Consider the following 57,671-nt stretch of genomic DNA (forward strand, 5'->3'; position numbering starts at 1 on the left):
ATTGCGGCACCAGCATTGGCTGGGGATTACACGGGGACAGCGACCGATGTGAACGGCAACCCTGCGACGGATACAGCGACAGCGGTAGCGCTAGATACCATTGATGCTATTAATGATAATGTAACGTTTGATCCAGGTCCGTTTGTAAGTACTATTTGGGACGCACCAATAATAGCTCAGGATATTAATGTTCTTGATACCTCTATTATTGGTGATACTTCAATGAATGTTGAGTTTTCTGTTCCTAGAAATAGCGCGGATATTGGTACAGGTCATGAAGGTGATGTTGTTATTCAAGTAAGCCAAGACAATTTGATAGCAGTTGCTTCTGGTTTTAGTGTATTGGTGGAATATTTTGATGGAACTAATTGGGTACAGTACACCACGGCTACAACTACAAATGGAGGTTTAATTGCTGATGCGCTAGGTTTAGGAGTTCTAGGGATTGTAGATGATGGCAAAACAATAGCTGTGCATCTGACAGGCGTGCCAGAAGGTCAATATCGTGTTGTAGTGCAGAACGATAGTAGTGCTATTGGTGATTTGTTAGACGACTTAACATTAGCAGAACTGGGTGACCAAGGTATTTTATTAGGAGCTGACAATCAGGATGCTGTATTAGATGCGGTAGAAACTGCCTTAAATGGTCAAGTATTAACTTTAGGAACTTTAGTAAGAAATGTTTTAGAACCACTGTTAAATGCTGCTAATGCTGCTGGTGAAACCTTGGCTGTAACTGATATCGTTGCAGCAATTGTGCAAATACCATTAGTTGGTAGTCTCTTGGGAGGTGTTGATACTGTTTTAGATTTTATTGCTGATGCCTTGGTTGATAATCTACTTACTGTACTTGAGTTTACCAATGTAACCATCAATGGTTCAGAAACTTATTACACTACACCAGAATTAGCGGGTAATGTCTTTGCTGACAATGGATCTGGAGCAGATGATCGTGGTAATAGTAATGCAGCACTTGTGACCAAAGTAGATGGAGTAGATATCCCTACTGATGGTACAGATGCAGTGATTAAAGGTTTATATGGCACTTTATATATCAATAAAGATGGTGTTTATCGTTATGTTTTGAATGGTAGTGTAGATTCTAATGGTCAGGTAGATGACTTTACTTACACTTTATCAGACGGTATTCAATCAGATACAGCCGTTTTAACTATAAGTGTAGCAGATGTTATTGCACCAAAAGCACCTATAGTTTCTTCATTGGATGAAACCACCGTTACAGGTTTTGTCGGAGCTGCGGAAGCTGATAGTATTATTAATGTCTATGGCGGTATAGACAGTGATGGCGATGGTATTCCAGATACATTACTTGGTATAACTACAGCTAATCCTGATGGTAGTTATACAGTCACGTTGAACCCTGCAATAGCTTTAGGGGACACAGTGGTTGTTACCTCAAGGGATGCGGCTGGCAATATATCTACACCAACAATTGCAAGTCTGCATAATATTGTCGCGCTTGATGACCCTAATGAAACTAACTATGAGTTATCTACTACAGCAGATCGTCCAGATATTAGTGGTGGTATTTTTACTTTAGCTAATGCTGGTGTTCTTGGAGATTTAATTGATTTAGATCTGAGTGCAACATCCGCTCCTGGTGTGACCGTCGGTACAAATGAGCAAATCACTTTAACATTAACAGCAAGTGGATCTACCGGTTTAGATATAAGTGCAGTTGGGAATTTGATTGATGCTATTTTAGGCGGAAATATTGGCGGTAGTCTTGATTTGATTATTGCCAAAGAAACATCAACAGGTAGCTATGAGGTTTATAATACTGTTGCTAATGCGTATACATTAAATAATAGTGTTTTAACTTTTACCGCGTCTGGTTCGCAATCTATTTCTTTGGATGATGCTGGTGTTTATAAGTTTATTCTTGCTCCAAATTCTTCAACTTCGAGTGCTTTAAGTAACTTATTATCTCTGAACTTATTAGGTAATTTAGTATTATCGTCTAATGATGTAGTAGCAACCATTAATAATACAGATCTTATTACTGGTAATGTTTTATCTAATGATACTACTGCACCGATAGGTTTAGATTTGTCAGTTGTTTCTATTAAAGAAACTACAGTAGGTGTAGATGAAAATGTAATATCTGGTACTCCTAAAGTCATTGAAGGGATGTATGGTACTTTAACTATAGATTCAACCGGTGCTTATAGTTATCAAATGACGGCTAATGCAACTGCTTTAGGTAAGGTTGAAGCATTTACTTATACCGTACAAGATAATGATGGCCACTCAAAACAGGCAACTATTTATATTCGTTTAGACTCCAGTTTGGTTACATTAGATTGGACGGATAAAATAGGACTTGAGGAGGCTGATAAATTAGTAACGCAACTGACCGCTGATAATAAGGCTTCTGCAGGTACAGTTACTACTTTATTTGATCAGGTATTAAATGGTTCCGGTGATTCTTTAAATAGTATTCAGGTAACTGGAAGTAACGGTGCATTACCTACTTCACCTCCTGCGACAGGTAGTACGGCAATTCCAGATGATTCTGGGCGTTTTACCCTAGGTGCAGGGCAAACAGCATATATTTCTTTCACATCAATATTACCATCAAATGTGACTCAGAATTTTGGTCTAGGAGGAAATCAAACCAGTGCTTATAATGTGGTTATTGAACTAGAGAGAGATGGAGCAGTACTAGATACTCAATTGGCCACTTGGACATCAACCATCAGTGGTACAAAATATTATTATAAAGTGACTAATACAGGAACTTCATCGGCTGATTATGATTTAAATATTGCTTATGGTGATGGTTCAGGATTGTTTAACTGGACGAATACTACTGGTAAGACATTTGGTATTAATAATATTCAATTAGATATTACAGGTACAACATATACAGCATCAACTGTATCAGGTGACCTAATCTCTAATGATACATTGTATTCAAGTGTCTTTAAAATTGGTGTTGCGGCTGGATCGACTACGCCTAGCACTTATTTGGACGTAAATTCAACACCAATAGTAGGAACGTATGGAACTTTAACTGTTAATTTAGATGGAACCTATAGTTATCAAGCTAATGGTGAAATTGCTGATCTTGGAAAAGATGATGTCTTTACATATAAAATTGAGACATTGGATGGTACTGTAAACACGCAAACTTTAACAATTAAGGTAGATGCTGATAATGTTTTGATTGGTACGCCAAATGCGGGCACAGCAGGGAACGACATTGCTGTAAGTCAATCTACAAATGAAGTCTTCACATTAGGTGATGGCGCTGATTTGTTAATTTACAATGTACTTAATGGTTCAAGCCCAACAGGTGGAAACGGTACTGATCAATGGCTGGATTTTAATATGTCTGAAGGCGATAAAATTGATGTGTCATCTTTATTATCAGGTGCAACAGCAACTACTATTAATAACTATCTCAGTGTGACTATTAGTGGGAATCAAGTCACCTTGTTGGTTGACCGAGATGGTAGTGGTAGTGCTTCCTCACCTACCACCTTGCTAACTTTAACTAATGAAGAGCATGCAACAAATCCTATTACTAGTTTAGTAGATTTGTTAAATAACAACTCAATTATCTATTAATAGATAATTAACCAAATAAAAAAAGAGCCTTCGGGCTCTTTTTTTATGTTTAAACAATACGTTAACTTAGCTTTTTATATGTTCATGCTATGATGGATTGAAAACTTTATAGAACAACAAATAACGGATAGGGACTGATTTCGAGTGACAGCATTTTTAAACTTCCAAAGACAACTGAACCTTTGGTTAGAACATATCGCTCCACATGCTTCCGCTTTTCAGGATGAAACAATTTTATTTATATCTTATGGGCCTAAAGACCAAAGATGTAACGTATGGCATAGTGAAAAAACAAGCTTTTCACAAGCAAAAATACAATTATTAGCTTTCATTAATGACCAGTTTGCACATGAGCCACTTGTTGATTATATAAAAATTGATGTTACATATAATTTAACGAAACAAGTTTGGAAAGTAGTAGAGCAGCAGGTCCATCATCAATTTCACAATAACCACTACCGTAAAGGTATTGGGTTTGATGAACACTGTTCAGTGGCTTTTCTTGAGCAAGAGATTTATGGAAAAGCAATCATTCGAGGTTTGAGCTATGACAAACCCAATTTTTTTGATGAAACAAATCTGAATTATGCAATTAAGCAAAAATATAACGCGACTAAACCACAGGTTAAACTACAAGAACTACAGGACATTTGGACTTTTGATACCTATGCAGCATTTTATGAAAATGGGCAATTCATTAATTTAGCGAGCGGTTATGATGCGAATGGTATTAGGGCGATTTCGAGCAATAAGAAACAGCATTTTCAGTCGTTAATTGAAAAAAATTCGGCATTTTTGCATGATCAAATTCAAGAAAATGGCAAATTTATCTATGGCTATTTTTCTGCCTATGATCGGGACATCCGTAACTACAATACGGTACGCCACTGTACCTCGGTGTATGCGTTGCTGGAAACATTTGAAGTGCAGAGCAAGCCAGAATATTGGCCCAAGATACATGCTGCTATCCAATATGCACTGACCAACTTTTATAAAGAAAAAGACTCAGAAACTGCTTTCATGATTGATGGTAAAGAAGGGGAATTTGAAATTAAATTAGGTGCCAATGCGGCTGCTATTTTAATGTTAACTAAATATCAAGAAATTACTCAAAAAACTAATTATCAAAAATATGCAGAGAAACTTGCAAATGGTATTTTAAAATTAGTCGATTCAAATGGCTCAACAACTCATGTATTAAATTATCCAGTTTATGATTTAAAAGAAAAGTTCAGAATCATTTATTATGATGGAGAAGCAGCATTAGCTTTATTAAGGTTATATCAAATTAATCAGGATAAAAGATTATTAGACACAGTTAAGTTAATGTTTGAAAATTTTATTCATAAAAGATATGAAAAATATCATGATCATTGGTTAAGTTATTGTACAAATGAACTCACTAAAATATGCCCTGAAGATAAATATTTTATTTTTGGTTTAAATAATTATTTAAAACATTTTATTTTTATTCGAAATAGAAAAACAACATATGCCACTTTACTAGAAATGTTAATGGCAGCCTATAAAATGGTAAATCGTTTAAAAGAGCAAGGCCATAATGCACTTTTTGAGCAGGCGTATATGCCTGAGCTTCAAAAATTAATTGAGTTTAGGGCTGATTTTCAAACCACAGGTTTTTTCTATCCGGAAATAGCCATGTATATGGCTCGACCAGATAAAATATTGCATGCTTTTTATATTCGCCATGATCGTTTCCGAGTACGGATTGATGACCAAGAGCATAACTTATCGGGTTATATCGCTTACGTTAAAGATTACAAGGATATGAACCATGAAATATCAACCCGTTGAGATCAAGCTATTAGCACATATCGACACTACAAGTTTCGATGAAGCTTTATGGCAATTCGAATTTGACGATGATATTTCAACACTACTTCTAATCGACTATGCATTAGAACAATTTCATCAAAAAAAAGTTCAAGCTGATGAAGTCTATCGGGTTCCTGAACAAAAAATTAAGAAAATTGGTGAACAAAATTTAGGTCTAGAAAAAAATGAATCATATACATTTGCCGAGCTCTTACAATTCTTAATTTTTACTCAGGCAAATGATGTTAAAGATGCCTTAAGCAATATGCTGTTTGGCTCTATTGAGCAAATACAATTGATCTTGTCTAAAAGAGCAGAAGATCACCAGTTAGCTTTAAGAACACCTAATCAATTAAAAAATCTATTTTTATTGGTAAAACACATTTATAGCTATCCAGCTGAGCTGAAAAAACTTTTTTTTATTAGAACACTTTCTTTTAAAAATAAAGTATATCAACCGATTACGCCTTTGCTTGCTCATCCGGTACTCACTTCGGTTTTATATATCTCACATACCTTTAGACAGATTTATATCACTTATTCCGAACATAACCGGAGCATTGGTTTTTTCTCTTTTCTGGATGATATTCACCGTCTGGAGCATATGGTTCCTTACTACCATTATTTTCAAGAAGGACATGTCGAGGCCAAAAAATATTCTTCTCAAACAGGCATTATCAATATTCTTGGAGATACCTATTTGGGTGAAATGTATACCGAAAAGCGTAAGTCTAGAGGGCAAACAGATGCCTTACAGCAATATGGGTATCATTATTCATTTGAAAAAATACAGCCCTTTTTAGGTAAAAATGACATCAACATCGCTAACTTTGAAGCAGTATTTTCTTTAGAAAATCAATCGCCGTTAAAAGATAAAAAGCCATTTGTTTTAAAAGCAGATGCTAAAAAAACATTAGAAGAATTTAAGAACATTCATCTAAATTATTTGGTCTTAGCAAATAACCATTTGAAAGATTACGGTGAGCAAGGATTAGCCTATACATTACAACAGTTGGATCAGGCGAGTATTTCTTATATTGGCGCTGGACTGAACCAGAAAGATGCTCACAATTACTTTGAAATCACTTTTGAGACTAAGCACTATGCGATTTTTAATGGTTATTGGCATAGAGACATGGCCTATCTGAATTATGACTTTTATGCGTTAGGATCAAGAAGTGGAGTAGCTTGCTTAAATGGCGTTTTACTTGAACAAATAATGCGTTATAAGCAGGCTCATCCAGAACGCAAAATTATTGTTATTTGTCATTGGGGTGTCGACTTTAAGCCTATTACAAAAGACCAAACTAAACTCGCGACTATTCTTACTCAAGCAGGAGCGGATCTGATTGTTGGTCATGGCGCTCATACTATCCAGCCAATCCAGATCATCAATCAAAAGCCTGTTGTTTTTAATATAGGCAATGCAGTGTTTAATAGTGACGGTGAATATGAACAGCAAAATGCTTTGCCATTTGGCTGTATAGCTAGACTTGATTTGGCAAAAGATTTACTCCGTCTTTACCCCATTTACACCAATAATTTACAAACATTTTGGCAGCCTTATTCTGTAGATGCGGAAGACTTCTCAAAGGCCAGTACTTATATAACATCTTTACTGACCCCTGAGAATTACATGGCATCCCAAGATAAATTAGGGAGATATCTTGAAGTTAAATTTTAAGGATATTGGTTGTAAGTCGATAAAATGGTTTGAAGTTGTGCTGAAGTAAACCCTAAATTTCTTAAGCCACCACTGCCTAATTTACATTCAGCACTTGTCATAATGTTGGTTGGAGTACGTTTTGTAGCCTTCGGTGCACAAACATGTTTTAGACCAAACACATGTCCCATTTCATGCACGCTACCAGCCTGAATATTATAATTGAGGCGGTTCCAGTCTAATAAAATAAAGGGTTTGCCATTATTACGAAAGGCTCTACTCGTTACATCTTCAAATTTCCATTTCGTTGAGTAGGCATCATAAATAAAAACAATCACTTCTTTACTTGCAGTTCGTTTCGGAAAACACGTATTTACACTGGCAGGAATGGTTTCAATCGTAATTGGGTAGGGCTGATTAATCTGTTGTTTTAAATCACAATGTAATTTTGAAAACTCTTCATAAGGAATATAACGATGTAATTTAAATTTAAAAATTTTATTATTTTTATCATCCACATAGTATCTATTTAATATTTTAATTTCCTTACGCATCTGTTGATAATTATCAAACTTTGTTGCTTCTGGAGAATTAGTTGTAAAAACAAAAGTGACTGGAATAATAGGGCGGCCATCTGTAGAGACTTTAGGTGTTTCTCCTAAAGGAAGAGGAGGGCGTGTAGTACAAGAAACGCATAGTAAAGTGCCAGTAATCACTAGTAATGTTTTTTTCATGCAGATTTCCCTCAAGCCCACCTTGGATTGCATTTAGTTTTGTTCAAAATTTTTTATATGATATGAATGATGTCAATTTTTATGGAGTCCATTTTGACAACTCAGTATGAACTACATCGGCAAATTTTAGAAGTCATTGCTTTGATTCCTTACGGAAAAGTTGCAACCTATGGACAAGTGGCTCGTATGGCAGGATTACCAAAACATGCAAGATTAGTCGGCTATGTTTTGAAACATCTTGAAGTTGATCATCAAGTTCCTTGGTATCGTGTGATTAATTCTCAAGGCAAAATTAGCCTAAGTAAGTTTAATGAAAAAGGTGAAAATATTCAGCAATTAAAACTGGAAGCTGAAGGTGTCTATTTGTTAAATGGTAAAGTTGACTTAAAGCAGTTTGCTTGGCAGCCTTAATATTTATGTTAGAGAGTAAATACACATGCAAAAGAATAATAAATGGTGTAGTGGAGCAGTATTACTTTTAAGTTTGATGGCACAGGTGAGTTATGCTGAAAAGGAGGACATCAGCTCAACCTTTTAAGAAATAAAAGCCTATCTTGCTCAATTTAGCCAGACAGGCAGTCACTCTTTAGCGCACAATTAAAACAGGAATATGGCTTTCACCTAAGACTTTTTGTGCCACGCTTCCTAACACAAGTTTTCGGACCCCAGTACGGCCATGAGAACCCATGACAATCAGATCTGCATTTAAGTCTTGAGCAGCTTGAATGATTTCCTCATGTACAACAAAGCCTTCCAACAGTTTGGTTTCAACAGTAATGCCTTCTTTGGCAAATTCTTGTTTTGCTTTTTCTAAAATGTCGAGCAAATAAGTTCTTGTACGTTCAATCAACTCATTAGTTTGGCCAGTTTTTACGTAGACATCAGCAATAAATGGGTCAAGTGCCATCACTTGTACAACTGTAATTTTACTATTTAACGCTTTTCCCAGCTTAATGGCCTCTTTCATGGCGACCATAGAAGTTTCAGAACCGTCAATTGGTACTAGAATATGTTGATATAACATGAGTATTTTCCTTATTGTAATGATGCTTACTTATTAATACTTTATACCTATTTTTTGACGATTTAAATTCAAGCACGTAATCATTTGTGATTTTATAACGACAAATTTTGTAGATAAATTTTTATAAATTGCGCAAATTTTCTATATGTGTAGATAAAGCATCAATATCGTCAGTTTGAAGATATTCACGTATTTTCAAAATTTGCTTCTCATCTAAATCATAAAGTTTTAAAGCAAGTAGTTTGTCGATTTGTTCTTGAGGAAAGCGATACTTAATAATTTTCGCAGGCACTCCACCTACAATTGCATAAGGAGGAACATCTTTAGTTACTACGGCTCCAGTGGCGACCACTGCGCCTTCACCGAGTTTGACACCTTGCATAATCATTGCACGGCTACCAATCCAGCAGCCATCAGCAATAATAGTATCGCCAGCCGCCAAAAAACTACGAGTATCAAAAGGAAAAGTTGAAATCCAGTCGGGTCTATGAAGCTGATTGCCACCCATCATGATCACGCACTCTGCGCCAAAACAAACAAAATTGCCAATATAAAGTTGGTCAATCGGTTTCTCTGGCGTTGAAGCTTTGTCATGTAAATAACGTACTACACAACGTTCAAAGCCTTGATCCCAATAAGCTGAATAATAAGAATAATTTCCTTTAACATGGATATTTGGATTTTTCACAGTTTTGGAAATAAACTCAAATTCGCACCAATGACGAACAGGGGAGCTAATTAACTTTTCAGCCATACTGGAGATATAAAAAAGGCAATACACCATTATACCGAATTGCGATTCAAGCTGAACCAATAATCTCAGCTCAGCCAATGAATCGAATATTAAAGTAAGTGCTAATTTGAACTAATTATTATGAGGAATACGTGCAATAACTTTAATCTCAAAATCAAAACCCGCTAGCCAGGTTACGCCCACAGCGGTCCAGTTGGGATAAGGTTTTTGTGTAAAGATCTGATTTTTAACTTTCATAATACTTTCAAACTGCCGTTCTGGATCAGTATGAAAGGTGGTGACATCAATAATATCATCGAAAGTACAACCAGCTGCTTTCAGTGTCTCTGCTAAGTTTTTAAAAGCTTGGATTACCTGTTTTTCAAAATCAGGTATAGGTGAACCATCTTCAAGGCTACCAACCTGTCCTGAAACAAAGAGTAAATCTTTCGATTGAATTGCGGCTGAATAACCATGCTGTTCATATAAGGCATGGCGGTCTTTAGGAAATATTGCAGTTCTCATCAGGTTTATTCTCCTTCAGTATTTAAATACCAATCAGTAAATGTCGCTCAGGTTTCACATACGCCTCGTATGTAAACATAATTGACATACGAGGCGTATGTCAATTAAAATTTTTTGTGATGATTAGCTGGTGAAATATATGTCTGTTCGTGAACAAAAGATGGCGGAAACCCGCAAGAAACTGATTGAAGTAGCACGTCGTGCATTTGCTGAATATGGCTATGCAGATACTTCAATGGATAAACTCACGGCAGAAGCAGGGTTGACCCGTGGGGCGCTGTACCATCATTTTGGTGACAAGCGTGGTTTATTTGCTGCAGTGGTCGATCAAATTGATTCACAAATGGCAGAATATGCCCAGCAGCATTTAGAGCAGCCTGATGATCTTTGGGAAGGATTGCTACTTGAAGGGCAGACCTATATTCAAAATGCTTTGAATCCTGAGTTTCAGCGTATTGTGTTGCGTGACGGACCTGCAGTGCTAGGTGATCCAGCGCATTGGCCAAGTCAAAATAGATGTCTGCAGTCTACCCGTGAGTGCGTTGAACAGCTATTAACAGCAGAACAAATTAAAATTGTAGACCCAGAAGCGGCAGCAGTGCTTTTAAATGGGGCTGCCATGAACGCTGCATTATGGGTAGCTTCTAGTGAATATCCTGAACAGGTACTTCCTGAAGCATTAAATGCTTTTAAAATCTTTGCATCAGGCTTTTTAAAAGATGCATAGTGAATTTTTTAATATTTGTCTGAAATATAAAAAACCCCTCAATTGAGGGGTTTTATAGTTAAAGTATATCTATTTATAAATTAAAGATATTCTACACTTACGATTTCATATTCCACTTCGCCTTGAGGAGTAATGATTTTTACTTCATCACCTTCACTCTTGCTCAAAAGGCCACGTGCGATTGGTGAGTTCACTGAGATTTTATTGATTTTAAAATCAGCTTCATCATCACCAACAATTTTATAAGTCTTGCGTTCTTCAGTATCAAGGTTTTCAATCGTTACCGTAACACCGAATACAACACGACCGTTTTGTTCTAAGTCCTTAACATCGATGACTTGTGAAGCACCCAATTTTCCTTCGATATCTTGGATGCGTCCTTCACAGAAACCTTGCTGTTCACGAGCAGCATGGTATTCTGCATTTTCTTTTAAGTCCCCATGTTCACGTGCTTCAGCAATTGCTTGAGTAATACGTGGACGTTCAACAGATTTCAGATGTTGTAATTCTTTCTCTAAGGCGATTTTACCTTCAGGGGTCATTGGATAACGTTGCATTTCGGTCCCTCTTAAGTTGAGAAAACACAGTTAAAAAAATGAAAAAATCCCGCCACCGATAAGGTGACGGGACTTATCGGTAAAAAAATTAACCTACAGTTAAATCTTGCAAGCGGTATACATCCATTGGCAATTTCACAGCAAAGGCTTGGCAAACAGCTTCTGCACCATTGATAGTCGTTGTGTAATACACTTTGCCTTGTAGGGCAGCACGACGAATCATTGCAGAGTCATATTGAGCCTGTTTACCTTCAGTGGTATTGACAATAAGGTGTATTTCACCATTTTTCAAGCGGTCAACAATATGTGGACGACCTTCAGTAACTTTATTTACAGATTCGCATTCTAAACCTGCTTCTTTAAGCACTTGGTAAGTACCACCTGTTGCAACAAGCTTGAAGCCATATTCAACTAATTTCTTAGCGATATCAGCGATGTATTTCTTGTCAGATTCACGTACTGATAAGAAAGCATGTTTTACTTCGCCTTCAGTTGGTAAACCAGGTAAGCGTTCATTCGAGCCTAGAACAGCTTTATAGAATGCTTCACCAAATGTTTTACCTACGCCCATCACTTCACCTGTAGATTTCATCTCAGGTCCAAGCATAGGGTCTACGCCTTGGAATTTAGCGAATGGGAAAACGGCTTCCTTCACAGCAAAGTGAGTTGGAATGATTTCTTTAGTAAACCCTTGAGACTCAAGAGATTGACCTGCCATACAACGCGCAGCAACTTTCGCTAAAGAATCACCAATACACTTAGATACGAATGGAACTGTACGTGAAGCACGTGGGTTAACTTCAAGAACGTAAATATCGTCACCTTTTACAGCGAACTGAACGTTCATCAAGCCGACAACACCAAGTTCTTTTGCCATCGCAATCGTTTGACGACGCATTTCATCCTGAATTTCTTTTGATAAAGAATAAGGAGGAATTGAACATGCAGAGTCACCTGAGTGAATACCCGCTTGTTCGATATGCTGCATGATACCGCCGATCACAACGTCTTTACCGTCAGATACACAGTCAACATCAACTTCAGTTGCGTCATCTAGGAAACGGTCAAGAAGAACAGGGGCTTCGTTAGATGCCTGAACTGCTTCACGAAGGTAACGTTTAAGTTCTTCTTCGTTATATACGATTTCCATTGCACGACCACCTAATACATAAGATGGGCGAACAACGAGCGGATAACCTACTTTTGCAGCTTCAGAGATACCTTCTTCAGCAGATTTTACAATGCTGTTGTTTGGTTGACGAAGCTGTAAACGTTGAATCATTTGTTGGAAACGTTCACGGTCTTCAGCACGGTCAATCGCATCTGGTGATGTACCGATAATTGGAGTACCTGCTTCTTCTAAAGCACGTGCCAATTTAAGCGGAGTTTGACCACCGTACTGTACGATTACGCCTTTAGGCTTCTCTGTACGTACGATTTCAAGTACATCTTCAAGTGTTACAGGCTCGAAGTATAGACGGTCAGATGTGTCATAGTCGGTAGAAACAGTTTCAGGGTTACAGTTCACCATGATTGTTTCGTAACCGTCTTCACGCATAGCTAATGCAGCGTGTACACAGCAGTAGTCAAATTCGATACCTTGACCAATACGGTTTGGACCACCACCAATGACCATGATTTTGTCGCGGTTTGATGGATTTGCTTCACATTCTTCATCGTAAGTTGAATACATGTATGCAGTACCAGACTCAAACTCTGCTGCACATGTATCAACGCGTTTGTAAACTGGATAAACACCCAAGTTCCAACGTTGTTTACGGAATTGCTTTTGTGAAATGCCCATGAGGTGAGCAATACGAAGGTCAGATAAACCTTTACGCTTGAACGAACGGATGTTGTCAGCGTTTAAGTCACCAAAACCTAAAGTTTTCACTTGAGCTTCAGTTTTAACGATGTCTTGAATCTGGATAAGGAACCAGCGGTCAATCTTAGTCGCTTCAAAAACTTCATCTAAAGAGAAACCATGACGGAAAGCGTCCGCTACATACCAGATACGCTCAGGACCCGGAACTTTAAGTTCTTTTAGAATAATTTCTTTTGCATTTGTTGCACCAGCTTCGATTTTTTCATCAAAACCGCTTACACCAACTTCAAGACCACGTAATGCTTTTTGTACAGATTCTTGGAAGTTACGGCCAATTGCCATCACTTCACCAACAGATTTCATCTGAGTGGTAAGAACTGGTTCAGCTTGCGGGAATTTCTCGAAGTTAAAACGAGGAATCTTCGTTACAACATAGTCAATTGATGGTTCGAAGCTTGCAGGAGTCACGCCACCAGTGATGTCATTTTTCAATTCATCAAGGGTATAACCAACAGCAAGTTTTGCTGCGATTTTAGCAATCGGGAAACCTGTTGCTTTAGAAGCAAGTGCAGATGAACGAGATACACGAGGGTTCATCTCGATCACAACCATACGTCCGTCTTTCGGGTTAATACCGAACTGGACGTTAGAACCACCTGTTTCAACACCAATTTCACGAAGAACTGCAACTGAAGCATTACGCATCAATTGGTATTCTTTGTCAGTTAATGTTTGAGCTGGTGCTACAGTAATTGAGTCACCAGTGTGTACGCCCATTGGGTCGAAGTTTTCGATGGCACATACGATAATACAGTTGTCGTTTTTGTCACGAACAACTTCCATTTCGTATTCTTTCCAACCAATTAAAGATTCATCGATCAATAACTGGTGAGTAGGAGAGAGGTCAAAACCACGTTCACAAATCTCAAGGAATTCTTCACGGTTATATGCAATACCGCCACCCGAACCACCCATTGTGAATGATGGACGGATAATTACTGGGAAACCAAAGCGTGACTGGATTTCTAAAGCTTCTTCCATTGTTTCAGCAATGGCAGCTTTTGGACATTCCAAGCCAATTTTACGCATAGCGATATCGAAGAGTTTACGATCTTCGGCTTTCTCAATTGCGTCTTTAGTTGCACCAATTAATTCAACATTATATTTCTCAAGAACGCCGTGCTCATCAAGTGCAAGAGCACAGTTCAACGCAGTTTGGCCACCCATAGTTGGCAATACTGCATCTGGACGTTCTTTTTCAATAATCTGTGCAACTGTTTGCCAAGTAATTGGCTCAATATAAGTTGCATCAGCCATTGAAGGGTCTGTCATAATGGTTGCTGGGTTAGAGTTAACCAAAATAACACGGTAGCCTTCTTCACGAAGTGCTTTACACGCTTGAGCACCTGAGTAGTCAAACTCACATGCCTGACCAATCACAATCGGGCCAGCACCAATAATTAAGATGCTTTTAATATCCGTACGTTTAGGCATTATTCGCTCCTTAATTACTGTTTAGATGCTTCGATAAGTTCGATGAAATGATCGAACAATGGGGCACAATCATGTGGACCTGGGCTTGCTTCAGGGTGACCTTGGAAGCTGAAAGCTGGTTTGTCTGTACGGTGAATCCCTTGTAAGGTGCCATCGAACAATGATTTATGCGTTGCTTTTAAGTTAGCCGGTAAAGTTTCAGCATCTACAGCGAAACCATGGTTTTGTGAAGTAATCATCACTGTACCATCTTCAAGATTTTGTACAGGGTGGTTAGCACCGTGGTGACCATGATTCATTTTTACAGTTTTTGCACCAGAAGCGAGTGCCAAGATTTGGTGGCCTAAGCAAATACCAAATACAGGTAATGTTGTGGTTTCAACAATAGTTTTTACAGCTTCGATTGCATAATCACAAGCAGCTGGATCGCCAGGGCCATTTGAAAGGAATACGCCATCTGGATTAAGTGCCAATACTTTTTCAGCCGGAGTTTCTGCAGGTACAACGGTTAATTTGCAACCGCGGTCTGCAAGCATACGCAAGATGTTGGTTTTGACACCGTAATCGTATGCAACTACATGATATTTTAATTCAGGTTGAGAGAAGCCTTGGCCTAGAGTCCATGAACCTTCAGACCATTCAAAACCAGTTGGATCGCAACATTCTTTTGCAAGGTCTAAACCGTTTAAGCCACCAAAAGCACGAGCTTTGGCAATTGCTTCTTCTTCAGTAATATTTTCGCCAGCAAGGATGCAACCATTTTGTGCACCTTTGTCACGCAAAATACGTGTTAATTTACGTGTATCAATATCCGCGATTGCAACAACATTGTGTTCTTGCAAATATTCACTCAAAGACTGCTCAGCACGGAAGTTACTGTGTAGTAGAGGAAGGTCACGAATAATTAAACCATTCGCCCATACTTTATGGATACGACCAGATTCAACGTCTTCTGCGTTGCAGCCAGTGTTTCCGATATGAGGGTAAGTTAATGTCACAATTTGTTGTGCATAACTTGGGTCAGTCAAAATTTCTTGATAGCCTGTCATGGCTGTGTTAAAAACGACTTCTCCAGTCGTACTTCCCGTTGCGCCGATTGACGTTCCTTTAAAGATCGTTCCATCTGCGAGGGCTAAAATGGCGGGGGTGCTCAAACCAAAGCTCCTGAATTTCGGCTGTAAAAAAGCGAGTAGACCCAAAAAAGATAGGCGATGTTGTGATAAAACATGCCCCTCCCTATCGGTCTGCTCGCTTGTAACTTAACAGCGCATTATACGCATGGAACCTTAAAAAGTCTATTTATTTTCTGCTAAAAAACATAATTCATTGCTTGATTTTTACAAAAAAATTATCCGCTCATCCGAATCAGTTACTTTTGATAAATTGTCTAACAATTTGCTGGCTGAATTTTTAGAACTGGATTTATTGTATTGCTAGTTAAAAAATAAACAATATGAGGAAATAGCATGAGTAATGATCAAGTTTCAAAAGATGTGAGCGAGAAAGCTCAAGCAGTAGTTGATTCAGTAAAAGCTGAGGTGAATGAAGTGAAAGAAACCGTAGCTGCTACTACAACTAAAGCGAAAAGAACAGTAACTGCTAAAACTGCGCAAGTAAAAGAAAGTGTTGCCGAGAAAACTGAGCAGATTAAAGAAGTTGCTACAGAAGCGAAAACTCAGGTGAAAGAAGCTATCACTGAAACTCAAGAGCAGGTCAAAGAAGTTTTAAGTGAAACTCAAGAAAAAATTGAAGCTGAAACTCATGAGTTAAACAAGAATATTCAAAATCAATTTGTTCAAATTAAACAAGATATTCTACAACGTCTTGATGTGATTAAAGCTCAGTTTAGCACTTCACAAGAAGGACTATCTGAACTTAAAAATGCTTTGAAAGCAGAAATTAACGCGCTTATCGAAGATTTGACTAAAGTCAGTAAAGAATTGAAAGGTGATATTAGCCAGATTTCTTTGAAGCACAAAGATTCTTTAAGTGAAAGTATTAAGCGTACTAAAAATAATGCAGTTGAAGCTTGGAATAAAGCACGAGATAACTAATGATCTTAGCTTTTAGCCAGCTATAAAAAAGCGAGAATTAATTTCTCGCTTTTTTATTTTTTTAAAACTGATGTAACCAGTCACGCTTATTATGGAAATCTGCACTTTTTCCACTATGCTGTATTGCATAGTACTGCATACCTTCTTTGGTTTTTAAAACTGCAGTTAAACCTAAATAAAGGTTTGCCCATTTCAAGCGATGCTGTTGCATAAATTGTCCCAAATCAAGACTAACATTTAAGCCATAATGAGTACGCTTGAGATGGTTCAGTTCAATATCGTAAGCAGCAAGGGGAGGCATATTTTCTGGATAGCGATATTCTTCAAACTGATAAGACTGCCATGCTTGAGAAGGGGAAAGGTTAATTTCCCGATAATAATCTTCATCATGCACGCCAACAAAAATTTCGAAACAAGTTTCTTCCCACAAAAAATCCTGACGAGGATTAGCCGTGACTTCTTGGGGCCAGACAATGAGTTGATTTGGATCACGAATCCAAAAACCGACATTTAAGGTGTGCGGTGCTTGCTGTTCAATTGCGCCAACAACAGAAACAGCATGAAAACGATCAAAAGCTGAAAGTTCGTAACTTGCCATAGTTTGTCAAATCAACTTAGTTTGCTAAATGAGCGTGGCGAACAAGATTAGACAAATGCTGGTTTTGCTTAGCTGCTTTTTTGTAAAGTAAAACAATTTTACCAATCTTTTGCACAGCTTCTGCGCCAGTCGCTTCTACAATTGCATCAATTACAGCAGTACGTGCTTCACGGTCTTCACCAGCAACTTTAACTTTGATAAGTTCGTGGTCGTTTAAAGCACGAAGAGTTTCTTCGATAACAGCATCTGTTAAGCCTTGTCCACCAATCATGACAACCGGATTAAGCACATGACCAATTTGACGTAAACGTTTACGTTCATGGATAGATAAAGCGGCCATTAAAAATACCTGATTTTAAAAACGACTTAGTATAGCAAAAAACTTAAATTCAGATGTACGAAAAACTGTATAAATAATCGATCAACATTATTGGAAAAAAACTGTAAAACTTGGTGAGATTACGCTACATCCGTACTGTAATGAGAGTAATTTTCACGTACAATGAACGATCAGAAGTTTTTTTGATATTTAGTGAGTTATGGCAACACGCATTACAAACCAGAAATTGTCGAAAAGTAGTCGTGCGTGGATGAGGGAACATCTAGACGATCCTTTTGTAAAAAAAGCACAAAAGGAAGGGTATCGTGCGCGAGCAGCATATAAACTTCTTGAAATCCAAGAAAAATATAAGTTGATCAAGCCAGGCATGACGGTAGTCGATTTGGGTGCAGCTCCTGGTAGCTGGTCTCAAATTGCTGGAAAACTTGTGGGTAGCAAAGGTTTAGTGATAGCTTCCGATATTTTGCCCATGGATGCTTTGCCTGATGTCACTTTCTTACAAGGCGACTTTAGAGAAGAAGCTGTATTTGAAAAATTGTTAAATATTTTAAATGGGCGACAAGTAGACATTGTAATTTCTGATATGGCCCCCAATACATCAGGTAATAGGGCTGTTGATCAACCTAGACAGATTTACTTATGTGAACTGGCTTTAGATTTTGCTCAAAAGGTTCTTGGACCTAATGGACAGTTTGTGGTTAAAGTGTTCCAAGGCGCAGGATTCGATGAGTTTCGTAAACAAGTGGTTGATAGTTTTGATGTGTTAAAGACAGCAAAACCAGCAGCTTCTCGGGCGCGCTCTAAAGAAGTTTTTTTGGTTGGACAAGGGCGTAAGAAAGCATTGCAATAAAGTTTACTTGCCAAGCTCCTAAAAATTGTGCATTTTGTACTTTTAGGTTATCCGCAAGCAATACAGTTGCTGTTTTTATGACGATCAGCCAAGATTGGGCATGATCAAATTAGATCGATATGGGAATAAAGCTTTGAGCGATTACTTCAAGAATGCCGTATTGTGGCTAATAATACTTGGTGTTCTGATTTTAATTTTCAGTAATATCAGTGACCGCAATAAGCCTACTGCGATGAAATATTCAGATTTCGTTGCAGCGGTGAATGCTGGCCAAATTAAGCAAGTCACAATTGACGGTTTAAATATTAATGGTGAAAAAACTAACGGATCACAGTTTGAAACTGTTCGTCCGCAAGTTGAAGACACTGAGCTTATGCCGAGCTTAAATAAGCAAAATGTTGTTGTAGAGGGAACAGCTCCTCAACGTCAAGGCATTTTGATGCAACTTCTCATTGCTAGTTTCCCTGTACTGTTAATCATTCTGTTATTCATGTTCTTTATGCGTAACATGGGTGGTGGTGCAGGCGGAAAAAATGGACCGATGAGTTTTGGTAAGTCGAAAGCAAAAATGCTTTCTGAAGACCAAATCAAAGTTAATTTTTCTGACGTTGCCGGCTGTGATGAAGCAAAACAAGAAGTTGTTGAAATTGTAGATTTCTTAAAAGACCCTGCAAAATTCAAACGTTTGGGCGCTACCATTCCTCGTGGCGTACTTATGGTTGGTCCTCCGGGTACTGGTAAAACGTTATTAGCCAAAGCAATTGCTGGTGAAGCTAAAGTTCCTTTCTTCAGCATTTCAGGTTCTGACTTTGTCGAAATGTTCGTGGGTGTGGGTGCGTCCCGTGTCCGTGATATGTTCGAGCAAGCGAAGCGTCATGCGCCTTGTATTATCTTTATTGACGAGATTGATGCAGTAGGACGTCATCGTGGTTCAGGTACAGGTGGTGGTCATGATGAACGTGAGCAAACCTTGAACCAAATGCTTGTAGAGATGGATGGTTTTGAAGGTAACGAAGGTGTAATCGTAATTGCTGCGACGAACCGTGTTGATGTCTTGGATAAAGCATTATTACGTCCAGGTCGTTTTGACCGTCAAGTAATGGTAGGTTTGCCTGACATTCGTGGTCGTGAGCAGATTCTGAATGTACATTTGAAAAAATTACCTTCAGTTACGGGTGTGGATGTTAAAGTTCTATCTCGTGGTACTCCAGGTTTCTCTGGTGCACAGTTGGCAAACCTTGTTAACGAAGCTGCATTATTTGCTGCACGCCGTAATAAGAACACTGTTGACATGCATGACTTTGAAGATGCAAAAGACAAAATCTACATGGGACCAGAGCGTAAATCGATGGTTTTACGTGAAGAAGAACGTCGTGCAACTGCTTATCATGAAGCTGGTCATGCGATTGTTGCCGAGATTTTACCGGGTACAGATCCTGTTCATAAAGTAACGATTATGCCGCGTGGTTGGGCTTTAGGTGTAACTTGGCAGTTACCTGAACAAGACCAAATTAGCCACTATAAAGACAAGATGCTAAACGAAATTGCAATTTTGTTTGGTGGTCGTATTGCTGAAGAAGTATTTATCCAGCAGCAATCTACTGGTGCTTCAAATGACTTTGAGCGAGCTACTAAAATGGCGCGTGCAATGGTTACGAAGTACGGTATGTCTGACAAAATGGGTGTAATGGTTTACGAAGATGAAAACCAAAATGGTTTCTTTGGTAATGTAGGAAGCCGTACGATTTCTGAAGCAACTCAACAGTTAGTTGATGAAGAAGTACGTCGTATTCTTGATGAGCAATATAAAGTTGCACGTAATATCTTAGAAGGTAATAAAGATATTGCACATGCGATGGTAAAAGCTTTGATGGAGTGGGAAACTATTGATCGTGATCAAATCCGTGACATTATGGAAGGGCGTGAGCCACAACCGCCTAAAGTATATGTTGCTGAAAATCCAGTGGCTGCATTTGAACCACCAAAAGATGGTCCATCTACACCACCACCATTGCCAGCAATGAACTAATAATTAGTTAATTAAAAAAGCCACAGTCATGTGGCTTTTTTTATGGGCTTGAGTTTGTTAAAAGCTAAAAACAAATCAACACCATATATAGATGATAATTGCTAAAATACAGCCTGATTTTAAACTGGAGCTTTTTATGCAACTAATGCCTTTGCCTCAACAGATTTTACAGTGTGGACAGCTTCAGTTAGATCTATCACAGCCTCACGTTATGGGCATATTAAATGTCACACCAGATTCTTTTAGTGATGGTGGAAAGCATAATCAAGTAGATCAAGCGATTGCTTATGCGCTAGCCATGGTAGAGCAAGGCGCTACCATTATTGATATTGGTGGTGAGTCTACCCGTCCAGGAGCATCTGAAGTAAGCGTAGAAGAAGAAATACGAAGAGTTGTGCCCGTAGTTGAAGCTTTAGCTAAACATAATATTGTTCTATCAATTGATACGAGTCAGCCTGATGTTATTCGTGCTGCGAAAGAAGCAGGAGCACATATTTGGAACGATGTACGTGCGCTTACTCGTCCCAATGCTTTAAAAACGGCAGCAGAACTGGATATACCCGTAGTGATCATGCATATGCGTGGTGAGCCGACTACAATGAATCAGTTAGACCAATATACGGACGTAACCTTAGATGTTATAGAGGAGCTCCAGCAGCGCGTGAATGAAGCTTTAAATGCGGGCGTGAAAAAAAATAATATTATTATTGATCCTGGGTTTGGTTTTGCAAAAAATGCGCAGCAAAATTTAAGACTATTAAAAGAATTTTGGAAGCTTGGTGAAATGGGTTATCCGATTTTATCTGGCCTTTCTCGTAAACGTTTTATTGGTGAAGCATTAAAAGGTGCAACTGCAGATCAGCGTGCGGTAGGAAGCGTTACGGGGCATTTGCTTAGTATTCAGCAAGGAGCATCCATTGTTAGAGCGCATGATGTCAAAGCAATGACTGATGCAATTCTAGTTTGGAAGGCGATGATACAAGCCTAGTAAAGTAGGCTTTATAAAAATCAGGTAGTAGCTCATTAATTTAATGAGCTAGATGATTGAGTCAGGGAAAAATATCGTTATTCTTTTGAAAATATGTTATAAGCGGCAAGTTTTTGCTGTTGTGTAAACTTTTGTATGTTCGAAGACTTACTTCTCCCGATGTTTGATGATGAATATTATCCAGATATTTTGGTCGCTGAACTCAAGCAGCTCATTGAACAATTTGCTAAAAAAGTTCAGAAGCCTGCCTTAGCTGAGCAGGATATCTATCGATATGCTCATCAGACTGTGATTGAAATTAATGAGATGAAACCTCAGTTCGAAGATCTAGATTCTTCTTTAGATGATAGTGCTGCTGACTATATTGCTGAAGCAATGATGATGGTAGCACAGGAAGCTGGATATTTAGATCTAGAAATGGAAGAGCTGGTGATGAATCGAGAGTGGTGATTACTCTCGATTTTCAATATCTTCAAATGCATCTAATAAGTGGCAAGATGCCTTTAAATGTATTTCGTCTATTTCTTTAATTTTTAAAATTAAAACACCATTCTCTTGATAATCTGCGTCCGCTAACAAACTGACCCAATAAGTTTCTCGTTTTTGTTCCAGCGTTTTAAATTTATCTATTATCTGTTCGGGTGCTTTAACTAAATAATCATCTTTGGTAATAGAGCAACGTGAAAAATACCAATGGTTGTCTTTGAGAGAAAGGGTACCAGAGAAAAGATCTATGGCGTAAACCTTTGTTATAAAAAGGGTAGTGTAAACGAGTAATAATATTCTTATCATAAAATTCATTTTGATTAGGCATAAAAAAACCAACATACGCTGGATTCTTTGTAGCACCAAATTCAATATTTGAAAATGGTGCCCGGGGCCGGACTCGAACCGGCACGCTTTGTGGGCGGGGGATTTTAAATCCCCTGTGTCTACCTATTTCACCACCCGGGCATGTGCGCAATAATAGAGGACAAGTGCGCGATTGGCAAGAGAAAATCAGAGTGTTTGCTTTATTTTCAATCAGTTCTTGTTGGTATTTATATAAATTGACCAGTTTATGTCATGATTTGTTCATTAAACTGAGATCAGTTGTTCATCTTATCTACCTAAATTTAAGACACTCATTGCTTAAAACTTAGGTAATTTTATGTCAGAGAAAATTTCACGCCGAGAATTAATTCAAAAAAGTTTATTTGGTTTTGGGGCGCTATCTTTGCCTGTAGCTTTTACGGGGTGTAACGATGGTTCCGATGATGAAAGTCCAGAAGCACAAGCAGATTTCCTTCATGGTGTAGCAAGTGGTGACCCATTGCAGGATAAAGTAATTTTATGGACGCGTTTAACACCAGTAGACCTTAGTGCACCTCTTAAGGTGACTTGGGAAATTGCTACCGATGATCAGTTCAAGCAGAATTTAAAGGCTGGTACGGTTCAAACGACTAAAACTGACGATTTTACCGTGAAGGTGGATGCAACAGGTCTACAAGCAGGTACGACTTATTATTATCGCTTTCGATTTGGTAGTAAAGTCTCGCCAATAGGGCAAACTAAAACTTTACCTGTAACTACTAATAAGGTTAGCTTTGCAGTATGTTCTTGTTCTAATTATCCTGCGGGTTATTTTTACGTTTATCGTGAAATGGCAAAACAGAACGTGGATGTAGTGATTCATTTGGGCGATTATATTTATGAATATGGGGCTGATGGCTATGCGACAGAAGATGCTGCAAAGCTGGGCCGTACTTTACCGTCCGATAATAATAAAGAAATTATTGAGTTAGATGGTTATCGCAAGCGTTATGCGCTGTATCGTCAAGATAAAGACTTACAGGCCGCTCATCAGCGTCATCCTTTTATTGTAATTTGGGATGACCATGAGTTAGCAAATAATACTTGGCGTGAAGGGGCTGAGAATCATACGGAAGAAACTCCAAAAGCAAAGAATGAAGGTAAGTTTTTAGAAAGAAAGCTAGCGGCTTTACAAGCTTATTTTGAATGGATGCCTATCCGTCCTATCGATGATCAGCATACTAAGATTTATCGCCGGTTTGATTTTGGGGGGCTTGTCAATTTAATGATGTTAGATACTCGCATTATTGCCCGTGATGAGCAGTTGGATTATGGCAAGTATATAACAGCAAATGGTTTGGATATTGCAAAATTCCAAGCAGATTTGACTAATCCAATGCGGACCTTAATGGGTGAAACTCAGCGTGAGTGGTTATTAGGTAGTAAAGAGAAAAATATAGTAGGTGTCTTACAAAGTTCAACTGCAACATGGAATGTTGTGGGACAGCAAGTCTTAATGAGTAAAATGTGGATTCCTGCTGAGTTGTTGGCATCGCTGGGGCAAATTACTTCAGGCGGAACATCGCCAGATACGTTAGCTAAAATGAATGCGCAAATTACAGAATTAGTCACATTAAAATTACGATTAGAGCAGGGTGATCCAACTTTAACTGTTCAAGAAAAAGCGCGAGTCACAACTTTAGTTCCATATAACCTTGATGCTTGGGATGGTTACTATGCTGAGCGAGAGTTCTTTTACACTAAATTGGCAGAGTTTAATAAGAAAATTATTGTTTTGGCAGGCGATACCCATAATGCGTGGACATCTTACTTATATAGCCAAAAGGGTGAATATGTCGGGGTTGAACTGGCGACAAGTTCGGTTTCTTCACCGGGTCTTGAAAAATATTTAAGTATTCCGCTAGCTCAGTTGCAGCAATTTGAATTTGCCTTTACGACGCTTATCGATGAATTGGCATATTGTAATTTAAATCAGCGGGGTTATTTGATGGTTACACTAGATGATAAGCAGGTGCTGTCGGATTGGATTTTTGTAGATTCAATTAAAAATGCAGAATATAAAGTAGATTCTAGTCGAGGTTATCAATTGGTGTTGGATGCGAATTTAACACCTGAAAAAGATAAGCAAAAAACTGCTTAAATATATGGGGCGAGAAAGGGATGCTAATAAGTATCCTTTTTTTAGACATAAAAAAACCAGCTTTCGCTGGATTCTTTATGACACCAATTTCTGTACTAGAAAATGGTGCCCGGGGCCGGACTCGAACCGGCACGCTTTGTGGGCGGGGGATTTTAAATCCCCTGTGTCTACCTATTTCACCACCCGGGCTTTACCAAATTTGGAGGCGGAGGTCGGAATCGAACCGGCGTCCACGGAGTTGCAGTCCGCTGCATGACCACTCTGCCACCCCGCCTACATTTGGTGATGCACATATTAGCAACCTTTACAAAAAAAACAATACTGTTTTGAGATAAGATGAACATAAAAGCAACATCTAGAATAAATTTGTCCAAATAATCATGTATTATTGGCACATTAAATTCATGTCTACCTTGGAGATGTGCTGTGGCATTGGTTTTAGACGGTCGCGCATTAGCAAAGCAAATTGAAGAAAATTTGTCAGTACGTGTTGAAGCTTTAAAAGCTAAAACAGGTCGTACCCCAATTTTGGCGACTATTTTAGTTGGGGATGATGGTGCATCTGCAACTTATGTACGCATGAAAGGAAATGCTTGCCGTCGAGTAGGCATGGACTCTTTAAAAATTGAATTGCCACAAGAAACGACAACAGAACAATTATTAGCTGAAATTGAAAAACTTAATGCTAACCCAGATGTACACGGCATTCTTTTACAACATCCAGTTCCAGAGCAAATTGATGAGCGTGCATGTTTCGATGCTATCTCATTAGCTAAAGATGTTGATGGTGTAACTTGTCTTGGTTTTGGCCGTATGGCTATGGGCGAAGCTGCCTATGGTTCAGCAACTCCTGCGGGCATTATGACCATTTTAAAAGAAAACAATATCGAAATTGCTGGTAAACATGCGGTTGTGGTTGGCCGTTCAGCAATTTTAGGTAAACCAATGGCAATGATGCTTTTGCAAGCGAATGCAACAGTAACGATTTGCCATTCACGCACACAAAACTTACCTGAGCTTGTGAAACAAGCTGACATTATTGTTGGTGCTGTAGGTAAAGCTGAACTTATCCAAAAAGATTGGATTAAACAAGGTGCAGTGGTTGTAGATGCTGGTTTCCATCCTCGTGATGGCGGTGGCGTAGGTGATATTCAATTACAAGGTATTGAAGAAATTGCTTCTGCTTATACACCAGTACCGGGTGGTGTTGGTCCAATGACCATTACAACTTTGATTCTTCAAACTGTAGAAGCTGCTGAAAAAGCTTTAGGTTAATTTAATTAACGCTAGGCTGTTATTTGATACGCGTAACCGTCATCCGCAATTGTTTGAGGCAGAAATACGTTAAAAATTTAATGTTTCTGCGATGCTTTCGATTCTAGAGAGTATCTGCCGAGTTTTGCGGATGACAATGGTTTTGCCTACTTTTCCCGAAAGAAAAGTAGGTCCAACCAAAGGTTATTCTAAAAATTCAAATCATAATGGAATGACTCTGTTATGCTTGTTATAAAAATGAATTAAAAGAAATCTGATGAGCTGCACTTTTCAACTGTCTAAAGCCCCTGAACATTTACTTCAAGCACTAAATGAAGTTATTCCTAATTGTGAGTTGATGGTACAACAATTACCAGAAACGCCTATTTCTTTATGGTTGATTCCACCAGTTTTTCCAACTAATCGCTTAGATGATGAAGTTATTCGCCGTATTTGGGATGATACGCCGTATTGGATTTTTTGTTGGGCATCTGGTTTGGCGATGGCGCAGTGGTTACTTGCAGAGCCGCACCATGTTAAGGATAAAGTTGTTTTGGATTTTGGGGCCGGTTCGGGTGTAGTTGCAATTGCTGCAAAAATGGCAGGAGCGAAACGAGTCATCTGCTGTGATATCGATCAAGTTAGTTTGAATGCTTGCCGTGAAAACGCTTTACTTAATAATGTTGAGCTAGAATATTTAGATGATTTATATAAGGCTGAGCAAGTTGATGTTTTATTGGCAGCTGATGTTTTATACGATCAATGTAACCGCTTTTTCTTAGATGAATTTTTAAAGTTTGCGCCAGAAGTCTGGGTGGCTGATAGCCGTGTTAAAAACTTTAGTCATCCCAAATATGAAAAAATTGAAGAAAGAAGTGCTTCTACATGGCCAGATCTAGATGAAGCTAAAGAGTTTAGAAATGTAAGTTTTTATAAGACGCTGTAAAAGAACAGCGTCTTTTTTATTTTATGAACAAGTATAACGAACAACTTTTAGTGTGCTTGGACGTGCTTCAAGCGCTTGGCGAGTCGCATAGTCTTCACCATTATTTAAGCTAGGTGTATTTGATAAGCCAAAAGAAGCACGAGTTTCGCCGAGTTGAATTCCATAATGCTCATCTTTCGCTGGATTAGGAATTTCATTGATACTCAAAATTGATAATTTATAAACTTTCTGAGCACCTAGCACATTCTGACAAGCGCGTTGTAATTTACGTTCATCGAGTTGCTGGTTATTACGACCCGCTAAAGTGTAAGCTAAAGTCGCCGAAGTTTTTGTTTGGTTTTCAATCTGGTATCCAGTTGAACCATTATATTGTCGAGGGGTAGTCTGACAAGCAGTTAAAACAAACATACTACTTAATGCCAAGCATAAAATACTTCTATTCATCAGTATCGTCCTTATTTTCTTATAGCTAGTATCTCATAAAATACAAAGGTTGTTGGGGCTTAATCTCATGATTTGAGCTAACATCGGCGAACGATATTAGCCCTTATTAGTAAAGTATTAATGTTCTTTGATTTTTGAATGATGCTTGGTATCTTTCATAAAAATATAAATAATGAGAGAAATGAAGATCATAATACTTACATAAATAAAGTACCAAGATTCATGCCCAGCTTCTTTAAAACTTAAAGCAAAGAACTCTGCTGTTCCGCCAAATAACGTATTAGCAATTGCGTAAGGTAATGCAACACCTAAAGCGCGAATGTGTGCAGGGAAAAGCTCAGCTTTAACTACGGCATTAATTGAAGTATAACCAGTCACCATTACAAGACCGCCAAAACATAACCAGAAAGCTGTCCAGTAGTTATGTGTATTTGCGAGTGCATCAAATAAAACGTAAGTGAATAAAACACCTGTTATTCCGAAGAAAATCATAAGGGGTTTTCGACCAATGCGATCCGATAGAGCACCCGCTACCGGCTGTAGACACATAAAAATAAATAGCGCTAAAGTTGTAATTTGGGTAGCTTCAGGTTTAGTAAATCCAGAAGTATTCACTAAATATTTTTGCAGATAAGTCGTGTAAGTATAGAAAGCTAAAGTCCCGCCAGCTGTTAAAAACAATACTGTGAACGCTTCTTTCGGATAATGTTTAAATAAAGCAAACATGCCTGATTTAGGCTGGTCTGTTTCACTTTGAGCATTTTTAAAAGATTGAGTTTCTAAGAGGCCACGTCGAATACGGAAAACTACAATAGCAAGTAAAGCTCCAATAAAGAATGGAATACGCCATCCCCAATCATGTAATTGTTCTTCAGTTAATACCATTTGTAATATTAATAGAACACATAGGGCTGTGAGCTGACCAGCAATCAATGTTACATATTGGAAGCTAGAGAAAAAACCACGTCGATTTCTTTCAGCCATTTCACTTAAATAGGTAGCACTAGCTCCATATTCTCCTCCTACACTTAAGCCTTGAATTAAACGAGCGACAACTAAAAGAAGAGGGGCAAATACACCAATACTTTCATAACTTGGTGTCACGGCAATAAGAAGAGAACCTATACACATTAAAGTGACGGAAAGGGTAAGACCCGCTTTACGTCCTTTACGGTCTGAATAGATACCCATAATCCATGCACCGATCGGGCGCATTAAAAAGCCTACAGCAAAAATTGCGGCCGCTTGAAGGAGTTGAGCCGTCTGGCTACCTTTTGGGAAAAAAGCATGAGCAAAATAGAGCGTGAAAGCTGCATATACATACCAGTCGTACCATTCAACAAGGTTACCGGCAGAACCGCCCAAAATTGATTTTAGACGAGTTTTTGTATCTAAATTAGAGTGTGGAGTTGTTGCGGTAGAAGGTTGATCAACCATGAGTCGCTCCATGTTTCGCTTGGGTTGAATGCTAAAAAAGAGAAGATTTATTCCGTTTTTACATATTTTCTAGAGGAGTATTTCACTTTATTTTTTTTATGTCTGTAAAACAATGTTTGTTATTTAAGCAAAAGAATAAGTTGAATATTTATGTGATTTCAAATTAGCCGATCAGCTCACCTTTATAATATTGTTGGGATCTTTGGTATATTATTTTTTCCAAGTAGTAAAAATTGATAAAGAATGAGTAGAGTTTGGGCGAAGAAAACCTATACCCCTTAAAAATAATGATATATTCCAAAGAAAATTTTAAGTAAATATAGTTAGGCATGATGTCTTGGCATTGTGGACTAGATGTGTGTGAATAATGAAAGGGACATTCAGATGTCAAATTGCCCGAAAAAATATATTGTTGCTTTTGATCAGGGAACAACAAGCTCAAGAGCAATTGTTTTAGACCATGATGCTAATGTTGTCAGTATTGCTCAAAAAGAATTTACTCAGATTTATCCTCAGCCTGGCTGGGTTGAGCATGACCCTATGGAAATTTGGGCTACGCAAAGTGCTGTTTGGGTAGAAGCTTTAGCTCAAGCAGGCATTAAGAGTGAACAAGTTGCAGCAATTGGGATTACCAATCAGCGGGAAACCACGGTTGTTTGGGATAAAAAAACGGGCAAGCCGATTTACAATGCGATTGTTTGGCAAAGTCGACAAACGACTGAGATATGCAATCAATTACATAAGGCAGGATGGCAAGAATACATACGTAAAATAACGGGGTTAGTGATTGATCCGTATTTTTCGGCTACAAAAATTAAATGGATATTAGACCATGTTGAAGGAAGTCGTGAGCGTGCTGAGCGAGGAGAATTGTTGTTCGGTACGGTGGACACTTGGTTAATCTGGAAACTAACCAATGGTGCTGTTCATGTGACTGATTTTACCAACGCATCACGAACCATGCTGTTTGATATCGAAAAGCTAGAATGGGATGAAAAACTTTTACAAGTTTTAGAGATTCCTCGAGCAATGTTACCCGAAGTACGTAGCTCATCTGAGGTTTATGGATATACACATACCATAAGTGGGCAAGAAGTTGGTATCCCCATTGGAGGAATCGCAGGTGATCAACAAGCCGCACTGTTTGGTCAAATGTGTGTTGAATCTGGTCAGGCAAAAAATACCTACGGCACAGGCTGTTTTCTATTAATGAACACAGGTAAGAAGATTGTCCGGTCAGAACATGGATTACTAACTACTATTGCATGTGGTGCGAGTGGTGAGGTGAACTATGCCCTAGAGGGCGCCGTGTTTAATGGTGGTTCTTGCGTGCAGTGGTTACGCGATGAATTAAAAGTCATTAAGAATGCTAAAGACTCTGAGCTTTATGCAACACGTGTGAAAGACAGTAACGGTGTATATGTTGTACCTGCTTTTACAGGGTTAGGCGCACCATATTGGGACCCAACAGCGCGTGGAGCTATTTTTGGACTTACTCGTGGGGCTAGTATTGAACATATCATTCGTGCAACTTTAGAGTCTATTGCTTTTCAAACCCGAGATGTTTTAGATGCAATGCAGCAAGATGCAGAAGAAGAGCTCCGTACACTCCGTGTTGATGGGGGAGTAACGGAAAATAATTTCTTAATGCAATTTCAGGCTGATATTTTAGCGACACCAGTAGAACGTCCAATAATGAAAGAAACTACTGCTTTGGGTGCAGCTTTCCTTGCTGGGCTGGCGACGGGTTTCTGGCAAGATCTACATGAGTTAAGAAATAAATCTGCCATAGAAAAGGTATTTGAGCCAAAAATGTCTTCTGAGCAATCTGAGATGATTTATAAGGGTTGGCTCAAGGCAGTTAAACGTAGTCAAAGTTGGGCTGAGGATTAGTTCGTTCTTTAACTGGTTGAATTCACTAGTAGGGTAATCAATTAACGGTTAAACACTTAGTTATTTAAAATTGATTATTCTACTTTTTTGATTGTTGTTTCATCAATTTGATGTTTTAATTTTTATAAGATCAACAATAAAAAGAAAATGAGAAATGAAAATACAGCCTAATGATTATTCAAAAATATATGACATTGCCGTGATCGGTGGCGGTATTAATGGTGTTGGTATTGCTAATGATGCTGCAGGTCGTAGATTATCGGTATTTTTATGTGAAAAAGATGATTTAGCTAGTCACACCTCATCTGCTAGCAGCAAATTAATTCATGGTGGTCTGCGCTATTTAGAACATAAAGAATTTCGACTGGTTAGAGAAGCCTTAGCAGAGCGTGAAGTGTTGTTGGCTAAAGCTCCACATATTATTAAACCCATGCGCTTTATTATGCCTCATCGACCACATTTACGTCCTGCGTGGTTAATTCGGGCGGGCTTGTTTTTTTATGATCATTTGGGAAAACGAGAAAAATTATTAGGATCAAATCTGATTTACTTCAAAGAAGATAGTCCTTTAAAACCGGCTATCACACGTGGTTTTGAATATTCTGACTGTACTGTAGATGATGCACGTCTTGTGGTTTTAAATGCATTACAGGCCAAAGAGAAAGGTGCCAAAGTCGTAACGCGTACGCGTTGTATTAAAGCTTATCGGGAACAAGAGTTGTGGCATCTGGAGTTACAAAGCGGAGCAGAGTTTTATCAGGTACGTGCACGAGCTTTAGTGAATGCGGCAGGCCCTTGGGTTGAAGAAATTATTAGTGAAAATCTGAAGCTAAAATCACCCTATCGAATTCGGCTGATCCAAGGAAGTCATATTGTTGTACCAAAATTATATGACTGCCATAAAGCCTTCATTATGCAAAACGAAGATCGACGCATCGTGTTTGCAATTCCGTATTTAGAAAAATATACACTGATTGGTACGACCGATCAGGAATATACAGGTGATCCACAAAAGGTAGAGATCACAGAGGTAGAAATTGATTACCTCTTAACAGTGACCAATTCACATTTTAAAAAGCAGTTAACTCGAGCTGATATTGTAAGCCAGTACTCGGGTGTACGTGCTTTATGTGATGATGAATCTGATAATCCTTCAGCGATTACACGTGACTATACCTTGGCATTACAGGCTGAACATAAAAAAGCACCTTTGTTATCTATATTTGGCGGCAAGATCACGACTTATCGGAAACTGGCAGAGGCTGCTTTAGAAGATCTATCCCCGTTTTTTAGTAATATGGCAGAGGAGTGGACTGCAGATGAGCCATTACCTGGCGCTGAAAACTGGACAACATTAGATGATTTAACGCATCAGATTTATTCACGTGTAAGTGGAGTGTCTGAATCACTTGCTAACCGTTGGGCGCATGCATACGGCACAAGAGTCTGGAATATGCTCCAAGAGAGAAATGCAATAGAGCAATTAGGCCAGAATTTTGGACATGATTTATTTGAATGCGAAGTCAAATACTTATGTGAATATGAATGGGCAACTACTGCTGAGGATATATTGTGGCGTAGAACAAAACTAGGTCTGGCATTTGATGAAAAACAAGTAAAAGTATTAGAAGCTTATTTATCTGAGCGTCGACAAAAAGATGATGCTGCATAATAAAAAAGGTCGCATATAGCGACCTTTTTTATATATAGCAATTAGAAGCCAGTTTTTACAGCTTCAAGTAAAGCCGCTTGACGTTCTTTTAATGCTTTCGGTAAGCGATCACCGAGTTTATTAAATAAATCAGTGTGGCTTTCAATTTCAGTAATCCACTGATCTTTATCTTGAGCTGTGATTAGGTCAAATTCTTCTTTAGAGAATTCAGTACCTTCCCAGTTCAAGTCGTCATATGTTGGAACAAGACCAATTGGTGTTTCAACAGCGTTTGCACGACCTTCACAACGATCAATGATCCACTCAAGAACACGCATGTTTTGACCGAAACCAGGCCATACGAAGTTGCCTTCAGCATCACGACGGAACCAGTTTACATTGAAGATTTTTGGTAATTTATTACCAGCTGCTTCAGCTTTTGTGCTTACTTGTTGACCAAGGCTTAACCAGTGATCAAAGTAGTCAGCCATGTTATAGCCAGCAAATGGAAGCATCGCGAATGGGTCACGACGAACGATACCTTGTTGACCAACAGCAGCAGCAGTAGTTTCAGAACCCATAGTTGCCGCTTTATATACACCGTCAACCCAGTCGAAAGCTTCAGAAACTAAAGGAACTGTATCTGCGCGGCGACCGCCGAAGATAAATGCAGAAATTGGAACGCCTGCTGGATTTTCCCAGTCAGCATCGATAGAAGGGCATTGACCAGCTGCAACAGTGAAGCGAGCATTTGGATGCGCTGCTTTTTCACCATTTACGTGAGGTTGACCTTTCCAGTTAGTTAAGTTTGTTGGAACTTCTTTAGAAAGACCTTCCCACCATACTTGACCATCTTCAGTTACCGCTACGTTTGTATAGATAACATCTTTATGAAGAGTTGCCATACAGTTCGGGTTAGTCTTGGTGTTTGTACCAGGAGCTACACCGAAGAAACCAGCTTCAGGGTTAATCGCATATAAACGACCATCTTCACCTGGTTTGATCCAAGCAATATCGTCACCTACAGTTTCGATTTTCCAACCTTCATAACCTGCTGGTGGAATTAACATTGCAAAGTTTGTTTTACCACATGCAGACGGGAATGCTGCAGCGATGTAGTGTTTTTCACCTTGAGGGTTAGTCACACCAAGAATAAGCATGTGTTCAGCTAACCAACCTTGTTCGCGTCCCATGACAGAAGCGATACGAAGAGCTAAACATTTTTTGCCAAGTAATGCGTTACCGCCGTAACCAGAACCGAAAGACCAGATTTCACGAGTTTCTGGGTAATGAACGATATATTTTTCAGGGTTACATGGCCAAGCAACATCTTGTTGACCTTCAGCAAGTGGAGCACCTACTGTATGTACACAAGGAACAAACTCGCCGTCTGTACCTAATACGTCATAAACTGCTTTACCCATACGTGCCATTTTACGCATGCTAACAGCAACGTAAGGAGAGTCAGTTAACTCAATACCGATATGAGCAATGTGGCTACCTAAAGGACCCATTGAGAAAGGAACAACGTACATTGTACGGCCTTCCATTGAGCCTTCAAATAAACCATTTAATTTTTCACGCATAACAGCTGGGTTTTCCCAGTTGTTTGTCGCACCAGCATCTTCTTTATTTTGAGAGCAGATGTAAGTACGGTCTTCAACACGTGCAACGTCAGATGGGTCAGAATTTGCAAGATAAGAACCAGGATGTTTTTCTTGGTTTAATTTCTGCATGGTGCCGTTAGCAATCATCAAGTCGATTAGACGTTGATACTCTTCTTCGCTTCCGTCACACCATTCGATTTTTGCTGGTTTGGTTAAGTTTGCAATTTCTTCAACCCATGCGATAAGCTTAGGATGACGAACGAATTCTGGTGCGTTCACTGTGGTCATGGTGAGGCCTATTCAAAATATGTACAACGTACAAGTCATTCATTGAGAGGTACAATGAAAGATCAAATAAAAAAGTGGCTGTATTAAAGCACAAAATCATAAAAAAAATAAGACTAAAGACTAAGAAATAGATATTTTACTTTTTTATATTTTTCTTATTTAAATCATTAACTTGTAGTTTTTTACAATATCTTATTCTCAATATTTTTATGTTGTATGTATGTTATTTATATTATTTATTTCCTTAAAAATCAATATCTTGATTCTTATTTTTTTCTTGAGAATTATTATTGATTAAACAAATGATCTTCATTCAAAATTTACATAAAGAGACTTTTATTAGGCGTTTTTATATACAATATTCAGGATGAATCCCTCTAAGATAATAAAAATGCGGACTTTAAAACCTCTCTCTATCATTTATAACCAAAAGTCGGGTTTTCATGCGTCAAAACATGAAGATATGTATGAACAGTTAATGACTGTGTTCACCGAATTTGGTTTTGAAATACAAGTTTTTGAATTAGCGGAAGATGTTTCTTTTGATGATTTGATGAGTCAAGTGATTCATCGGCATAGCCAAAATGCAAATTTAGGTGTTGTTGTTGCAGCGGGTGGGGATGGAACATTAAATGCGGTAGCATCAAAACTTAGACATACTCATATCCCTATGGGAATTTTACCTTTGGGAACTTTTAATTATGTCGCTAAAGTTTTAGATATTCCCTTAGATTTGTTAGAAGCTGCTGAAGTCATCGCTACAGGTACCCCACGCTCTGTACATATTGCGACAATTAATGACCATGTTTATTTAAATAATGCGAGTCTAGGACTTTATCCATTATTTATAAAGAAACGTGAGCTTTATAATAAATATTTAGGACGCTTACCTTTGCATGCCTATACCTCAGCGCTGGATGTTTTATTAAGAGAAAATAAATCCATGAAACTTTCCGTCACAGTTGATGGGAAGAAATATCCAGTCAAAACCCCTCTAATTTTCTTTGGTAATAACCAGTTGCAGTTGTGTGATATGAAATTAAGAATTGCCGAATGTGCAGCACAAGGTCGAGTCGCTGGAGTGGTCATTACGAAAAGTGATAGGCTTAGTTTATTAAACATGTTGTGGCAGTGGATTCAAGGTAAAGTAGAAGAGACACAAGATGTTTATAGTTTTTGTGCAGATCATGTGGTCGTAGATTGTGCAAAAAGGTCAAAACTTACAGTAGCTTTAGATGGTGAAATATTAGAGATGAAAGCACCTTTAAATTTCTCTGTAGAAAAGAATGCTTTAAATATTATGGTGCCAAATGTTGTTACATCTGTCTGATCTGCATTTTGGAACAGAAGTTGAGGCATGTTTAGATGCAATCCGACTTTTTTGCACTCAACATAAACCTGAAGTCATTGTGGTGAGTGGTGATATTACTCAACGTGCCCGATATCAACAGTTTTATAAATGCCGTCAGTTTTTAGATAGCCTTAATATTCCTTATCTTGTTGTGCCTGGTAATCACGATATTCCGTTGTACCATATCTGGAACCGTTTTTTCTCACCATTTACTCGCTACCAATATTTTTTTGGCCAGCTTGAACCCACTTTAGAAACTGAACATTTTTATATTGTTGGTGTGAATAGTATTCGCCGTCGTTATCATACTCGTGGACATATTTCGATTGAGCAAATTCAAACTACATATGAGCGATTACAGCAAGGGCCACCGAATAAAATCAAATTAGTTGTTTTCCATCAACCTTTTTATACTCCACCTGATGATGAGCATGGTATTAAAGATTGTCCTGTATTAGGAAAAATGGCACTCGAAAAATGGAGTACAACGGGACTATTTGGAATGTTACACGGGCATTTACATAAAACTGCTGTATATGATTTAACGCAAATTTATCAATTAAAGATAGATCATCCTATTTATGATATTCATGCGGGAACAGCAACTTCTAGCCGTTTGCATTATCATGTTCCAAATAGTTTTAATGTCATTTCAAATGAAGGAAAAATTAATCATTATTGGTTTAATGCGCAGTTGGCTAAATTCACTTCTGATTGATTTGGTTTAGATGAGTTTAAATATTTGATTGTTTAAAAAATATTCAAAAGATAGAAAAATTTTTCTTATTTCCCCTTGAAGCCTTTTTTTTCATCCCCACAAAAGTGACATCTAAATATTTTGTTATTGCTCTGGATTAAAGCAATAACGATTAATCAAAAAGACTTAGTCTGATGGAGTTAATTATGAGCAACATTCGTCCATTACATGATCGCGTTGTAATTCGTCGCGTAGAAGAAGAAACCAAAACTGCTGGCGGTATTTTACTTCCAGGTTCTGCTGCTGAAAAACCATCTCAAGGTGAAGTAATTGCAGTAGGTAATGGTCAAATCACTGAGAATGGCGTACGTGCTTTGGATGTTAAAGTTGGTGACAAAGTATTGTTTGGTACTTATGCAGGTACAACAGTGAAAGTAAGTGGTGAAGAACTCTTAATCATGAAAGAGTCAGACATTTTAGCTGTGTTAGAAGGCTAATCAATCCATAACTCAATTCATTATCAGATTCAGTATTTAAAAAGATTCGGAGTTTAATATGTCAGCTAAAGACGTAAAATTTGGTGATTCAGCTCGTTCAAAAATGATTGCAGGCGTAAACGTACTTGCAGATGCTGTTAAAGTGACTTTAGGCCCTAAAGGTCGTAACGTAGTGATTGACCGTTCTTTCGGTGCTCCGCACATCACTAAAGACGGCGTAACTGTTGCTAAAGAAATTTCATTAAAAGACAAGTTTGAAAACATGGGTGCTCAACTTGTTCGTGAAGTTTCTAGCAAAACTAACGACATCGCTGGTGACGGTACTACAACAGCAACTGTACTTGCTCAAGCAATTTTAAATGAAGGGATCAAATCTGTAACTGCAGGCATGAACCCAATGGATTTAAAACGTGGTATTGATATCGCAGTAAAAACTGTAGTTGAAAATATCCGTTCAAATGCAAAACCTGCTGACGATTTCAAAGCGATCGAACAAGTTGGTTCTATCTCTGCTAACTCTGACACTACTGTTGGTAAACTTATCGCTCAAGCGATGGAAAAAGTAGGTAAAGAAGGCGTAATCACTGTAGAAGAAGGTTCTGGCTTCGAAGACGCTTTAGACGTTGTAGAAGGTATGCAGTTTGACCGTGGTTATATCTCTCCGTACTTCGCAAACAAACAAGATACTTTAACTGCTGAACTTGAAAATCCGTTCATTCTTCTTGTTGACAAGAAAATCAGCAACATCCGTGAATTGATTTCTGTTTTAGAAGCAGTTGCAAAAACTGGTAAACCTCTTCTTATCATCGCTGAAGATGTTGAAGGTGAAGCGCTTGCTACACTTGTTGTAAACAATATGCGCGGTATTATCAAAGTATGTGCTGTTAAAGCTCCTGGTTTCGGTGACCGTCGTAAAGCAATGCTTCAAGATATCGCAATCTTGACTGGCGCAACTGTTATTTCTGAAGAAGTTGGTATGTCTTTAGAGCAAGCAACTCTTCAAGATTTAGGTACTGCGCACAAAATCACTGTTTCTAAAGAAAACACGGTTATCGTTGATGGTGCTGGTGATGCTGCTGGTATTGCTGAGCGTGTTCAACAAATCCGTGCTCAAATTGAAGAATCTACTTCAGAATATGACCGTGAGAAATTACAAGAACGTGTTGCTAAATTAGCAGGCGGTGTTGCTGTAATTAAAATCGGTGCAGCGACTGAAGTTGAAATGAAAGAGAAGAAAGACCGTGTAGACGACGCGCTTCATGCAACTCGTGCAGCAGTTGAAGAAGGTGTTGTTGCTGGTGGTGGTGTTGCTCTAGTACGTGCGGTTAATGCATTAGATGGCTTAAAAGGCGCTAATGAAGATCAAACAGCAGGTATCAACATTTTACGTCGTGCGATCGAAGCTCCACTTCGTCAAATCGTTGCAAATGCTGGTGATGAGCCATCTGTAGTGATCAATGCTGTTAAAGGTGGTGAAGGTAACTTTGGTTACAACGCTGCAACTGGTGAATATGGCGATATGTTAGAAATGGGTATTCTTGACCCAGCTAAAGTAACTCGTTCTGCTCTTGAGCATGCAGCTTCTGTTGCTGGCTTAATGTTAACTACAGAATGTATGATTACTGACATTCCTGAAGATAAACCAGCTGTTCCAGATATGGGCGGTATGGGTGGTATGGGCGGAATGATGTAAACTGCTCAATTTTAATTTAAGTGTTTGTAATATATGGTTGAATTTTTAATTTAAATAATATTTACTCACAGTATTACTCACATTTAATTCAGCCATAAAGAAAAGGTCGCTTAATGCGACCTTTTTCTTCAACTGATTTCATGCTTTCAGTTCCTGAATTTCGGATTCCTCAGAACCTTCTAAAATACAGCTAGGAACATAACTATTAAGTCAGAAGTCTTTACGTCCATCTTTATTTGGAGGTTTTATTCTTCCGTCCTTTATTCGATCATATGTTTTAATAAAACACCGTCATGTTCACCAAGTTGTCTTGGATCTAAAAATAATTGTGAACGATCTTTAGTAGTTACTGTAATGTTGTCGTGTGTACGATCAAGTACAGTCGTAAATTCATATTCAACACCATCTCGCTGTTCAGCCTTCAATTTTACAAAGCACATTGGGTGAAATCTGATGTGCTTTTTTGTTGTCTTGATGAGAGAAATATTGGTATACCAATATAAGTAGTCAATAGTTCTTAATGTTTAATACTAGTTTACTTATTTTTGCGGGAAATTAATTAAAGAAGACCCACTTAAAGTGGGTAATAAAGGGATTAGTATTTTTTTTAATTGGCTAGATATTATTGATATTTAAGTTCTGTATAAGAACAAAAGAAATGAGAAAAAGCCTAAATAAACCCAGTACCATATCTCTCGGACCAATTCTCTGCCGCCGTAAGCACCAACTATTTCAAAGACCAGACCTGAAGCAAATAATGCCATGAGAGCCATTACAAATAACATTACTCCCCAATCGCTCAATCCATACAATCGTTCAGGCTTTTCCCCTTCCTTTTTTCGATATATCCAGTTTTTAATTGATCTGTAGTAAAAGTAAGAAGCACCAATTCCCAGAACTATCATGAAGAGAGTAGATGCTGAGTTGTTGGTTGATGGACTACCTGTCACTCTATATCCACTATAAATCACAGCATTCACTTTAAAATTAATAAGGAATAGGAATAAAAAAATTCCTAAATTTTTTAATAAAAACATATTAGTCTCGTTTTAATATTTGACCTCTCTATTGTGCCTAACAACAACACCAATAATTGATATTATAATTTGTAACGAGTTAAGTGTTGGAAATTCTGGATTTAATGGTACTGATTCATACGAAAGACTTTTTTTAGTTGGTTTAATCGTTTGATTTTTAGATCTTTTAACATGAAGTGTGAGTAACGCTATTTTTGAGGGGGCTACTCACAAAAATTGGTAATGTCATATAAGACTAGTTCAGCATAAAAAATACTAAGTGACATTAGCTCAAGATTTTACTTCATACTAGTTCATATAAGGTAATGATGATGTTAGGAATGATGTAATAACGCATCAACGCATTAACCAAAAAATCCCTGCTTATGCAGGGATTTTTTTTATTTTTCACGTAATTTTAAGAAATAATTAAGTTCCATTATTTATATTAAAAACAGGAACAGCAGCTAGAAGTTCCTCTTTTGTTACAACCATGCTTATTTACTTGTAGGCATGGTTTTTTTTAGCCTAATAAAATAATTAACCATGTAATAGCAATGATAGAGAGTGCAACAAATTGCGCAGCACTTCCCATATCTTTTGCATTTTTAGAAAGCTGATGTTTTTCAAGGGAGACTCGGTCAACCACAGCCTCAATAGCAGAGTTGAATAGTTCAACGATCATTGCAAAAAGACATACAATAATCAGTAGTACATGCTCACTACGGCTCACATCAAGAAAAAAACTAACCGGAATCAAAATAATATTAATCAAAACAATTTGGCGAAAAGCTGCCTCATTTTTATAAGCTGCTTTAAATCCTGAAATAGAGTAGCCCGTTGCATTTAATATGCGCTTAAGACCGCTTTTACCCTTATAGGGAGAATAGCTATTCATATACTTATATTTCTGACACTTTTCATGCATTATATACCCTAGCCCTTAAAAAATTATTAAATCTTTTTTAAAGATTTCGACTTTATAACTCAATAGAGAAGAAAAGATGAAAAAATTATGTGTAGCGTTGGGCCTTGCAATTGGAAGCATCCATGCAAGTTATGCTGAGCCAACAGCAACCCCGCAAGTACCAGGATATTATCACCATCAATTTGGAAACTACCGCTTAACCTCTTTACTTGATGGTACGATTTATTTAAATCCTGATTTATTCAAAAATTTAAATCAGGCCCAGAAAACTAAAATCTTAACCAAATATGCTGCTGTTAATGAGAAAGGGATTCAAACCTCGGTAAATGCATTTTTAGTTGATGATGGAAAAAGTTTAACGCTTGTAGACAGTGGGGCAGCAAGTTGTTTTGGCCCGCAACTTGGCTCGATTGCAAAAAATATTGAATTAGCAAGTTATAAGCTTGCTGATGTAAAAACTGTTTTACTTACTCATCTACACCCAGACCATGTGTGTGGTATTGCTCAAAATGGAAAAGCTGTATTTCCTAATGCAACTGTATATGCACATGAGCGTGAAGCTGATTACTGGTTAAATCCAGCTTCTGAAAAAACAGTACCTGCAGACAAAAAAGAAAATTATTTGGGCACTGTTAAAAACGTAAAAACTGCTCTTGCTCCATACCAAGCAAAAAAAGCATTCAAGACATTTAAAGACGGCGATGTCATTCAAGGTTTTGAGGTAATCGATACGCGTGGTCATACACCAGGCCACCATAGCTTCCGTTTAAAAAGTAATGATCAGCAAATCATTTTTGTTGGAGACATTGTCCACTCACATTCATTGCAATTTGATGCTCCAAAAACTGGGGTAGATTTTGATGTGAATTCTGAGCAGGCGATTAATACACGTTTAAAAATGCTTGCTGAAATTTCAAATAAGCAACAATGGGTTGCCGCACCACATTTACCATTTCCGGGCATTGGCCATGTTTATAAAGTAAATGCTGAGCAATATCAGTGGATCCCACTTTATTTTGATAATGTTGTAGAGAAATAAAAAAACAGGGCATTTATTGCCCTGTTTTTTTATTAAAAACTTTATTTATTTTGTGGCTTTTTCATAATTAATAACGGCTTCACGGCCAAGTGCCGGGTCATCTGTAAAGACTCCATCAACACCAGCTTTAAAATAGGCTTCAAACTCTTTTAAAGCACCAGATGGACAGCGCTCCGCTGGTTTATCTTGACTGCACTTTAAATGCGTTGGTAAATAATAATTTTCTGGGCGGAAAGTATAAGGATGTACTTTTAACCCAGCTGTATGTGCATCAGTGATAAACGAAGTTGTTTGAACTGAGCCACTGTCATTAAAGTTAAGAATATAGCCTTTGCTTGGCCCTACACCGTTTGCATATTTAGCCACGTCTTTTAAGCCTTGTGCTGTGGCTAAATCGGCATAAGTTTTAGTTTCACCAGATTCAACGAAGTCGGCTGGTTGCGAAGTTTTAGCGTCATATAATTGAATAATTTGTGCATGTTTAATCGTTTTATGAAGGTCGAGCTGATCTTTTAAATATTTTAGATTACTCACTTCAAAAGACTGTAAATAGACAGGTGCAATATCACGTGTATATTCGTATTTGGCTAAGGTTTTAAGAAGGGTATCTTCCATTGCCAGTTTCTGATTTTTAAAGTAAGTCGGATGTTTGGTTTCAATATATAAACCAATAATTTTTCCCGTTTTCTTATAATTTGCTTCAGCCAGTTCAATCACTTGCTCTAGAGTCGGGACAGGGTATAGGTCATTATAGGCTGTGTTTGCTGGTCGGAACTCTGGAATGCGTTCACGCGCTTTAAGCTGCTGTAATTCACTTAAAGTGAAGTCTTCTGTAAACCAACCTGTTAAGTCTTTACCATCAATATTTTTTGTTGTTTTACGGTCTGCAAACTGGCTTAAAGTGCTTACATTGGTTGTTCCACCAATCTCATTTTCATGGCGAGTAACCAATACGCCATCTTTTGTAGAGACTAGATCAGGTTCAATGAAATCTGCGCCATCATCAATCGCTTTTTGATATGAAGCTAACGTGTGTTCAGGACGTAAAGCGCTCGCGCCGCGGTGACCTACCACTAAAATTTTAGGAAATTGATATTCTGGTGTGGTTGGTGAGTTTTCAGTTTTATCGTCATCATTACAACCAACCAAGCTAATTAAACTTAAGCATAAAAGTGCTCTTTTAAACATAATTCTACTCATATTGTTTTAGTCGAAACGTATTTAGTCTGATGATTGAACTTGACGTGATCATGAAGAATTCATGAATTTTCAGTGACACTTGTTAAAACCTTGTTTATGGGTTTGTAGGAAATGCCAGTTCTTGCTTTGTTTTTGTTCTAATTGCATTTATTGTGTTAATTCTACTTGTCTTTTTTATATCGCTGGTTGATGATCAAGAGGGCAAATTTGGTATTGCCATCTGTTAATTGACGACCTAATTCTGAGCAGCCATGCTATCTAAATTTTTTATTCAGCGTCCCATTTTTGCCAGTGTACTCGCAATTATTGTTATGGCATTTGGTATTTTCTCGGTGCTGAATTTACCCGTAGAGCGCTATCCTGATATTGCCCCTCCTAAAATTACAGTATCGGCAAGTTATAGTGGTGCGGATGCGCAAACGGTTGAGCAAAGTGTTACTCAGATTTTAGAACAACAAATACAAGGTATTGATAATTTACTTTATTTCAGCTCTACCAGTGATTCATCAGGACGTAGCCGAATTACCATTAGCTTTGATAATGGCACAAATCCGGATACAGCACAGGTCCAAGTACAAAATAGTATTAGTGGCGTCATAAGACGGTTACCCGATGAAGTACAACGCCAAGGGGTGACCGTGAGTAAGTCACTCGGTGATACTTTTATGGTGGTAGGCTTATATGACTCTACAGGTAAATCGGGCAATATTGAGCTATCGGACTATTTAACTACGCATGTGGTAGATGATCTGAACCGTATTGAAGGGGTGGGTGAGTCTGATGTTTTCGGTTCGCAATATGCGATGCGAATCTGGCTAAATCCAGAGAAATTAAAACAATATAATTTAATGCCAAGTGATGTAGCGAATGCAATCACTGCTCAAAATACACAAGTTGCCGCAGGTGCAATCGGTGATTTACCTGTCATTGATGGACAATATTTAAATACGAAAGTCACCGCAGGGTCTCGACTAAAAACAGTCGAAGATTTTAAAAATATTGTAGTGAAAGCAAATCAAACAGCGAGCTATGTCTACTTAAAAGATATTGCTAGAGTCGAGTTGGGTGCAGAAAATTATCAGTCTTTTAACACTATTAATGGCTATCCGGCCGCTGGTTTAGGCATTTCACTATCTTCTGGTGCAAACGCGATTCAGACCTCTAAACTCATCCATCAAACTCTAGATCAGCTTACAACCAAGCTACCTGCTGGCTATAAAATTGTTTATCCACGAGATAATACGCCGTTTGTTCAAGAGTCTATTAAAGAAGTTGTAAAGACGCTTATTGAAGCCATTATTTTAGTTATTTTGGTGATGTTCCTGTTCTTGCAAAGCTGGCGCGCTACACTCATTCCGAGTATTACCGTTCCTGTTGTTATTTTAGGAACCTTTGCTGTTTTATATGTGCTCGGTTTTAGTATTAACACCTTAACGCTTTTTGCATTGGTGCTCGCCATTGGTTTGCTAGTAGATGATGCGATTGTGGTGGTTGAGAATGTTGAACGGCTCATGCATGAACAGCATTTAACACCGAAAGAAGCAGCCATTGAGTCGATGGGAGAAATTAGTGGTGCCTTAGTCGGAATTACATTGGTTTTAACTGCTGTTTTTATTCCAATGTCGTTTTTAGGTGGTTCAATTGGCGTGATTTACCGTCAGTTTTCCATTACCTTAGTTGCGGCTATGGCATTATCACTCGTCGTGGCATTAGTCTTAACACCTGCGTTATGCGCTTTAATTTTAAAACCGAATCCAGAGCCTATGCGCTGGGCAGTTTGGTTTAATAAAAAAATTGATCAACTTAAAAATCAATATATCAAGATCGTTCAAACAAGCATCCGTTATAGTAAATCGGTTATCGTGATTTTTGTGGCTTTGATTGCTGTTTTTGCACTGTTCTATAGTGGTTTAAAAAGTGGATTTATTCCTAAAGAAGATCAAGGCATTTTAAGTGTTCAAATTAAACTTGTTGATAGTGCGCCAATCTCGCAAAGTCAGAAAATTGGAGAACAAGTCCGTCAGTATTTCTTAACCCAAGAAGATAAGAATGTAGATCTGGTTTTGATTCGCTATGGCCGAAATTATTCTGGTACTGGCCAAAACTTGGCTCAAGGATTTATTGCCTTAAAACCTTGGGATGTGCGTACTGGAAAAGAAAATTCAGCTGACGCTATACAAAAGCGTGCGATGAAATATTTTAGTCAATTCAATAATGCACAAATTAATGTGACATTACCCGCTTCAGTCAATGGTTTGGGTCAAACCGATGGTCTGGATTTATGGATTCAAGATTTGAATGGGCAAGGGCAAGATTTTCTAGATAACACCTTCCGTCAGTTGCAAACACAGAGCAAAAACTATTCAAGTTTTGAAAACTTTGATAAGCAATCTACTAATAGTAAAGCAAACCTCAATATCAAAATTGATCAGAAACAAGCATTAGCAAATGGATTAGAGCTACCCGCGATTAACAATACTTTGTCGAGTGCATGGGGGGGAACGTATGTAAATGACTTTATTGACCGTGGTCGTATCAAGCGCGTTATGATTCAAGGTGATGCCCAGTTCAGATCAAAACCGGAAGATTTATATAATTGGTCTGTACGTAATAACCAAAATGAAATGGTACCTTTTAGCTCATTTGCTAATTTCAGTTGGGGTGGTGCTCCTGAAATCGTAAAACGCTATATGGGTTATAGTGCCTTGCAGTTACAAGCAGATGTTGCAAGCGGCAGTAGTTCAGGTCAGGCAATGAAAGATGTTGAACAACTTGTAAATCAGCAAAAAGATGTTGGCTTGGCGTGGACAGGTCTATCTTTTGAAGAGCAGAAGTCGACAAATCAGGCTGTCTGGTTATATTTAATTTCCGCAGGCTTTATCTTCTTATGTTTAGCTGCACTCTATGAAAGTCTAAGCATTCCCGCTGCGGTAATGACCTCTATTCCGCTTGGGGTGGGAGGAAGTGTCATTTTCTCTTATATTTTTGGCCTCCCAAATGATGTGTATTTCCAAATTGCACTGTTAACCACAATTGGATTGTCTTGTAAAAATGCAATTTTAATTGTTGAGTTCGCCGCCTTGGCTCAAGAAAAAGGGAAGAATGCAATTGAAGCAGCTTTAGAAGGCGCGAGCTTACGTTTAAGACCGATTTTAATGACTTCTTTGGCTTTTGGTGCAGGTGTGATTCCTCTTGTCTTTGCGCAAGGGGCAGGGGCTGTAAGCCGTCAAGAAATCGGTATTAGTATTTTAGGTGGCGTAATGTTTGGTACAGTACTGGTTCTTTTCTTTATTCCAGTCATGTACGTGTTGCTGCGTTCCTTGTTTAGATCGAAAGCTACTCGTTAAGTAAATAATTTAAAAACAGGTATTAAATCAAGTATATTAAGATTAACTACTCTTCATATATTTGATTTAAATGCCTCAAGAAAAAAAATTAACAGAGCAACAGGTCATCGCACTAGAACGAGATCTGGCCAAGTTTGCAACCATGATGGACAGTACGGTTCGCATTCCTTTTACAAAGCAGGGCATTGGTGCCGATGCTGCACTGAGTACTATTCCGTTTGCCGGTGATGTCGCTGGTTTTGCATTGACCTGTTATGCCATCTATAAAGCTAAACAAATTGGTGTGCCTCAGCATAAGTTGACTCCAGTCATCAAACTCGCTGTTGTAGATGCTGTAGTAGGCTTTGTTCCTGTGGCTGGGACTATTTTTGATATTTTTATAAGACCCAGTCGAAAAGCACTAGATGTAGTTCATACGCATATACGCGAAGAATATGCGATTCAGAGTGATATTCATGTCGTTCATCCATACTTACATGAAAAGCTCGAAAAGAAGCAGCAGAACTCAGCTTTCTGGCGAAATCCTGTTGTCAGTTGGTTATGGTTGCATATTCCCGATTTAGTAGGTGCGCTTGTACTGCTTTTAATTGGATTAGCTGTTTGGTGGGGCGCAAGCTATCTTTGGAGTTTCTATCAAACCATGTAATAAAAAATAAAGCCTCCATTTGGAGGCTTTATTTTTACATTAAACGTTTTATGGGCAATCTAATTGATGTAAAGCTGCCACACGCTGTTCAATTGTTGGGTGGGTTTGGAACAAAGCAGCTAAGCTGAAACCTTGTTCTTTACCTTCCGCAATTGCGAAGGCTTTCATTTCTTTTGGCATTTGATCTGGCATTTCAGTCTCAGCTTGTAGACGTAATAATGCAGAAATCATTGCTTGTTTACCTGCTAAACGTGCACCTGCTTCATCAGCACGGTATTCACGATAACGAGAGAACCACATCACAATGGCAGAAGCGAGAATACCAAAGACAATATCCAATACCATGGTAATAATGAAGTAACCCATACCAGGGGCTTCATCGTCTTGACGACCAAAGACATTACGGTCGATAAAGTCACCAACGACACGCGCAAAGAACATAACAAAGGCGTTCACAACACCTTGGATGAGCGCTAGGGTAACCATGTCACCATTCGCAACGTGACCAATCTCGTGCGCAAGCACTGCACGTAGTTCATCTTTGTTCATACGTTCAAGTAGACCAGATGAAACGGCAACTAAGGCATCATTTTTGTTCCAACCTGTTGCAAAGGCATTGGATTGATATGATGGAAAAATACCAACCTCTGGCATGTTAATACCAGCACGTTGAGAAAGTTCAGCGACTGTTTGCAATAACCAGCTTTCAGCTTGGTTACGAGGAGCATTCGGGTCGATCAGTTCTGTACCGGTCGTTTTCTTAGCCATCCATTTTGACATGAATAACGAGATTAAAGATCCCACCATACCAAACACAAAACAGATCACTAAAAGGTTGCCTAGATTCAAGCCACCCGCGCCATGGTAACTACCGACACCGAAGAGTGACAAAATAATGCCAGCTACAACCAGTACCGCGAGGTTGGTAAGCAAAAACAAACCAATCCGCATCATTGAGAAAATCCTCTTATAAATAAAATGTTATCTGATTTACAAATTCGAAATCATGAAGCTAATATGCGGGGCTTGGGGGAAAAATTCAAGAAAAAAATAAGGAATTGATACATTCTTTCATGTAGCAGAATGTACCTAAATTTAAAGAATAATTGGCCAAATTCGTCAAAATGGTAAAGATCAGGTAATAGATCATTACAATTTAAAACATCTAAACTAACCTAAATAGAACTGTGAGCCGCCGTTCTTCTTTACTGTTTATTCAATTCGTATATGGGCAATTGCAGTGGCATTATTGGTGACATAAGTGCCCGTTGGTGCATCGGTATAGGTACCGTCAGATAAAGTCACGATTTGACGAGAAGATGAATATTTAGGTGATTGAGTCGTGATTTGAGCTGTTGTGTTTTCTACCAAATTAGAAGAATGAGAAACAGTTTGCGCTGAAGTATTCGTAAAAGATGAAAAACCTGAACCAGATGCATATAAGTTTTGATATCGGCTTGTCACACGGCGCACATAATCTTGTGTTTCACGGAAAGGTGGAATACCGCCGTATTTGTCGACATTACCTTCACCAGCATTGTAAGCCGCAAGCGCCATTTGCGTGTTTCCATTAAAACGCTTGAGTAACCAGCTTAAATATTTAGCGCCTGCAAAAATATTTTGTTGCGGGTCATAGGCGTTAGAGACATTAAAACGACGGGCAGTCGCAGGCATGAGCTGCATTAAGCCTTGAGCACCTACTGGCGAACGAGCTCTTACGTTAAATCCTGACTCGGTGTGCATAACGGCTTTAATTAGACCTTCTGAAACACCATGTTGTTGTGCAGCTTGTCTAATAATGTGGTCGAAAGCGTTCTTATTTTTATTGTAGCTTGGCAAAACAGAAGCTTCTGATGCTCCCCAGTTTGTATAACTGTGAATATTACTATCAGGATAATAGGTCACTTTTACTTTTTTAAGAGAGTGGTCATAGCTTTTTCGGTTGGTGAGTAATGTACTACCGTTTTTATCTTGGTAAATATACATTTGACCCGCTGAACTCGAAGTTGTACCGACCGTAAAAGTGGTCATCCCCAGCAAACAAGAAACAAGAAATTGAACCGAATTTTTCATTTTATGTTATTCACAATTTTTAGGTACTCAAAACTTGGAAAAGAGTTTATCAAAAAATATTACTTAAAGAAGATTTGTGTAATTTTTTTTATTTCGACTCTTTCAAAAAATCAAGCTGATTTGTTCGAATGCTCATCAAAAAAAATTAAAAAATTTTTTTAAAATGATTCTATTGACATGGTTAACTTGTTGATTATTAATAATAAAAAACATTGGTTAAAAAATGATCAATTTAAAGAAAACCCTTAACAGAAGGCCAAAACAGTTTGTCAAGTACGAAGAAATCCACAATTTTATCCACAGGTTTTGTGGAAAACTGTGGAAAAGTCCAAAAAGTAAGCATTTTGCACAAATTTTGAACGCTTCAGTCAAAATAGAGCATGTGTTTTGCATCATGCACGAGCAATGTGACGACTTCAAGAATTGAAACTATTCTTTTGATGCGATTCTCTTCTGAATCATATAAAATTGCGCGGTATTTTTATTTATGGGTATATCTCGTCTATGTACGCGCCAGTTGAGTCCAATCAGGGATTTAATTTTAAGCCTGAACTTCCAACAAGCTCGGCCTATTACCGTTTGCTCAAGAAGCTTCGCCGTCAAGTTGGGCATGCTATTCGTGACTTCAATATGATTGAAGATGGCGATAAGGTCATGGTGTGTGTGTCTGGTGGTAAAGACAGTTATACCTTGCTCGATATTTTGTTGCAGTTTAAGCGTATTGCACCAATCAATTTTGAGGTGGTTGCGGTTAACCTCGATCAAAAACAACCAGGCTTTCCTGAAGATGTTTTGCCTCGTTATATGGAAGAGAACAACATTCCATATTACATTTTAGAAAAAGACACCTATACCATTACTAAACGCTTAACACCTGAAGGTAAAACCTACTGTGCAGTGTGTTCACGTTTACGCCGTGGTTCTTTATATGGATTTGCACAAGAGATTGGTGCGACTAAAGTTGCTTTAGGTCATCATCGTGATGACATCATTGCAACGTTCTTCTTGAATTTGTTCCATGGCGGTAGCTTAAAGGCGATGCCTCCAAAGCTTTTATCGTCAGATAAAAAGAACATTTTGATTCGTCCTTTGGCATATGTTGAAGAAAAAGACATTATTAAATATGCCGAGATTCGTCAGTTCCCAATCATTCCATGTAATCTTTGTGGTTCGCAGGAAAACCTACAGCGTGCCATGCTTAATGAAATGCTACGTGAATGGGATAAACAATATCCGAAGCGCTTACACAGCATTTTCGGGGCATTACAAAACGTATCTCCGTCTCAGTTAGCAGACCGCGAATTGTTTGACTTCGAGGCCCTAGATTCTCAGCGCGAGTTGGATATTAAAGATCCGGAAGAGCTTAAGAACCGTTTAGATGTCGTGAACTTAAGCTTTGCTGCTGAATAAACGCTAGCATAAAAAATGTTAAAGGCACTTTATAAACAAGTGCCTTTAATGTATCAAAATACTAAAAAATGAATGTTCCGTACAAAAAGTCATAGCCCAAAATTTAAATTACATGCTATAACAAGCCACAAGCAGAATTGCTTCACATGATGTTGTCTGGATAGACAACCAGAGAAATTGAACAAATAAATTTGAGGAAGAATCATGCCTGCATTTTTAACTGAAGATTGGTTTGCGACTGTCGAAAAATTAACTGCTGAAGCAGGTGATCTTAATTTGCCGCCCGCTCTTGCGAACTTGGCAATTAATTTAGTAGTTACAGATGCTTCTGGAAATACCGAATTAGCTTTAGATGGGGGTAAAATCCAAAAAGGTTTGTCTTCAAATGCCAAAACAACTTTAAATATGGATGCTGAGACTTTACGTAAAGTGTTCTTAGAGTTTGATATGGCTGCTGCTATGCAGGCATTCATGACTGGTAAAATTAAAGTTCAAGGCGACATGTCTCAATTAATGGCTTTACAAACAGCTAAGCCAAGCCAAGAACAAAAAGATTTGTTTAAGAAAGTATTAGAGCATACTGCTTAAACTTAAAAGAATTCATATAAAAAGCTTACCCAAAGAGGTAAGCTTTTTATTCGTACAAACAATGAATTTATCAACTTTTAAAAATAAAAATTAGATATTGATTCGTGTTTGCGCCGTTTTGATATGTTCAAGATAAGCACGGATACGAGTGACATATTGAACTGCTTGCTTATATCGACCATTTCGCGTTTTATTGCTTTGCAAATAGTCATAGAGGTTGACCCATTTGTTCGGATCTTTCCCTTGAGATTGCAAGCGCTTCTGAATCTGACTTACCGCACCTGGTCCCATGTTATAGGCCACCAGCGCATACCAGTTCCGATCAGGGAACGGAATATTATCAAATTCAGTTAGCATCAGATCGTAATACTTCGCGCCGCCCTGAATACTCTGAGCAGGATCGCTACGATTGCTTACACCCATTGCTCGAGCAGTACTATTGGTTAACATCATTAAGCCACGCACACCTGTGGGAGAAACAGATTCTGGCTTTAAATATGATTCTTGATAACCAATTGCGGCAAGTAAATGCCAATCTAGATCATACTTCGCTGCGCTTTGTTTAAAGCTCGCTTTGTAAATCGGTAAACGTGTGCTTAAGTCACGTTGAATGGTTGACCATGCTTCTGGTTTCACCACATTGCGATTATAAAAAGAGGCAAGCTGTTGGGTCACACCATTTTGCTTACTTTGGCATACAAAGCCGCTGGCGGTCTGTGTGAGTGGGTCATCAGCCTGTTTAAATACCCAACTTAACTCAGGATTTAAGCCATTTTTTTGCAAATTTGCTGTGTCACCACAACTTGCAGAAAACGACATTAAACCTTTGTTTTCGATTGTGCTTAAACCTGCTGTAGTCATCGCAAAGTTTGCTTTACCTTGCTGAACCCATCTAAGTGCAGTGGCATTGTCTGCCACGATTTTAAAGTCCAGCTTTACATTTAGGTTCTGTGCATAGTTACGTGCTAAGTCATAACCAAAACCATGTAAAAACTGATCTTCTTTGAAAACGGTTGTCGGGCTTTCTACCGCAACAACAGTTAAAGTGTTTGTGTTAACTACAGTATTGTACTGTAGGGTTTTTCCTGCATTAAGACTATGAAATGGGAGAAATATAGTACTGAGTGCAAGAGCTTTTAACGGGAGAGAAGAAAATAAAGAGTTAAGGCAAAGCCTCGACCCAGAACTTGAATTACTGTGCATGTTGTCTCCGCTACAGATAATTTATGCCCTAAAAGTCAGACAAAAAGCTGCCATAACTTCTAAAAGTTGATAAATTCAATAAGGGGTGGGCAGTCATGACGTCATTCAAAATGACATGAAATGAAAAAAACAAACTGTGTAGAAAATCTACATAGTTTTCGAGTGGGTTAAAAAATGCTCAACATTTAAACTGCGCGCATCATAATATTGAAAAAAAGTAATGTCAAATTTTGTACAATTAAAACTTCGATATATCATCATAAACACATGAATTTCTTAAGGAAGAAAATTTATACACTTCTGTTGTGAGAAAATAGGGTATAAAATGCTACATTTTGTAGCCATCGTGTTAGTACAACGTGAAATTTGATTTAGATACTAGGTAAATTGATATAAGTTAAATAATTGAAAATATAAAATAATTTAGTTTTGTTCTAATAAATTTAATTTGTTTATAATTAAATTGAAGTTAAAAGATACTTGTTAAAAAAGTATCTTTTAACTAAGGTAATATTTTTATAAGTTATTTTTCATTAAATCTTCCATAACATTACACCGGTCTGATAACCTGCTCCTAAAGACCAAAAAACAATAATATCGCCTTTATTTATAAGTGATTTTTCTAAACGTTTTTTATAGGCAATAAAAAAACTACTTACTCCTGTATACCCATATTGATCTCCAATATATTCAATTTTTTCAGTAGGTATATTGATTTTATCCTGGAGAATGTCAATATTAGATTTTGTAAATTGAGATAATAAAAAACAAGATATGTCTTCAATTTTTAAATTATTTTTCTTTAATAACTTTTCTAACGCGTCCGCAGCAAATTCCACGCTTTCTAAACCAGTAAATGGTGCCCAATGAATTTTTTGTTCCTTACTATGGTAATTCGTTAAACCATGAGGAGGAAAAACAATAGTTTTACAAAAACTACTATCTGTCTGATACATCCTGTCAATAATGCCTGAATCACCAGTATTTTTTTCAAGTATTATGGCTGCTGCTGCATCTCCTACAATTGTTGAAGGAATTGGTTGCTTTTCATCTCCGAGCATTGTTAGATGGTCAGATCCAATCACTAGTGCACGTTTGTAGCTCTCTTTAGACGCTAGTAAAACTGATGCCTGTTCAAGGGCAACAAACATTCCTAAACAATTAGCATTTATATCAAAGCATATACAGTCAGTTTTAATATTTAGTTCTGAATGAATAAGTAAAGCATTAGTTGGAGATAGATATTGTAATGTTGTAGAGGAAAAGATAATAATATCAATACTATCATGTGAAATATTATAATTTTTTAATAATTTTTTTGAAGCATGAATTGCCATTGTGAGAGCATTTTCTTCCTCATCAATAATTACATGCCTTTTATTTCTACCTACTTTTTCAAAAATTCTATTTAAACTGTCTTTATCTTCAAATTTATTTAAATAGTAATCATTATTTCTAATTGTTTCTGGATGATAGGTTGATATAGCAGAAATTTTTATACCTTTCATAGTTAAATAATCTCTTTATTATAAAAATAAAATTTTGTTTGGTTCTTAATCTATTATCGATGGCATTTTATTTATTTTTTTTAATTTTAATTTTTATGTTTTTTATTTTTATACATGAGCTTATATAGGTGTATATTAAAAATCAATGAGCTATATTGATTTTCAATGACAATATAATTCAATATTATATTTCACTTAATTATATTGTAATAAAAATTAAATTATTGATAAGAGATGTTTGTTATATACCAAATCATTTTACCCTTAGGAGTTTGAACTTGTATTTCATCATCTATACTTTTACCTAAACAAGCTTTTGCCATAGGCGATTGCAAAGAAATATAATCCTTACGACCGTAAATTTCTTCATCGCCGACTATGCGAAATTTAATAGCTTCGCCTTCGTCATTTTCTAACTCAACCCATGCTCCAAAGTATGCTTTTCCGTCTTGTTCTGGGCTATATTCAACTTTATGTGCGACTTCAAATAGTTTGGTTAGGTATCTAATTCTACGATCAATTTCACGTAGTTTTCTTTTGTTGTAGTGATAGTCTGCATTTTCTGAGCGATCACCAAGACTGGCTGCCCATGACACAATTTTAGTAATCTCTGGACGTTCTTTTCTTACAAGATCATTTAACTCATCTTGTAATTGTTGATAACCTTCAACCGTTAATAGTTTGCGATTCATCATATGGCCAAAACTTCTTTCATATAGATAGTTTCGTTAGAAACTACATCAGGAATTAAAACTTATCAGTAATTGCAAAGGGCAGAATACCCTGAGTAAAGCTTCTTATCTTTGTGAGTATGTTATCAAAAAGATGGAAGAATATCATTTAGTTATGCCAAGAGTGTTCTGCTGTCAAAGATAGCTAAGAATCTCAAAAGAAAGTTTTTTAAGATGAAAAGAAGGAATAAGTAGATAAAAACTCAAAATCTGAAATATTTTGTTTTTATTTTGAGCGGTTGAATTAAAAAATTAAATAAAAGATTTGCCAACTTCAATTTTTATTTATATTATAGCGCTCGTTGGAAGCGTGGCAGAGCGGTTTAATGCACCGGTCTTGAAAACCGACGAGGGTGTGAGTCCTCCGTGAGTTCGAATCTCACCGCTTCCGCCAAATATCTTAAAGGGAATCAAATAGATAGTTTGATTCCCTTTTTATTTGGCACAATTTTGGCACTATTCGAAATTTTAGCAATCTCTTCTTTGTTCTTATCTGAATTAATCCACTTGGCATAACGCATCATTAGCATCACTAAACTATGCCCTAGCTGTGAAGCCACATAAACTGGATTAAGTCCATTCATTAAGCATACAGTCGCATATGTATGACGAGTGTTATAGGCAGGGCGATAACGTATGCCATTCGCTTTCAGTGAGGCTACAAACTTTTCGCTCAATGATTTTTGCGTAGTAAATTCCCTACCTGTCTCATCACAGATAAATACGTGCTCATATTTGAGGTAGGTTAGTAATCTAAGTTGTTGAAATGCCTCGAAAGCAAAATCATTTAAATCTACAAATCTAGCTTTATTTGTTTTAGTGGTTTCTTGCTGAACGCCGTTCACACGACCTTTATTGATGTAAATCTGTTTATTTAAAAAATCTACATCCTGCCAAGTGAGTGCGATAATTTCTGATGGACGGCAACCTGTCCAGAATGCCACCACAAAATACCAATACACGGTTGGGTAGTCTGCAATATATTTCTCTTTTAACCAGTTCAGTATTATTTCCTTTTCCATTTCATTGAATGGATCGGGTTCATCCTCCTGAGTTTTCTGATTTTTCAATCGGTCACATGGATTCTTATCAATCACCTCATCATCACAAGCTAATTCGAATACGCCACGTAATGGAATCAAAGCATCATTTCGAGTTTTAGCCGATGACCATTCACGTCCATTGACGGCTGTACGCAACATTTGACTGGTGATCGTATTAATCGGCATATCTTCGAATAATGGCATCCAGAGCCTTTCCAAAATTGATAGATATTTTTTCTTGGTGCCTTGCTTATGATCTGAAAGGTTATAAAGGTATTCTTGGGCATAGTGAGCAAATGTCGGAGCATTTGACGCTGGCAATATTTTTTGCGCAGCGTCAGCTTTTTTGATGGGTTTGGCGGTGACAGCTTCGATATCCTCGATTTTTAATATCCCGTATTTAGCCTTGTTTACAAAATCTTCTCTAATCTTAGCCGCCTTAATGAAGTTGGCTGGGGTATCGATGAGGTCGAGGGTGAACCACTCGCGCTTGTCGTTCCATTTAAAGTTAATCTGTATTTTTCCCGATCTTGCTCTTGTGCCTTTTGGTAGACCTGAGCTGCTTGTTCGACCCATGCGTTATAACCTTTCAAACTATATAGAATTTTTCGATCAGACACTTTCACCCAGACTTTTCCTTCCTCCCAGTGAGGCCTAAGATTCTTTAGGTTCGTGATCTGTTCACCCGTCAATTCACAAAACTTTTCTGCGGTGACCCAATCCAGCAGTTCAAAATATTTACTCATTGTTGAACCTCCGCATTTTTATTTGAAAGTCTTGCTCCAGTTTTTTTATATCTAATAATTAATTTTATTAGATAAAGATTTTTTATCATTTTGACCTCTTCAGTTTTTAATGCAGTTGAAGAAAGCCTGTTGTCTTAAAATCCTCATGTTGTTAATTAGGATCTGAAGAGTAAAACAAGTTTCTATACATTGAAAGCTACCATGTTTTATTTGTGTAAAAATGATTTGTGTATAAAAGATCAAGAAATAGGTTTATTTTTTTTTAATTAATTTTTATCTATTATAACAGTAATTAATCTTTAGTATTTTCTTCGGTTTACTACTTTTGTTTTTTGTGGTTGGGTTTTGATTTCTTAATTGCTTTTTTGTTTTAGTTGGGGTTTATGAGTTTTTTATGTTGATCATTTTAATATTTTTCTTATGAAAACTATTATTTATTTAATAATTAGATTAAATATTTAATCTAATTTAATTTAAGAGAATAAACTTTAAACTTAGATGTTGTTTTTAGTTAAGCATATGTTTTAATTATAGAATAAATTTAAAATTCCTCTTGGTGTATATCTTCTATAGATCATGATCTTATTTTTATTTGAAAATTAGAACGTGTTTAGTCTTTGTGATATTTAATATATCACTTAATAGTCCAAAGTACATAAAATATGAAAATAATCGGTTGAGCCAGAGTACCCTGTCCGTACACAATAACAACAAAAGTTGTAATTGTGTACGAACGGAATCTGGTTGGCTTGCAGCCAAACCGCTACTTTTAATAATGTGTTTGTTTTAAATTTTTAGAGTAACTATTTATTCTACATATAAATTATTTTAAAATTCCTATCAAAAAACACTTTTATTATTTTAAAATTTATTATAGCTTAAAAATAGATTGACGGTTTTTAGGTGTATTATGGTTGTTGCTAATGTTATTAAAAAATCAAGAAGAGTAAGTCGACTTGAATTGCGTTTAAATGATGATGAATTAGAGATAATTAGAGATTCAGCAAGTCTATTAAATAAAACTGTAAGTGATTTTATTCGATTTAGCGTGAGTTGTTATATTCAAAATAATTTGAATGTTGATCGATCTTCAATTCGTGAATCGCATGTTGTAGCGAAGAAAAAAGAGTCAAATCACAGGACGCAAGAAGATAGCGAAAGCATTGCATTCCAACTTGCAAAAATTGGCAATAATCTCAATCAGATTACCCGTGCAATTCACATTAGCAACAAAATCGGAAAACCAGTCGACTTACTTCGAACGTACCTACTTGTCGAAGACTATTTAAAAAAAATCTATCAGCTTTATCCGCTTCCTTGTCCTCCGTCACTGCATCGTTCTGATAAGACAGTTCAGCGCCGACACCAGCATATTGAACAAAAATATCTCGCTGATTTATTGCGACAAATGCAAGTCGTTGGAGAAGGTGAACTTGAATCAACTTCAGACGCTGACCTTTCTAATGACCATCTAAAAAATTGACTTTTTATTTCCATTTATATTTTTAAACGGGAGGGCAGATCATGTTGATTAAGATGTTGAGGCATGGAACGGGCAGTGCAGCACGTGCAGCAAGTTATGTGCTCGACGAAAAGGATCACATGAATATTGTCCGTCCGCACGTTGAAGTGTTGAGTGGGGACCCTCATATCTTTGCAAAAATTGCAGATAGTTCTCCTTTCAAACATAAATATACATCTGCCGTGATTGCTTTTGCTGAAGAAGATCAACCGACTGATATTGAAATAAAAGATGTCTTAAAACAGTTCGAAGCATTAGCTTTCAGTGGTCTTGAACCTGATCAATATCACATGACGGCTGTGTTGCATCACGAACCAAATGGGTCAAAGCATATCCATATCCTTGTGCCACGGCTTGAACTCAGGTCAGGAAAAGCAATGAATATAGCC

The 57,671-nt window shown here is 37.7% G+C and carries 46 protein-coding genes, 4 tRNA genes and 6 pseudogenes (1 of these 56 running past the window's edge); 29 read left to right on the forward strand and 27 right to left on the reverse strand.

What is annotated here, in order from left to right:
• From MKL33_RS01965 to MKL33_RS01975, 3 genes and pseudogenes are all read left to right on the forward strand, one after another.
• Positions 1 to 3,594 (forward strand): beta strand repeat-containing protein (locus tag MKL33_RS01965; protein WP_333724933.1); only part of this gene is annotated, 3,594 nt, incomplete at its 5' end.
• 144 nt (positions 3,595 to 3,738) lie between these two features.
• A pseudogene (locus MKL33_RS01970) lies at positions 3,739 to 5,393 on the forward strand (poly alpha-glucosyltransferase).
• Positions 5,390 to 7,114, forward strand: a complete 1,725-nt coding sequence (locus MKL33_RS01975) for a CapA family protein (RefSeq protein WP_270906368.1) — start codon at positions 5,390 to 5,392, stop codon at positions 7,112 to 7,114. Before MKL33_RS01970 ends, MKL33_RS01975 begins: the two are co-directional and overlap by 4 nt.
• Here the strand turns inward: MKL33_RS01975 and MKL33_RS01980 are convergent.
• A complete protein-coding gene (locus MKL33_RS01980; RefSeq protein ID WP_270906369.1) occupies positions 7,111 to 7,827 on the reverse strand; it encodes a metalloprotease in 717 nt (238 codons plus the stop codon). The two genes, MKL33_RS01975 and MKL33_RS01980, sit on opposite strands and share 4 nt — an antisense overlap.
• 81 nt (positions 7,828 to 7,908) lie before the next feature.
• Between MKL33_RS01980 and MKL33_RS01985 the strand changes: the two genes are divergently transcribed.
• Both MKL33_RS01985 and MKL33_RS01990 read left to right on the forward strand, forming a co-directional pair.
• Positions 7,909 to 8,238, forward strand: coding sequence for an MGMT family protein (locus tag MKL33_RS01985; RefSeq protein WP_078224328.1), 330 nt, complete (start codon positions 7,909 to 7,911; stop codon positions 8,236 to 8,238).
• A gap of 25 nt (positions 8,239 to 8,263) precedes the next feature.
• Positions 8,264 to 8,356, forward strand: a pseudogene (locus MKL33_RS01990) (hypothetical protein); the annotation flags it as partial.
• A 57-nt stretch (positions 8,357 to 8,413) separates the two neighbouring features.
• Here the strand turns inward: MKL33_RS01990 and MKL33_RS01995 are convergent.
• From MKL33_RS01995 to MKL33_RS02005, 3 genes are all read right to left on the reverse strand, one after another.
• Entirely contained in the window at positions 8,414 to 8,851 is a 438-nt protein-coding gene (locus tag MKL33_RS01995; RefSeq protein WP_063099501.1) for a universal stress protein, read from the reverse strand.
• Between the two features lie 121 nt (positions 8,852 to 8,972).
• On the reverse strand, positions 8,973 to 9,605 hold the full coding sequence (locus MKL33_RS02000) for a CatB-related O-acetyltransferase (protein ID WP_270906370.1): 633 nt from the start codon (positions 9,603 to 9,605) through the stop codon (positions 8,973 to 8,975).
• A gap of 111 nt (positions 9,606 to 9,716) precedes the next feature.
• Positions 9,717 to 10,109, reverse strand: a complete 393-nt coding sequence (locus tag MKL33_RS02005) for a RidA family protein (protein WP_005072948.1) — start codon at positions 10,107 to 10,109, stop codon at positions 9,717 to 9,719.
• Between the two features lie 139 nt (positions 10,110 to 10,248).
• Between MKL33_RS02005 and MKL33_RS02010 the strand changes: the two are divergent.
• Positions 10,249 to 10,882 (forward strand): annotated as a pseudogene (locus tag MKL33_RS02010) (TetR/AcrR family transcriptional regulator).
• A gap of 34 nt (positions 10,883 to 10,916) precedes the next feature.
• Here the strand turns inward: MKL33_RS02010 and greA are convergent.
• The 3 genes from greA to carA all read right to left on the reverse strand — a co-directional run bounded on the left by greA (position 10,917) and on the right by carA (position 15,866).
• Entirely contained in the window at positions 10,917 to 11,393 is a 477-nt protein-coding gene (gene greA, locus MKL33_RS02015; protein WP_033847992.1) for a transcription elongation factor GreA, read from the reverse strand.
• Between the two features lie 88 nt (positions 11,394 to 11,481).
• Positions 11,482 to 14,712 carry a carbamoyl-phosphate synthase large subunit gene (gene carB, locus MKL33_RS02020; protein ID WP_005067595.1) on the reverse strand — a complete coding sequence of 1,077 codons (3,231 nt, stop codon included), beginning with the start codon at positions 14,710 to 14,712 and terminating at the stop codon, positions 11,482 to 11,484.
• 14 nt (positions 14,713 to 14,726) lie between these two features.
• A complete protein-coding gene (gene carA / locus MKL33_RS02025; protein WP_005067597.1) occupies positions 14,727 to 15,866 on the reverse strand; it encodes a glutamine-hydrolyzing carbamoyl-phosphate synthase small subunit in 1,140 nt (379 codons plus the stop codon).
• A gap of 136 nt (positions 15,867 to 16,002) precedes the next feature.
• Here carA and MKL33_RS02030 point away from each other — a divergent pair.
• Positions 16,003 to 16,149: pseudogene (locus MKL33_RS02030) on the forward strand (hypothetical protein); the annotation flags it as partial.
• A gap of 29 nt (positions 16,150 to 16,178) precedes the next feature.
• Positions 16,179 to 16,766 (forward strand): hypothetical protein, encoded by a 588-nt coding sequence (locus MKL33_RS02035; RefSeq protein WP_005072962.1) that lies wholly within the window; start codon positions 16,179 to 16,181, stop codon positions 16,764 to 16,766.
• Between the two features lie 61 nt (positions 16,767 to 16,827).
• On the opposite strand, the gene MKL33_RS02040 is transcribed toward MKL33_RS02035, so the two are convergent.
• Together MKL33_RS02040 and yhbY are read right to left on the reverse strand one after the other, a co-directional pair.
• Complete coding sequence (locus MKL33_RS02040; RefSeq protein ID WP_270906371.1) at positions 16,828 to 17,364, reverse strand: DOMON-like domain-containing protein; 537 nt, start codon at positions 17,362 to 17,364, stop codon at positions 16,828 to 16,830.
• Positions 17,365 to 17,380: 16 nt separating this feature from the next.
• A complete protein-coding gene (yhbY, locus tag MKL33_RS02045; RefSeq protein ID WP_002115576.1) occupies positions 17,381 to 17,704 on the reverse strand; it encodes a ribosome assembly RNA-binding protein YhbY in 324 nt (107 codons plus the stop codon).
• Positions 17,705 to 17,903: 199 nt separating this feature from the next.
• On the opposite strand from yhbY, the gene rlmE reads away from it, so the two are divergent.
• From rlmE to MKL33_RS02065, 4 genes are all read left to right on the forward strand, one after another.
• Entirely contained in the window at positions 17,904 to 18,554 is a 651-nt protein-coding gene (gene rlmE, locus MKL33_RS02050; RefSeq protein ID WP_000235573.1) for a 23S rRNA (uridine(2552)-2'-O)-methyltransferase RlmE, read from the forward strand.
• A 133-nt stretch (positions 18,555 to 18,687) separates the two neighbouring features.
• Complete coding sequence (gene ftsH / locus MKL33_RS02055) at positions 18,688 to 20,583, forward strand: ATP-dependent zinc metalloprotease FtsH (protein ID WP_005803954.1); 1,896 nt, start codon at positions 18,688 to 18,690, stop codon at positions 20,581 to 20,583.
• Positions 20,584 to 20,719: 136 nt separating this feature from the next.
• Positions 20,720 to 21,571: a dihydropteroate synthase gene (gene folP, locus MKL33_RS02060; protein ID WP_270906372.1), complete on the forward strand. Its 852-nt coding sequence runs from the start codon at positions 20,720 to 20,722 to the stop codon at positions 21,569 to 21,571.
• A 135-nt stretch (positions 21,572 to 21,706) separates the two neighbouring features.
• Positions 21,707 to 22,021 carry a DUF5713 family protein gene (locus MKL33_RS02065; RefSeq protein ID WP_005067609.1) on the forward strand — a complete coding sequence of 105 codons (315 nt, stop codon included), beginning with the start codon at positions 21,707 to 21,709 and terminating at the stop codon, positions 22,019 to 22,021.
• Here the strand turns inward: MKL33_RS02065 and MKL33_RS02070 are convergent, their stop codons facing one another.
• Both MKL33_RS02070 and MKL33_RS02075 read right to left on the reverse strand, forming a co-directional pair.
• Entirely contained in the window at positions 22,022 to 22,399 is a 378-nt protein-coding gene (locus tag MKL33_RS02070; protein WP_016802917.1) for a hypothetical protein, read from the reverse strand.
• Between the two features lie 40 nt (positions 22,400 to 22,439).
• Positions 22,440 to 22,525, reverse strand: a tRNA-Leu gene (locus MKL33_RS02075).
• Positions 22,526 to 22,721: 196 nt separating this feature from the next.
• On the opposite strand from MKL33_RS02075, the gene MKL33_RS02080 reads away from it, so the two are divergent.
• Complete coding sequence (locus MKL33_RS02080; RefSeq protein WP_086399711.1) at positions 22,722 to 24,524, forward strand: alkaline phosphatase D family protein; 1,803 nt, start codon at positions 22,722 to 22,724, stop codon at positions 24,522 to 24,524.
• Between the two features lie 103 nt (positions 24,525 to 24,627).
• Here the strand turns inward: MKL33_RS02080 and MKL33_RS02085 are convergent.
• A tRNA-Leu gene (locus MKL33_RS02085) sits at positions 24,628 to 24,713 on the reverse strand.
• An 11-nt stretch (positions 24,714 to 24,724) separates the two neighbouring features.
• Positions 24,725 to 24,798: transfer RNA gene (locus tag MKL33_RS02090), tRNA-Cys, on the reverse strand.
• A gap of 152 nt (positions 24,799 to 24,950) precedes the next feature.
• Here MKL33_RS02090 and folD point away from each other — a divergent pair.
• Complete coding sequence (gene folD / locus MKL33_RS02095) at positions 24,951 to 25,799, forward strand: bifunctional methylenetetrahydrofolate dehydrogenase/methenyltetrahydrofolate cyclohydrolase FolD (protein WP_086399712.1); 849 nt, start codon at positions 24,951 to 24,953, stop codon at positions 25,797 to 25,799.
• 256 nt (positions 25,800 to 26,055) lie between these two features.
• Positions 26,056 to 26,724: a class I SAM-dependent methyltransferase gene (locus MKL33_RS02100; protein ID WP_270906373.1), complete on the forward strand. Its 669-nt coding sequence runs from the start codon at positions 26,056 to 26,058 to the stop codon at positions 26,722 to 26,724.
• 21 nt (positions 26,725 to 26,745) lie between these two features.
• Here the strand turns inward: MKL33_RS02100 and MKL33_RS02105 are convergent, their stop codons facing one another.
• Both MKL33_RS02105 and MKL33_RS02110 read right to left on the reverse strand, forming a co-directional pair.
• Positions 26,746 to 27,168, reverse strand: a complete 423-nt coding sequence (locus tag MKL33_RS02105; RefSeq protein ID WP_002115580.1) for a hypothetical protein — start codon at positions 27,166 to 27,168, stop codon at positions 26,746 to 26,748.
• A gap of 117 nt (positions 27,169 to 27,285) precedes the next feature.
• Positions 27,286 to 28,617: an MFS transporter gene (locus MKL33_RS02110; protein ID WP_086399714.1), complete on the reverse strand. Its 1,332-nt coding sequence runs from the start codon at positions 28,615 to 28,617 to the stop codon at positions 27,286 to 27,288.
• Positions 28,618 to 28,989: 372 nt separating this feature from the next.
• Between MKL33_RS02110 and glpK the strand changes: the two genes are divergently transcribed.
• Complete coding sequence (gene glpK / locus MKL33_RS02115) at positions 28,990 to 30,498, forward strand: glycerol kinase GlpK (protein ID WP_069037064.1); 1,509 nt, start codon at positions 28,990 to 28,992, stop codon at positions 30,496 to 30,498.
• 154 nt (positions 30,499 to 30,652) lie between these two features.
• The gene (glpD, locus tag MKL33_RS02120) at positions 30,653 to 32,170 is read left to right on the forward strand and encodes a glycerol-3-phosphate dehydrogenase (RefSeq protein ID WP_014207451.1); all 1,518 of its coding nucleotides are present in this window, start codon (positions 30,653 to 30,655) and stop codon (positions 32,168 to 32,170) included.
• Between the two features lie 41 nt (positions 32,171 to 32,211).
• Here the strand turns inward: glpD and MKL33_RS02125 are convergent, their stop codons facing one another.
• Positions 32,212 to 34,044 carry a phosphoenolpyruvate carboxykinase (GTP) gene (locus MKL33_RS02125; protein WP_002115528.1) on the reverse strand — a complete coding sequence of 611 codons (1,833 nt, stop codon included), beginning with the start codon at positions 34,042 to 34,044 and terminating at the stop codon, positions 32,212 to 32,214.
• A 391-nt stretch (positions 34,045 to 34,435) separates the two neighbouring features.
• On the opposite strand from MKL33_RS02125, the gene MKL33_RS02130 reads away from it, so the two are divergent.
• The 4 genes from MKL33_RS02130 (at position 34,436) to groL (ending at position 38,282) form a co-directional block, all read left to right on the forward strand.
• Positions 34,436 to 35,374 carry a diacylglycerol/lipid kinase family protein gene (locus tag MKL33_RS02130; RefSeq protein ID WP_002115559.1) on the forward strand — a complete coding sequence of 313 codons (939 nt, stop codon included), beginning with the start codon at positions 34,436 to 34,438 and terminating at the stop codon, positions 35,372 to 35,374.
• Positions 35,355 to 36,113: a metallophosphoesterase family protein gene (locus MKL33_RS02135; RefSeq protein ID WP_270906374.1), complete on the forward strand. Its 759-nt coding sequence runs from the start codon at positions 35,355 to 35,357 to the stop codon at positions 36,111 to 36,113. The genes MKL33_RS02130 and MKL33_RS02135 overlap by 20 nt, the downstream gene beginning before the upstream one ends.
• Before the next feature lie 185 nt (positions 36,114 to 36,298).
• On the forward strand, positions 36,299 to 36,589 hold the full coding sequence (locus MKL33_RS02140) for a co-chaperone GroES (protein ID WP_002120604.1): 291 nt from the start codon (positions 36,299 to 36,301) through the stop codon (positions 36,587 to 36,589).
• 58 nt (positions 36,590 to 36,647) lie between these two features.
• Positions 36,648 to 38,282, forward strand: coding sequence for a chaperonin GroEL (gene groL, locus MKL33_RS02145; protein ID WP_002120607.1), 1,635 nt, complete (start codon positions 36,648 to 36,650; stop codon positions 38,280 to 38,282).
• Positions 38,283 to 38,548: 266 nt separating this feature from the next.
• Here the strand turns inward: groL and MKL33_RS02150 are convergent.
• The 4 genes and pseudogenes from MKL33_RS02150 to MKL33_RS02165 all read right to left on the reverse strand — a co-directional run.
• Positions 38,549 to 38,713 (reverse strand): annotated as a pseudogene (locus tag MKL33_RS02150) (ATP-binding protein); the annotation flags it as partial.
• A 201-nt stretch (positions 38,714 to 38,914) separates the two neighbouring features.
• Positions 38,915 to 39,319, reverse strand: a complete 405-nt coding sequence (locus tag MKL33_RS02155; protein ID WP_069037059.1) for a putative four-helix membrane protein — start codon at positions 39,317 to 39,319, stop codon at positions 38,915 to 38,917.
• A gap of 12 nt (positions 39,320 to 39,331) precedes the next feature.
• A pseudogene (locus MKL33_RS02160) lies at positions 39,332 to 39,436 on the reverse strand (LexA family transcriptional repressor); the annotation flags it as partial.
• Between the two features lie 385 nt (positions 39,437 to 39,821).
• Positions 39,822 to 40,196, reverse strand: coding sequence for a diacylglycerol kinase (locus MKL33_RS02165; protein ID WP_002118962.1), 375 nt, complete (start codon positions 40,194 to 40,196; stop codon positions 39,822 to 39,824).
• A 106-nt stretch (positions 40,197 to 40,302) separates the two neighbouring features.
• Between MKL33_RS02165 and MKL33_RS02170 the strand changes: the two genes are divergently transcribed.
• Positions 40,303 to 41,265 carry an MBL fold metallo-hydrolase gene (locus MKL33_RS02170; protein WP_270906375.1) on the forward strand — a complete coding sequence of 321 codons (963 nt, stop codon included), beginning with the start codon at positions 40,303 to 40,305 and terminating at the stop codon, positions 41,263 to 41,265.
• A gap of 45 nt (positions 41,266 to 41,310) precedes the next feature.
• On the opposite strand, the gene MKL33_RS02175 is transcribed toward MKL33_RS02170, so the two are convergent.
• The gene (locus MKL33_RS02175; protein WP_161283128.1) at positions 41,311 to 42,453 is read right to left on the reverse strand and encodes a glycerophosphodiester phosphodiesterase; all 1,143 of its coding nucleotides are present in this window, start codon (positions 42,451 to 42,453) and stop codon (positions 41,311 to 41,313) included.
• A gap of 263 nt (positions 42,454 to 42,716) precedes the next feature.
• Between MKL33_RS02175 and MKL33_RS02180 the strand changes: the two genes are divergently transcribed.
• Positions 42,717 to 45,812: a multidrug efflux RND transporter permease subunit gene (locus MKL33_RS02180; RefSeq protein WP_202724752.1), complete on the forward strand. Its 3,096-nt coding sequence runs from the start codon at positions 42,717 to 42,719 to the stop codon at positions 45,810 to 45,812.
• Between the two features lie 70 nt (positions 45,813 to 45,882).
• On the forward strand, positions 45,883 to 46,458 hold the full coding sequence (locus tag MKL33_RS02185; protein WP_270906376.1) for a DUF4112 domain-containing protein: 576 nt from the start codon (positions 45,883 to 45,885) through the stop codon (positions 46,456 to 46,458).
• A 48-nt stretch (positions 46,459 to 46,506) separates the two neighbouring features.
• Here the strand turns inward: MKL33_RS02185 and htpX are convergent, their stop codons facing one another.
• Both htpX and MKL33_RS02195 read right to left on the reverse strand, forming a co-directional pair.
• Positions 46,507 to 47,412 carry a protease HtpX gene (gene htpX, locus MKL33_RS02190; RefSeq protein WP_002118851.1) on the reverse strand — a complete coding sequence of 302 codons (906 nt, stop codon included), beginning with the start codon at positions 47,410 to 47,412 and terminating at the stop codon, positions 46,507 to 46,509.
• 258 nt (positions 47,413 to 47,670) lie between these two features.
• Positions 47,671 to 48,531 (reverse strand): lytic transglycosylase domain-containing protein, encoded by an 861-nt coding sequence (locus MKL33_RS02195; protein WP_270906377.1) that lies wholly within the window; start codon positions 48,529 to 48,531, stop codon positions 47,671 to 47,673.
• A 504-nt stretch (positions 48,532 to 49,035) separates the two neighbouring features.
• Here MKL33_RS02195 and ttcA point away from each other — a divergent pair.
• Both ttcA and MKL33_RS02205 read left to right on the forward strand, forming a co-directional pair.
• Positions 49,036 to 49,941: a tRNA 2-thiocytidine(32) synthetase TtcA gene (gene ttcA / locus MKL33_RS02200; protein ID WP_002118895.1), complete on the forward strand. Its 906-nt coding sequence runs from the start codon at positions 49,036 to 49,038 to the stop codon at positions 49,939 to 49,941.
• Between the two features lie 204 nt (positions 49,942 to 50,145).
• Positions 50,146 to 50,529 (forward strand): SCP2 sterol-binding domain-containing protein, encoded by a 384-nt coding sequence (locus tag MKL33_RS02205; protein ID WP_002118641.1) that lies wholly within the window; start codon positions 50,146 to 50,148, stop codon positions 50,527 to 50,529.
• Positions 50,530 to 50,619: 90 nt separating this feature from the next.
• On the opposite strand, the gene MKL33_RS02210 is transcribed toward MKL33_RS02205, so the two are convergent.
• The 3 genes from MKL33_RS02210 to greB all read right to left on the reverse strand — a co-directional run bounded on the left by MKL33_RS02210 (position 50,620) and on the right by greB (position 53,932).
• Positions 50,620 to 51,732, reverse strand: a complete 1,113-nt coding sequence (locus MKL33_RS02210) for a transglycosylase SLT domain-containing protein (protein ID WP_005067642.1) — start codon at positions 51,730 to 51,732, stop codon at positions 50,620 to 50,622.
• Positions 51,733 to 52,265: 533 nt separating this feature from the next.
• A complete protein-coding gene (locus MKL33_RS02215; protein WP_017399205.1) occupies positions 52,266 to 53,240 on the reverse strand; it encodes a 3-oxoacyl-[acyl-carrier-protein] synthase III C-terminal domain-containing protein in 975 nt (324 codons plus the stop codon).
• A 221-nt stretch (positions 53,241 to 53,461) separates the two neighbouring features.
• On the reverse strand, positions 53,462 to 53,932 hold the full coding sequence (gene greB, locus MKL33_RS02220) for a transcription elongation factor GreB (RefSeq protein ID WP_069036577.1): 471 nt from the start codon (positions 53,930 to 53,932) through the stop codon (positions 53,462 to 53,464).
• Positions 53,933 to 54,275: 343 nt separating this feature from the next.
• Here greB and MKL33_RS02225 point away from each other — a divergent pair.
• Positions 54,276 to 54,365, forward strand: a tRNA-Ser gene (locus tag MKL33_RS02225).
• A 16-nt stretch (positions 54,366 to 54,381) separates the two neighbouring features.
• Here MKL33_RS02225 and MKL33_RS02230 read toward each other — a convergent pair.
• Positions 54,382 to 55,590, reverse strand: a complete 1,209-nt coding sequence (locus MKL33_RS02230) for a site-specific integrase (RefSeq protein ID WP_249571516.1) — start codon at positions 55,588 to 55,590, stop codon at positions 54,382 to 54,384.
• 1,080 nt (positions 55,591 to 56,670) lie between these two features.
• On the opposite strand from MKL33_RS02230, the gene mobC reads away from it, so the two are divergent.
• Positions 56,671 to 57,243, forward strand: a complete 573-nt coding sequence (gene mobC / locus MKL33_RS02235; RefSeq protein WP_086223014.1) for a plasmid mobilization relaxosome protein MobC — start codon at positions 56,671 to 56,673, stop codon at positions 57,241 to 57,243.
• A gap of 41 nt (positions 57,244 to 57,284) precedes the next feature.
• Positions 57,285 to 57,671 carry the 5' end (the start) of a relaxase/mobilization nuclease domain-containing protein gene (locus MKL33_RS02240; protein ID WP_270906378.1) on the forward strand. Its footprint extends 2,043 nt past the window's final position, so only the first 387 of its 2,430 coding nucleotides appear in the window; its start codon is at positions 57,285 to 57,287; the stop codon falls past the right edge of the window.

It is taken from the genome of Acinetobacter sp. AOR43_HL (assembly GCF_027854635.1).
In the GTDB taxonomy this organism is placed as follows: domain Bacteria; phylum Pseudomonadota; class Gammaproteobacteria; order Pseudomonadales; family Moraxellaceae; genus Acinetobacter; species Acinetobacter pittii.

Bases quoted from the DNA above. Each gene is read 5' to 3' on its own strand.
- MKL33_RS01975 (WP_270906368.1), top strand. From the start codon at position 5,390: ATGAAATATCAACCCGTTGAGATCAAGCTATTAGCACATATCGACACT.
- MKL33_RS01980 (WP_270906369.1), bottom strand. From the start codon at position 7,827: ATGAAAAAAACATTACTAGTGATTACTGGCACTTTACTATGCGTTTCT.
- MKL33_RS01985 (WP_078224328.1), top strand. From the start codon at position 7,909: ATGGAGTCCATTTTGACAACTCAGTATGAACTACATCGGCAAATTTTA.
- MKL33_RS01995 (WP_063099501.1), bottom strand. From the start codon at position 8,851: ATGTTATATCAACATATTCTAGTACCAATTGACGGTTCTGAAACTTCT.
- MKL33_RS02000 (WP_270906370.1), bottom strand. From the start codon at position 9,605: ATGGCTGAAAAGTTAATTAGCTCCCCTGTTCGTCATTGGTGCGAATTT.
- MKL33_RS02005 (WP_005072948.1), bottom strand. From the start codon at position 10,109: ATGAGAACTGCAATATTTCCTAAAGACCGCCATGCCTTATATGAACAG.
- greA (WP_033847992.1), bottom strand. From the start codon at position 11,393: ATGCAACGTTATCCAATGACCCCTGAAGGTAAAATCGCCTTAGAGAAA.
- carB (WP_005067595.1), bottom strand. From the start codon at position 14,712: ATGCCTAAACGTACGGATATTAAAAGCATCTTAATTATTGGTGCTGGC.
- MKL33_RS02035 (WP_005072962.1), top strand. From the start codon at position 16,179: ATGAGTAATGATCAAGTTTCAAAAGATGTGAGCGAGAAAGCTCAAGCA.
- MKL33_RS02040 (WP_270906371.1), bottom strand. From the start codon at position 17,364: ATGGCAAGTTACGAACTTTCAGCTTTTGATCGTTTTCATGCTGTTTCT.
- yhbY (WP_002115576.1), bottom strand. From the start codon at position 17,704: ATGGCCGCTTTATCTATCCATGAACGTAAACGTTTACGTCAAATTGGT.
- rlmE (WP_000235573.1), top strand. From the start codon at position 17,904: ATGGCAACACGCATTACAAACCAGAAATTGTCGAAAAGTAGTCGTGCG.
- folP (WP_270906372.1), top strand. From the start codon at position 20,720: ATGCAACTAATGCCTTTGCCTCAACAGATTTTACAGTGTGGACAGCTT.
- MKL33_RS02065 (WP_005067609.1), top strand. From the start codon at position 21,707: ATGTTCGAAGACTTACTTCTCCCGATGTTTGATGATGAATATTATCCA.
- MKL33_RS02070 (WP_016802917.1), bottom strand. From the start codon at position 22,399: ATGTTGGTTTTTTTATGCCTAATCAAAATGAATTTTATGATAAGAATA.
- MKL33_RS02080 (WP_086399711.1), top strand. From the start codon at position 22,722: ATGTCAGAGAAAATTTCACGCCGAGAATTAATTCAAAAAAGTTTATTT.
- MKL33_RS02100 (WP_270906373.1), top strand. From the start codon at position 26,056: ATGAGCTGCACTTTTCAACTGTCTAAAGCCCCTGAACATTTACTTCAA.
- MKL33_RS02105 (WP_002115580.1), bottom strand. From the start codon at position 27,168: ATGAATAGAAGTATTTTATGCTTGGCATTAAGTAGTATGTTTGTTTTA.
- MKL33_RS02110 (WP_086399714.1), bottom strand. From the start codon at position 28,617: ATGGAGCGACTCATGGTTGATCAACCTTCTACCGCAACAACTCCACAC.
- glpK (WP_069037064.1), top strand. From the start codon at position 28,990: ATGTCAAATTGCCCGAAAAAATATATTGTTGCTTTTGATCAGGGAACA.
- glpD (WP_014207451.1), top strand. From the start codon at position 30,653: ATGAAAATACAGCCTAATGATTATTCAAAAATATATGACATTGCCGTG.
- MKL33_RS02125 (WP_002115528.1), bottom strand. From the start codon at position 34,044: ATGACCACAGTGAACGCACCAGAATTCGTTCGTCATCCTAAGCTTATC.
- MKL33_RS02130 (WP_002115559.1), top strand. From the start codon at position 34,436: ATGCGGACTTTAAAACCTCTCTCTATCATTTATAACCAAAAGTCGGGT.
- MKL33_RS02135 (WP_270906374.1), top strand. From the start codon at position 35,355: ATGTTGTTACATCTGTCTGATCTGCATTTTGGAACAGAAGTTGAGGCA.
- MKL33_RS02140 (WP_002120604.1), top strand. From the start codon at position 36,299: ATGAGCAACATTCGTCCATTACATGATCGCGTTGTAATTCGTCGCGTA.
- groL (WP_002120607.1), top strand. From the start codon at position 36,648: ATGTCAGCTAAAGACGTAAAATTTGGTGATTCAGCTCGTTCAAAAATG.
- MKL33_RS02155 (WP_069037059.1), bottom strand. From the start codon at position 39,319: ATGTTTTTATTAAAAAATTTAGGAATTTTTTTATTCCTATTCCTTATT.
- MKL33_RS02165 (WP_002118962.1), bottom strand. From the start codon at position 40,196: ATGAATAGCTATTCTCCCTATAAGGGTAAAAGCGGTCTTAAGCGCATA.
- MKL33_RS02170 (WP_270906375.1), top strand. From the start codon at position 40,303: ATGAAAAAATTATGTGTAGCGTTGGGCCTTGCAATTGGAAGCATCCAT.
- MKL33_RS02175 (WP_161283128.1), bottom strand. From the start codon at position 42,453: ATGTTTAAAAGAGCACTTTTATGCTTAAGTTTAATTAGCTTGGTTGGT.
- MKL33_RS02180 (WP_202724752.1), top strand. From the start codon at position 42,717: ATGCTATCTAAATTTTTTATTCAGCGTCCCATTTTTGCCAGTGTACTC.
- MKL33_RS02185 (WP_270906376.1), top strand. From the start codon at position 45,883: ATGCCTCAAGAAAAAAAATTAACAGAGCAACAGGTCATCGCACTAGAA.
- htpX (WP_002118851.1), bottom strand. From the start codon at position 47,412: ATGATGCGGATTGGTTTGTTTTTGCTTACCAACCTCGCGGTACTGGTT.
- MKL33_RS02195 (WP_270906377.1), bottom strand. From the start codon at position 48,531: ATGAAAAATTCGGTTCAATTTCTTGTTTCTTGTTTGCTGGGGATGACC.
- ttcA (WP_002118895.1), top strand. From the start codon at position 49,036: ATGTACGCGCCAGTTGAGTCCAATCAGGGATTTAATTTTAAGCCTGAA.
- MKL33_RS02205 (WP_002118641.1), top strand. From the start codon at position 50,146: ATGCCTGCATTTTTAACTGAAGATTGGTTTGCGACTGTCGAAAAATTA.
- MKL33_RS02210 (WP_005067642.1), bottom strand. From the start codon at position 51,732: ATGCACAGTAATTCAAGTTCTGGGTCGAGGCTTTGCCTTAACTCTTTA.
- MKL33_RS02215 (WP_017399205.1), bottom strand. From the start codon at position 53,240: ATGAAAGGTATAAAAATTTCTGCTATATCAACCTATCATCCAGAAACA.
- greB (WP_069036577.1), bottom strand. From the start codon at position 53,932: ATGAATCGCAAACTATTAACGGTTGAAGGTTATCAACAATTACAAGAT.
- MKL33_RS02230 (WP_249571516.1), bottom strand. From the start codon at position 55,590: ATGGGTCGAACAAGCAGCTCAGGTCTACCAAAAGGCACAAGAGCAAGA.
- mobC (WP_086223014.1), top strand. From the start codon at position 56,671: ATGGTTGTTGCTAATGTTATTAAAAAATCAAGAAGAGTAAGTCGACTT.